This is a genomic window from Streptomyces sp. Y309, from assembly GCF_056712025.1.
Genome location: NZ_JBWYAE010000004.1, coordinates 342,640 through 400,310 on the forward strand (window position 1 = coordinate 342,640; position 57,671 = coordinate 400,310).

The window sequence follows — 57,671 nt, forward strand, 5'->3', positions numbered from 1 at the left end:
AAGATCTCGCGCAGTCGCTGGGCCTCAGCCTCGATGCCGCGCTGGCGTCCGGCCCGCGTGAGGGCCGAGCTGAGCTGGGCGAGCGTGAGCCGGGCGGCCTGTTGCGGCGGCGGGGCGAGCTTGAGCAGTTCACGGGCTTCGGGGCGACACAGGCCGTTCTGCCAGCCGGCGAACGCGTCCAGGGCCGAGGGGTAGAACTCCCGGAGCAGGGACCGGAGTTGGTTGGCCATCGTCTGCCGGTTCCAGGTCGCGTCCTGCTGGGCGCGGGCCAGGACGGCGATCGCGCGGGCCAGATCGCTGTCCTGCGGCAGCGGTCGGTGCATGGGCATGTCGGTGCGCAGGATGTTCGCCAGGACCAGGGCGTCGCCCGGGTCGGACTTCTTGCGGCTGACGCCGTGGCGGTCGCGGTAGCGGGCGGCGGCCATCGGGTTGATCGCGAACACCTGGCGCCGGCCTTGCCGCAGCACGGCAACGAGCAGGCCGCGGGAGGTCTCGATCGCCACCGGGATCGGGGTGCCCTCGCTGTCGCCGTGCTCGGCGAGCAGGTCGAGCAGGATGCGGTAGTCGGCCGCATCGTCGCCGATGCGGCGCTTGGCCAGCAACTGGCCGGACTCGTCGATCAGGGCGACATCGTGATGCCGCTCGGCCCAGTCGATTCCGCAGTAGATCAAGTTGTTCCTCCCCTTGGCGCGAGTGTCTGCGCTGGTCACGAGCGCATGCGGGCCACGCGGCTCCCTAATTCCAGGCTTCTGTTGAGCCGACATCGCACAAGCCGTTCGCGGCACCAGCGCACCGAACGGGCCTCGGTCTTGCCCAGGGCTCAACGGCCCGGGACTGGCGAGAGGTCACCGTGCAGCGGGCTCGCACCACTAACAACGCTCGCATCGGAATCGCTCAATAGCGATCATCAGATCGAGTGGTGGCCGTCGGTCGCACCGGGCGGTGCCGCTCTCTCGTAAGGCGTCAATCACACCTGGAACCAGTAAGGCGTCGCGCTCTCGAATCGAAACAGTTCGGCAGACCGAAACCAGTCCGCCGGAACCGCTCCAAAAGAAATTAGGAACCGGTGTTTGAAGCCTCCTGAGGTGCCATCAGCTCGAACCTGGCGGATCTGGGCTGGCAGCGGTGCGTGCTCACCCTTCTTCCAGGGCGGGCAACTCCCGGGGTGTGCGTGTTGGATGCCCCAGGAGGCCACGGTGAAGTGCTGCGGGGTAGCCGTGGTAAGGCCGCGGGGGCATAGCCCCGGTCGCTGGCGCCGAAGGCGCGGGAGGCCAGCGCCCTCATCCTCACACCCGACGCCCTGGCCGAGCCGGACCAGGCCCTGCTCAAGGAACTCCGCGCCCGCTGCCCCGACTTCGCCCCCCAACCGCACGCTGGTCGAGGGTTCGTTGAGATGCTCGTCAACCACCGGGGCGACAAAAGCCTTGAAAGCTGGCTCAACTCCGCCAATACCAGCGGCGTCCCGGAGCTGCACGGCTTCGCCAACAGCCTGGCCCGCGACATCGACGCGGTCCGGGCCGGGCCGGACGCCGACTCCTCCGCCACCACGTCCTGCTCGCGTGACCACATCACACACCGTCAGCACGTTCACGAAAATCTTGCGAGATCCAGAAGCCGCCGATGGCCGTTGACATTTCGCCGTTGCTACGGGTTATGAGCCGTGATGCGCGGTATGCATGGTTCCGCCCGCGCCATATACCCCATGATCATGCGGCGGTGCTGGTCGGGTGTTCGAGTGCGACCGTTAGTGGCGGGTGTTGCCCCCGCCTTCGGTTGCGGAGACGGGGGCACCCATGGGGTCTCTGTATCAGGTGTTGTACCGGCCGACTTGAACGTCCGTGATGAATTCGAGCCAGGTGGGACCGGTGAACTGGAGTTGTGGCCCGTTTGTGTCCTTGCTGTCGCGGACCTTTACGACGTTGGGCGCGGGTTCAGCTATCTCGATGCAGGCGCCCTTGTCGCCGCTGTGCTTACTCTTGCGCCAGTGCAAATTGCTTGCTGCCATTGCGCACTGCCCGCCCTTCGATGTCTTGGATTGTGTTGATGATGAGGCGACGGCTGGAGGCCGGGGATAGTGCGGCGGCTTGGAGGTGCCCGAACGTCTTCTCGAAGCCTTCGCGGTCGTCAGGCGCCTCCAGGAAAAGGTCACCGCCGAGCGTCTCGACGTAGACGACTGGCGAATCTCCTTTTCCGCAGGTCAAGATCGCGAACGACCCCATCATGGAGGAATGGGCGCCGACGCTGAACGGGATCACTTGCAGCGTGGTGTTCGGTCCCTCGCTGGCCGTGAGCAGGTGCGTCAGCTGCTCGTGCCGTACGTCGCGGCCGCCGACCTCGTAATGCAGCGCGGCCTCCCCGATGACTGCCCACAGCGGCGCGCCGCGTTCGGCGAATGTGGCCTGCCTGTGCATCCGTGCTGTGACGTGCGCCTCGATCTGCTCGTCTGTTGAGTCCGGCTGACTGTCGCGTGCGTGCGCGCGGGCGAAGCGCTCGGTCTGGAGGAGACCACTGGGAAGCGTCGGCTCCCATGACTTGATGGACAGAGCTTCCGATTCAAGATCGATGTAATCGCCGTATGCATCCGGGATAAGGCCGCGCAGGGGCCGCATCCAGGCGGGACCATGGGGCCGGGTGGCCAGCGTCAGGAGCTCCTGCGCCTCGTCACGGGAGGCGTGGAACTTCTCGATGACGGCGAGCACGTTGATCTTGTGCGGGGTGCTCTTGCCGCTCTCCATCGCAATCCACGTGGAGCGGTGGATGCCGATCAGGTCGGCTGCCTGGCCTTGGGTAAGCCCGGCGCGCTCCCTGAGTTGGCGGATGGTCCTCCCGAGCCGCCGGAGCCGCACGGTTCGACGCGCAGGTTTCGACATGAGTCAAGCGTAACCTGTCTCCGCGCGCGTCAATTTGATCACGATGATTCGCCTCCGATTCCGTGAAAGAGCCCCGGTTCCAACTACCGGGGCCGACTGGTTACTTGAGACCGCGGGTGTGCGCAGAGACTCGCTGGCGCGGAAGGCAGCCGCGCGAGGTCTCACCCTCGTGAATCACGATGAACTCGAATCCGCTGCCAACCGGCATTACTAGGAGAACCTGACCGGCGTTAGCGACAAACCGAATTGCTCTGTACCGCTCGTCCTTGTTGCGCACTATGCCTGCACCGGCCAGAAGTTCCGGGCGGGAAGTGAGTTGGCGATACTTCGGGTCGGCTTGGCCTGCGGGGTACTGATGGGCTCGCCACTCTTGTTTTCGCGGCCGACCACGATCTGGATTTCCACGTGTACACCTTCTCGTTGACGATCTTTTGGCGGCGTTCCCGAGGAGCGACCTCCGGGAACGCTCGGGCATTGACCGTAATATCTATGCGTCATGGTAGTAGCAACCTACGTGGGTGAACTGACTGGCCATCAGTTCATGGTGCACAACAAGATCCCACACTACAGATACACGCACAGGAACTGGCACACCGTCAGCCACGCAATGGCGCACCCCCATGGCCCTCCATCCATCTGCACAGGTCTTAGCAAGCAATCAAACCGGTAGAGGCGCCGACACCCTCTCAGATACCTTCCCTTGCCTGACCCTGGCGAGAGAGGGACAGGCGGCTGTCTGCAGTGCCCAGAGGCGGAGCGGAAGAATTCACGGCGCGCGTCGGCGGGGCCGCCGCGCTGCCGAACACAGACCCTCTGTGCGGCGAGCAAGGAGACACAGGCGCGGGCTACCCCGGTCGCTCCGGGGCAGCGCGCACACCTGACACCTCAACCGGCCACTGGAATCGGGGACTTGCGGTGCCGTCAATCGCGACAGCGCCGCAGTAGGTCCCCTGGGTGTCGCGCTGGCTGGCCCTGCTTGTAGTCAAGGGCGAGCCGGTAGCCGAGCTCGCGGGCGGGCAGCGCGAAGGATTCGGGGCGGGTGTCGGCGACCGGGATCGACGACCGGGCCGAGGGCGATCTGAGCGATGGATCCGGCTGCCGGCCGGGGCAGGGCGGCCAGCGCGAGATGACCTCTCAGCCCGCCGGAGGTGGGCTCGCTTGCTCCGCCGCTGAAATGCCAGCCCGTAGTGAGATCGACGCAGGCGAGTCGGCGCCGCTGGCTGACGGGCTTGTGCCAAGAGACCAGAGCCGTCGCGTCGATGTCGACGTCACCGCGCCAGTGGTTGGGGCCCCGCAGCAACGGGCGATCTTGATCGCCTCGCAGATCAGCGCGGTGCAGACCTGCCGCAGCAGCATCTTCTTGCGGACACGGTCGGGTCCTCCTAAGCCGCTGCGAACACGGCGGCCTGATCGAGCGGGAGTCGGCGCCTGCGGTCGCAGCGGGCTGGGCCGAGCGCGGAGGTGAAGCAGTCGAAGGTCCGGTAGATGCGGTCCGACAATGCAGCAGGGTCGACGTAGGCGAAGCCGAACGGCTGCTGGGTTGCGGTCGAAAGGCCGAAGGCGAGGATGCGCCGGGCTTCGGCCAGGGCACGCGTCGCATCAGCGGATGCTGCCGGTATCTGTCCTCAACGTCCCAGATGAGCAGATCGTTCTCCGCTGCCAGCCGCCGCACCACGCGGTAGCCCGCCTGTCAGCTCCCGGACCACCGACGCTTCAGCCGCTCCACCACGCCGGCGCGCAGCGGCAGTCCCTGGCCCTCGGGCGGCATCGGCTCGAGTAGCTCACGCAGCAGGAAGTCGGAGCACAGTCAGTTCGCCCGCAAACAGATCTCCAAGCTCGACTGGCAGGTCTCCTTGTGCGCGTGCGTGATGACCGTAGTCCGCAGGGTCATGGCCCAGCCCTTGGAGTACCTCGGCACCCCACGCAGTCCATCCGCGTTCAGGCCGTGCCCGCCGTCGTAAACAGGTAGCAGCGTTGTGCACCAAGCCATGCCCGTCCACTTCACTCCGTGACACGCTGCCTGCGAGCGAAAATCACAGACTTGGCACGCTGCTTCCACTAGTCCTGGACGCTGATCACTTTCTTCACCAGGCTGAAGGAGCCGCCAATGTCCGCCCGTGCCCTGCGGATCGCCCTACTCACTGCCGCTGCTTTCGTTCTCTTGCCGTGTGCTACGGCAGCGGCCGATCCCGTTCCACTCGATTCCCAAGGCGCGGTGACCATCACTGTCTACGAAGGTGACGAGGTCTCCCCTGACCGCGTGAACGCTAAGGCCAAGGTCAGCTGCTCCTGGCAAGGCAGCAGCATCCCCGTCCAGGGGCGAGGCCGCACCCACCCCGCCCAGAAAGTGTGCGACAAGCTGGTCGAAGCTCACGGGGACTTCACCAAGCTGAAGCCTGCCGAGGGTCGCGTCTGTACTGAGGAGATGAGCCCGGTCACCGTCGTCGCCGAAGGCAGGTGGGATGGTGGGCCCACCAGCTTCACCCGCACCTACTCCAACCAATGCGTCGCCAACGCTAAAAGTGACGATGTGTTCAACCTGGATCCGCTCCACCACCTGACCAAGAGGCCCTGAATCGCTGCGAGGGCCGTTAATGAACTGTGGCAACGGCCCTCGCAGCATTCAGCGAAGGAACGAGACGGATCCCGCCGAGGCGGTGGCTCCGAATCCGAACTGGGCGGAGGCGACGCGATGGTAGGTGTCCGAACTGGGCAGAGAGCCATTGTTTGACCGGCCTGGTCAGACGCCGTGTCATCAGCGTGATCGTGGCCATCCCTCGTGACGCCCGCCGAAGCCGGGCGAGCGCCCGCAGAAACACCCCGTGTCGGGAGATTATCAACGCGCTCGCCTCCCTGGGGCGGTGGCTGTGCCTGGCGACTCCTCCACACGACTTCCGCCCTACCGTTTACCACCACTGGCCACAGTGGCGGATCGGGGGGCCACTGGGAAGAGATCCTGGCCACGCTTCGCCGCACTGGCCAGGAGCGTGAACCGACGCTGCGTGCCGAGGTGTTGGACAGCCAGAGCCTCAAGGCCCCCCGAGCGCGGCTGGCGCCGTCCGACATGACTCACACCATGCTCGACCGGTGGCGCAAGACCGTCGTGGCCTGCGACGCCAGCCATGACCGCATCTATGCAGCACAAGCAGCCAGATCATTCACGCTGTGATCACGGGAGAGTCAGATGACCCGAGAAAGCGTCATGCCCGCATCAGTGGAAGCCATGCGGAAAGAACTGCCACAGCAGACACCTCGCCGCGACCGACCCAACTTCGTGACTGTCCGCCTAACGTCGGCGCAATCCCCGCCACGAACGCAATCTCCGCAACTACCTGGCCCTTCCTCGGCCTCGCCGCCGCTCTGCGCTGCTACAACCGGCTCCCCACCCATCACGAAGAGACACGACCTAGTCGCCAGGGGCCGGCGCGTTGTGGCTAGTACTCCTCCTCGTTCCGTCGACTGACGGAAAATATCCGCTCCGCTCCACGAAGTGGCATAGCTTCATGTGGAGTTGTCGTCGTTACTAATGGCAGACGGTCCGCTAGGCGCGCGTGACAATGGGCGGTCCGGCAGCGTTTGGCGGATGCAGGGACATCGCGTGGTCCGGAATGTGTAGATCATCCACAAGGACGGTCTCGACCGTAGGTCCCCAGGACCGGGCTCACCCACATCAGGCGACGTCGACACCGTGCCCAGCCCGGAACTGCACCGCCGTCTGCTCCTCCTCACCCCACACGCCACGCACGAGTCGACTGTCTCGCTGCCTGAACTCTTCTGCCTTCCCTGGCAGATTCGCAAAAGGCCATCGCACGGGCCTCTCCCCGCACTCTGCTGACAGGCCCTCATCAGTCGAGCCTGCCCCACGACCGGACCGCCGCCACAACCCGAACCTCGCATCCCTATCCGTACATTTTCAACATTCCGGACGGGCCAGCTCCCTTCGCGATACGGCATAAATTTGAGAAAGGCAGCGCATGAATCTCTTCGAGTTCTATAAGCTGTACACGCATTCCGTGGAATCAGAGATCTGTCGCGCGGGTTATTCAGGAGGGTCCTATTCCGTGGCCCTCAATGACCCGCACCATCAGTCCTGCATCGCTCTATGGGATTGGGCTCCCGGTTCCGCCCGCCTGAATGCGAAAGCGTGGCCCTTTGGGCTTCTGCTGCTCTGGGAAGACGTCTCTGGGTGGCGATACGCCCGGATGGAGGAACACGGAGGCGCCAGACCTGCGGTCGATCTGGCTGTACCGGTTCTGGCTGCCCCAACGAGCATCGCCACCCTGCTTCCAGCCCTCCTGGACGGGCAGGTGGGGCAGCTGCCAACATCTGAGCTTCGATGGAAGCTCGCCGACATCACGAAGGGTCTAGCTAGGCCACCGCACGGCGGCGGCAGGTGTGACGAGGACCGCCGGGTCGCAGAAGAGACAGCAGGTCATTTCCGGGAGTGGACAGCAGTTCACTTCCGGGAGTGGCAGGAGAAGCTGGACAGCGGTGCTGGTGCATCCTCGGCCTGATAGAACAGCTGCCGCGCATACCGGCGTCCCACGGCGATGCTCGCCCACCAGCGACAGCTCGACCAGCGACCTGACCGGGCCATCCGCACACAACACCGCATCCGCCAGCTCGAACAGGGCATCCGCACGCGACGTCAGACACGAGTAGAACTCGCCCCGAATTCCTAATGCTGTCTGTCAAGCCGCGAGAGCCGCAGGAGGCACGACCTCGTAGATCCATCCGTCGCGCAGGAGTGCCCAGAGGACGTTGACGCGGCGGCGGGCCAGGGCGAGCACTGCCTGTGTGTGCCACTTGCCTTCAGCGCGCTTGCGATCGTAAACCGGCGTGGCTCCTCGCAGTGGCGGATTCTGAACAACACCGAGGTGTAAAAGACGCGTTGGAGCCTGCGGTTGTTCTCTGGGAGCGGCGCAGGTTGCCGCTGACCTTGCCGGAATCGCGGGGAACCGGGGCGACGCCGCCGAAGCCAGCGAGGCGGTTGGGGGTACTGAAGACGGTCATGTCGCCGCCGGTGGCGGCCAGGAACTCGGCGCCGAGGATGATGCCGAGCCTGGGCATGCTGGTGATCACGTCGAAGACGTGGTGTTCGTGAAACCTGGGCCTCGATGAGGCTATCGAGTTCCGCGACCTGCTGGTTGAGGCCCATCACCTCCTTCGTCAGCGTGGTGCACCAGCTGGGCGGTCAGCTGCTCGTCGGCCAGGCTGGTGTGCTGGCGCTCGGCGGCCTGAAGGGCAGTCTCGGCGAGCTTGTCGGCGCGGAGACACGGTGGTTGCGCAGCCAAGTTTCCAGCCGCTTGGCTCTGATCCGTCGGAGGGCAGTGAGGGTCTGGCAGCCAGTCAGCAGGGTGAGCGGGCTGGTGTTGGTGAGATCCAGTGCACACTCCAGGCCCCGGAAAATACCGGTGTGTTGAGCGCGGAGCCGGTTGACGGTGCGAGGGCGGTCGGCGACAAGGTCCATGCGGCCGCCTGTGAGGATCTTGAGGTCGGTCACGGTCTCGCCGCCGGTGCGTAAGCGGTGCAGGTCCCGGCGGGCGCGGACCTGGTCGGCGATGACGGCGGCGTCTTTGGTGCCGGTTTTGCCCTCGCCGCGGTAGCTCTCGGGGGGCGCGGTGGATGGCCCGGCCGGAGACGTAGTGCACCGGCTGGTCGTGGTTGAGCAGGATGGCGATGGCCAGGGCGGCTCCGCTGTCGGCAAGGTCGATGCCGCAGGTCACCTCGTCGCCCTGCGCCAGGTCGTCGGCGAGGAGTTGGAGGAGTTCGGATTCGTCGTTGGCGACGCGCCGGAACAGCGGCCGGCGGCCGCTCTGTCGATCGCGACGCAGTGGTGGTGGGTTTTGCTTGCGTCGATGCCGCCACAGATCGCGGCCATGTGGTGCCTCCGTGCGGTGTGGTGCTGGTGCCTCCCGACGGACGACCTCGCTGTCGATTCCCTACGGAGCGATCATTCGCAATTCCAATTGGCAGCCGAGTCGTCGTGGGGCGCCAGGCGGCCAGTCAATGCCAGCCACGAAACGGCAGAGGGTTGAAAGCCACACCCGACGCCCCCGGGTGGGTCAACCATGCGCAGGGTTCGCCCGGTCCTGGTGAAGAATGTAGGAAGCGTGACAGCTCCGCGCACGGCTCATTCAACCCTCGATCTTAAAGATCAAGTTAGAAGACTGTGCGAGAACCAGCGGCCTGTCGTTAGGCCGTGATCGCCTGAAGTTCATGCGGGTTCTGGGCGTCCACTTCATTTCCTGACACGCCGCCTGCGAGTGATGATCGGAAACTCGGCAGGGTTGTTCCACTATTGCTGGGTGCTGACATGCTTTCCTCGCCAGGCTGAAGGAGTCGTCGATGTCCGTCCAACCCCTTCGAACCGCCGTGCTCGCCGCGGTTCTCGCCCTCGCGCCAAGTACCGCTGCTTTAGCCGCTTCCGCTCCGCCCCACCCCTTGGGGGAGCTGACCATCACCGTTCACCAGGGTGAAGACTCGATGGGTGAGGTGGAGGAGGGCGACAACGTCACTCTCAACTGTTTCCCGTCGGACGACAGCACTCACCCCGACGCCTACCGTGCTTGCGACAAGCTCATGACGGCCGGCGGTGACTTCTCCAAGCTGCTGCCGAGTGAGAACGGGGCTTGCCCGATGATCTACCGCCCGGTCACCGTCGTTGCCCACGGGATCTGGAGGGATAAGCCCACCGGGTTCGCCCGCACGTACGGCAATGACTGCGTCGCCGGGGCGGAAAGTGGCGGTGTGTTCGATCTGACGCCGTCGGTGATGCCGGTGCGCTGAGCCGTTGCTTGAGGCTGAGGGCCTTCGTCGAACCTGTTACAAGACCCTTCACCTCTATGCCGGCAGTGCACCCGTCACCCGCGCCAACGGCACGAGCCACATGGGACCAGCGGCAGAGTCACGAACCAGCGCCTGGCCGCCGTCGGCGACGTGTGGGCCTTCGCCTCCTTTAGAGGACGTCTGGTTTGCTGGGACGTGCCCGGTGAGCAACTACCGCCTGGCTGCACCGAGGGATCGGAAAGACTCGTGGGAAGTCCCAGGCTGCGAGGAACGGATGTTCAGAGGCTTACTTCAGCTTTGCGAGATGTGCCGAGGCCGGCTGCCTCGGGGGACGTGGAATGCCCGGACGCTGCAGTGGCGTACATGGCAGTCCGTCTGCGACGAATGCCGTCAGATATTTGCGGAGTCGCATGACCAACAGGAACGCGAGCGGGAAGAGATCACCTCATGGCTGTCTCGGGCTCCGGCTTATGGCCCAGGAGCCCTGGCACGAGACTCAGCGCGCCACGAACAGGCGAGGATCTCGCAGTTCCACAAGCCGTACCTCCAGGAGATGTCGCTGGAGCAAGCGTCTCGCGTGCTGCAGGAGATCGTCTGGACGGGCTGTGCCTGCGTAACCACGCGCGAGCACATCCTGGAGGGGAACGAGCGGGAGGGGGACTGGCCTGCAATCGAGCCTGGCGGCCACTTCGGCATGGTGCAATTTGTCAAACCCCGCCGGGAGACTGTTCCCAGGCCTGGGAGAGGGCGCGGAGAAACGTGGACCTATTCGTTCCCTCCGGAACAGCATCAGGACTCGCTGAGGCTGGAGACTAGCCATTCGTGGATGGGCGGCCCGACGCTCAAGCACTTTGATATCGGCAGCATCTACGCAGGTGCCGGAAGCATCCACGTTGTATGGGTCCCGATTGCAGAGTACTTCACTGTCGACTGACGACCTGTGCTTATGGTGCTCCGCGCCTGCGGTGTCAACTGCCGTTCGCAGTGCCTGTGCTGCGGCGGCCGCACCCCAAGTCTGGGGCCCAGACGCCGCTTCTGATGGGTCAGGCAGTCAGTGTCACGTCGGTGGCAGCGATCGCCCGGCGAACCGGGATCGGAGCTCCCTACTTCCGCTTTGGACGGGGCAGCGGGGTATGTCGGGCGGGTCGCCGGACGGTAGCTGCATGAGACGTGAGGCGCTCCGCTGGCCGTATCGAGCTGCTGCTAGGCGGGATTCAACGAGCGGGCCGTCTTCGTTGCGGGCCGCAACGAAGGCGATGACAACGACGCTTGGGCGGTTCGCTGGTACGCCATCGTCTAGGCGCCGGGGCGAGAGCCGCGCCGTGTCAGACGTCGCGTCACGATGGTGATGAATGCTCAGTTCGGGCGGGCTTCAGAGTGTTGGGAAAGGTTTTCGTAGTTGCGGCGGGGGGCGTGATCCAGCCGATGGACCGTTCGACTTTCCAGGTGCGGGTCAGGTCGTTGTTGCTGTCGATGGTGCCCTGCCAGTGCACTGGCAGGGCGGCACCCCCTTACCTCCCTCACTTCTTCAGCTCGTACACCACCGTCACCCATGCCTGGTCCTTGATCTGCCCCGGCGCCAGCGGCACGCCTTCCTCGGCAAACGCCGCCCCCGGGACCGTGATGGGGCGCGGGTGGCCGTTCGTGCCTTCCTTGAGGGAGACGAGGGGGCCGAGCTCGTGACCGCTATCGACGGCATACTGCTCCGCCTTGTCCTGGGCGTCAGTGAGCGCGGCGCGGCGGGCTTTGGAACGGAGGTCGTCCCGGTCGGCGATGTCGAAGGCGATGTGGTGGATGCGACCGGCGTCGCCGGTCGCATCCACCACGGCCTGGAGGACGGCACTCGCCTTGTCGAGCTCGCGGATCTTGATCGAGAAGGTCTGTCCGGCGCGGTATGTCACCTTGGTGGCGCCGTTCTGCTCCTCACGGATGGGGGTCAGGGTGAGGTTCTCGGTGCGTACGTCCTGGTCGGCGACTCCCTGCTCGCGGACCGCGGCGAGCAGCGCGTCGGCTGCCTCGGTCAGCGCCGCGCTCGCCTCCTCGGCGGTGGGCTCGGTTACCTCCACGCCCGCAGTCACGACGGCCATGTCGGGCTCGGCACTCGCACTGCCCTCACCGGTCACCGTCACGGTGGAGGGCGCGGGGGCGGGCGCGGATGCCGCGGTGGGTGCGGCGGCGTGGGCGGGGGCGGTTGTTGTTGCGGGTAGTGCCAGGGCGGCGAGTGTTACTGCGATGGCAGCGACAGGGCGTAAGCGCGAGGACGTGGGGTGTACGGGCATCAGCTGATCCTTCCGGTCGGCTGCCCCTCCTGAGTCAAGGGGCATTGAGCGGATATCCCAACATCGCTGCCTGCGTGTGTGTGCGAGCCACTCCAGCCGTGTCACCTCACCGGGCCAGATGTTCCGGTTCCTGCCGCGGGCGACGGTCAATCAGGGTGACCGGCATCGGCTTCGGCTTCGGCGAGTTCGTGTCGGCGCATCTGTTGTATCTGCTTGCGGTTCATGACCTGTCGGGTCGGATGCGGTGTAGCGCGACGTGACCGGTGTCGGCGTGGACGACTTGCCGACGGTGGTCTTGTGGACCTGGAGGTTGACCTCGGGCTTGATCAGGTTGTTAGGGGTGCACTTCAGGATGTCGCAGAGCGCAACGAATGCGTGCATGTTCCCCCTCTGAGGGAACCGGGTGACTAGTCGGTAGACGTGTTGACGCGACAGCCGGACGCCGCGTTGGGCGAGTAACGGCACCTGGCTGATGCTCCAGAACCACCTGACGCTCCGCCATCAGCTCTCGGCGCTGCCACTGGTAGCTCATTGTCTTGATCACGCCATCACCTCATGGTCGTTGCCGAGTCCGTTCCTCCACTCGACGGTGTGCGGGACCGAGTCGCTTGCGTGGAAGACCTCCTGCGGGCCCGGCAAAGCGTTCCGCGCAGACCTTCGGCCAGTCGTAGCAGGCGTCGAGGAGGTACACGAGGACGAGAGCGATCGTGACCTCGCAGGTCCGGCCGAAGGGCTTCCGGACCTTCCGGCCGTCAGCCACCTTCTCCAGGCGAGCAGGCCAGGCGCCGGACTGCGCGGGCCACTGATCCCCACCTGAACTGCATCGCCAGCGGATCGGACCGCTGTCTTCGGGAGCGGGACGGCCCAGGAGCCCGGCGCGCAACCCGCATCTCGGTCACACTCGGTTTCGCTCTTTCGCCTGGGCTGCGCGGGGTCATGTGATGCGGCAGGCCAGCTCGGACAGCCGCTGACCAGGTTCTATTTACGCGGCAGAGGCATTTTCTGCCTACGAGATCGGGTGACAGGCCGCTGGAATCGAGGCGATTACTTGCCGTCGTTGAAGTCGAAAACGACAACGCCAGAATCGTCGAGGAGTGGTCCGACGAAGTCCTTAAACGACTGGTGTGCCTTGTCGTAGAACTTGGCATCAGTAACGACGGGTGTACCGACGTAGTAGTTCCGATCACCTTCGGAAGCGAACGTCACGGTGAATCCTTGCTTCATGTTCAGTCCCACCCCCTCGCCGCTGGTTTGCGTACCGGATTCAAGAGACACAATGTACATTCTCCCGTTACGGGTTGCCTGCGTCCTGAGGTCACGGAACTTCTTCATGACCTCGTCTTGTTTCTCCTGAGACGTTCCCTGCTTGAATCTGAAGAGGACGATATGCTTCACTGTCCCCGGCTTGTAGTCCGATGCGGTGAACTTACCTGGACCAACGTCCGCTAATTCCTTCTTTAAGGCGTCCGCAGCGCTCTTATCCACCTGTTCCACCGACGCCGACGTGGTGGGTGTCGAAGACTTGGCTGCCGGAGAGCCTTTATCTTCGTTGGAGCATCCGGTAAGTGCAGCCGCGGAAGCAGCAACTGCGACGAGAGCACCGGCGGTAGTAGCACGCCTTTTTGTTGCCATGAAGAAACTCCCCTCATCTGGGTACGCCGTGCCCGACCCCATTGGAGCATTCATTGGAGCCTGCGTAGAGGTCGATGATTTCATTGCGATCCTGTCCGGCATGTTTTTCTGAATGATATGGACCATCTATCTGCACTGCAACAGGCATTCGGTGGGCTGCGCATCAAGATGGATGGTGAATCCGCTGAAGTTCCTCTTCTTTGGATAGGGCCCAGAAGATTTCTATGGCGGTGTTGTCGAAGGGCACCCCGGTGCGGCCGCGATTCTTTTGAATGGATCCAGCCGCGGCCTCGGCCGGGGGGGGGGCTTGCGCGGGGGCGGTCTCTTGTGCGGCTTCGGCCACGGCGAGGACAGGAGCCTTACGCACTGCGCGCCGGGGTTGCCGTTTCTTGCGTGCCAGTGCTCGTACCGGAAGCCCCTCCAACTGATAGCCCCGCGGGACCGCAGCGGACAACTCGGCCTTCGGCTTCGAAGCCATGCGAGCCCCGCACCACGCGAGCATCCCGATGCTCTACCTCGTCCCGGCGGGTGGGGCCAAAACCCTCTGGAACCAGTCCCACTATGGGCAGGCGGGGCTCACCCTGACCCGTGGGTGGGGTCAGGAATCACGCATAGAAGCATTCTTGACGTGCTGACCATGATGCCAATTGCGGTCGGGCCAGAACCAGTCTGTGCCGCTGGACTGGAGCGTGCCGCATCCACCGGTGACAAAGCGGTTCACGGGTCGGCCCTGCCACCAGCCAGTCACTCCTACCGTGACCGGCTGATACACCAGACACTGGAGATCAGGAACGTCGGGGAGGGACGGGAAGACGCCGTCGTGGGCATCGAGGTAGTCGCAGGCCTCTTCGGCACGAGGGTGAGTGCCGCCGGTGGGATAACACGTCAAGGTGGCCGCAGGAGCCCCCGCTCGCAGTTGTTCCCACTCGCCAGCCCCGGAGTAGAAGACGAGCCGGGTCCGTGGGTGGGCCCCCTCGGCGGTCGCAGGTGACGTGCCCGCGGCAGCCTGGGACCCTATGGCGGCTAACCCCATCGCAACCAGTCCCACGAAAGCCGCCCGCACGTATCCACGCTTCGCGGTCATCGTTCCTTGCCTTTCTTCGTGGGCTCGTCCTGGTCATTCGTAGGATCGGGAGGGCCGGGGGTGTCGGGTGTGGCTCTCATTGTTTAGCCGTTCGTCGCTCAGGAGGATTGGTCGCCCGATACCCCGCGACGGCTCGGCCGCTGATTGGGGTGTGCGAGGCCGATCGCTGTGTAAGGACACGTTCGGCGAGGTCGGCTGCGGGAATCATGTACGACACGTCGACGGAGGCATGCGTGCCCGAGATCTGGGCCGGTACGGATGCGGGGCAGGCCAGTCACCCATTGCGTGGTGATCGACTCCCAGGGGTGGCGGTTGCTGTCGTGCCGGGTGGCCGACGACGAGACCGAGGTGCTCACGCTCATCGGTGACGTCGTGGAACTCGACGAGGAGGTCCCTGGGCCAGTGATCTGAATGCCGGCGGGGCGGCCCTGCTGATCAACCACAACCGGAAACTGCTCTGCATTCCCGGCCGCACGGTCCACCATGCCTCCGGCTTCTACCGCGGCGACGGTAAGACCGGCGCCAAGGACGCCTTCATTATCGCCGGCCGGGCCCGCATGCGCCGCGATCTGCACCCCGTGCACAGCGGCGATGAAAGCGCCGTCGATCTGCCTATCCTGACGGCCCGTCGCTGCGACCTGGTCGCGGACGGCACCCGGGCGATCAACCGGCTCCGTGCTCACATGCTGGAATACTTCCCGGCTCTGGAGCGGGCCTTCGACTACAGCGTCTGCGAAGCCGCGCTGGTCCTTCTGGCCGGCTACCAGACACTCGCCGCTCCGCGCAGGACCGGCAGGAGCCGCCTGGTCACCTGGCTCAAGAACCGCAAGGTCCGCAGGGCCGAAGGCGTTGCGAGCACGGCCATCCAGGCCGCCGAGGGCCAGCACACGGTCGTATCCGGGGAGAAGCTGGCCGCCGCCGTGGTGGCGAAGCTCGCCAGAGAGGTGATGGCCCTCGACGAGGGGGTCGGCGAGAACGACAAGCTCATCGAGGGCCGGTTTCGCGAGCACTGCCACGCGGAAGTGATCACCAGCCTGCCCGGCATCGGGGCCCTGCTCGGCGCCGACATGAACGTCTTCGGCACGGCCGACCGCCTCGCCGGCGTCGCGGGCCTGGCACCGGTGCCCAAGAACTCCGGACGCATCAGCGGCAACCTGCACCGGCCACGCCGCTACTGCCGCCGCCTGTTGCGGGGCTTCTACCTTTCCGCTCAGGTCGCGGCCCGTTGCTGCCCCGTCTCCAAGACCTTCTACGACCGCCAGAGAGCCAAAGGAAAGGGCCACAAGCAGGCCATCCTCGCTCTCGCCAGGCAGCGCCTGAACGTCTTGTGGGCCCTCATTCGCGTCAAGCGGGCGTTCACCGCCAGCCTGGGGACTCCCGAAGCCGTAGCGGCATAACGCACTCACGAGGCGTCACCGTTCCCGCTTGACAACTTCATTGGGAATCCTTCCTGTTCCGTGCCGCCCCCTCACACACCGAGAGCACCGGCGTACGCCAACAGATGGTCGCCGAGATCACCGCATGCCGCCGAAGAGACGCGCCGACGGGCACCACTACCAGACCTAGATCCAGCCCTTTGCGCTTTTGGGGTGACTCCGGGTGAGGTCATGCCAGAAGGACGCAGTGTCTGAGGTGCGGGAACCGAGCCCGGTCGTACATCTGGCGCGCAATCAACTTGATCCTCGTGTTCGCGGGCTGAGCGCAACCGGGATCGGGGCCGTGCGCGAGAAGGCAGGACAGCGTGATGACCAGCAACAACGGCACCAAGACCGTGAAGGCCAGCCGCGGAGTCACCTCCGGAATCGCCTGTCTCACCAGGGCGTTGAGGGCTCCAGCTCTGCGGGACGCGGTCGCCGGCTGGCCGAGCAGGCCCGCTCGGTGGGCTGGACCTACGAGGAATACCTCGTCGCCATATGGCGAGCAGTCACGGGTCAGCGAGCACCTGGCGGTCGACGTCTGCGTCAACGGCATAGGGGAGCAGGCTCGAGCTCGGAGGGTTGAGCGCTTTGCCCGTGACGGCACTGCAGTTATGGCGCGCGCACCGCACGAGGACGAAGCCCTGGCCGACGTCCTACGGTGCTCAAGGCCGGTGAACTTCACCGGGAGGCCACGGCCACGGAAGTAGATTCTTCCCCAGGCCTCGGCTATGTCACGCAGCTGCTGCTCGGTGGCACCCTGCTCCTGAGCCTCGCGCCTCCTGGCCCGACGCGGCCCGGCAAGCACTCGGTGAAGACCAGGGGCCGGTGTGCAGCGCCTGCCGCCAGGTGCGCAGCCGATCGCCCTGTCCTCTCTCCAGCCTCTTCGGCCAAGAGGCGGTGGAAGCGCGCGATCAGTCCGCCGGTGCCGGAGGACAGCCGGTTGACCACCCCGAGCGGACTAGCGCCGGTGCATGGCTGCCCAGTTTTCTAGCACAGCACCGACAGGCTGGGCCTGCAGCTCGACCGGCCGGGAGTGGCCGGTGCGCCGTGCCCCGCCGACGCGGCGGTGTACAGCCGAGCTGTCGGTGTTCCGCCGCCTGCATGCGCCGCTGCTCCAGCTCAACTGGACTCAACGGCTTATGAGTTCCAGTCCCCATACACCTGGTATGCCGAACGTGATCAGACCATCAAACGCGACGTCAAAGATCAGCAGGGCCCTCCCTATCTCGAATGGTGAGACGCGGTTGGGGGCTGGCTGCTGATGGACATGGCTTCTAGTCGACTTTGAAAACCGTCGACCGGGAAATGTCTCTCCGTTATGGTTTAGTTATTGACTGCGCAAATCTGTACTGTTCAGCGCATCGGGAATTTGTTCAGGTTCGTATTTGTAAAGGGTGTCCGGTATCCGCAATTCGCGGCGTATGGCTCTGTCTTCGGTGAAAAATAATGTCGGGTGGAGAAACGGGAGGAAAGTAGTGACCACCGGGGAAGTCGTCGGTACGCTCACGGAACTCTTTCGTCGGTCAGTGGAGCGTCACCCAGACCGGCCGGCCGTCAGCGATGACGTACGGACTCTGACTTATGCGCAGTTGGACCGGGAGTCCAATGCCGTCAGTGCGCTGCTCCGGAGTTACGGGGTGGGTGCGGAGGACCGGGTCGGACTGTACTTGAGCCGGTCCGTCGACCTCTTTGTCTCGGTGCTCGGAATTCTGAAGTCGGGTGCCGCCTACGTGGCCGTGGACTCGCGCTATCCGGACGCCCGCCGTGACCTCATGCTCACCAAGAGTGGTGCCAAGGTCGTACTCGCCGAATCCGGTTGGGAAGATCGGCTCGAGGACATTTCCGCGGACGTGGTTTCCGTTTCCGATCGTGCGGAGTTCGGCGACGCCGCGAGCGAGGAGATCCCGGAACCGGGCAGCGCGGCCAGCGTGTTGTTTACGTCCGGCTCCACCGGTGAGCCCAAGGCGATCGTCCTGGAACACCGCAACATCGTCTCCTTCGCCTGCAACCCGAGTCTGCCCGCGCTGACGCCCGAGGACCGCACGGGCCAGATCTCCAGCATCTCTTTCGACGCCTTCCACTTTGAGATCTGGAGCACTTTCGCCAATGGTGCGCAGGCGGTCGTACTGCCGCCGGTGCCCGATCTGCTGGCCGCGGACTTCCAGCGACAGATGAAGAAGTACGGCATCACGGCGATGCTCGTGCCCACCATGGTGGTCAACCACGTAGTCCGCGAGGACCGGGACGCATTCGCATCGCTGCGCGTCCTCCAGGCGGGCGGCGACGTGATCCTTCCGTCGGCCTGCCGTGCACTCCTCGACGGGCAGTTCAGCGGCAGCCTGTACAACCTCTACGGTCCCGCCGAGATCACCACGGCGTGCACCGCGCACCAGGTGACGGCCAAGGACGCGGAGTCCGACGTCATCCCGATCGGCCTTCCTCTGCACGGGGTGACCGTGCGGGTGCTGTCCCCGGAGCTGCAACCCGTGGACCCCGGTGAGATCGGCGAACTGTTCGTCAGCGGACCCGGTGTGGCCCGTGGCTACCAAGACTGCCCCGACCTGACCGACGAGCGCTTCCTGACGCTGGCGGACGAGGACGGAAGCGTCCGCGTGTACCGCACCGGCGACCTGGTGCGGCAGCGGGAGGACGGTGTCCTGGTGTTCGTCGGCCGTGCCGACAGCCAGGTGAAGATACGTGGCTACCGGGTCGAGCCGGGCGAGGTCGAGCGGGGTCTACGCCGCTACGTAGAGGTCCAGGAGGCCGTCGTGCTGCCGGACGGCGAGGGTAACGACCGGCGGCTGGTCGCCTTCGTGGTGCTCGATGACGCCCTGGGCACCAAGGAGTTGCGCGAGCGGGCCGAGCGGGACCTGCCGGACTTCATGGTGCCCAGCCAGTTCATCACGCAGTCCCGGATCCCAGCGACCGCGCACGGCAAGCGCGACCTGGAGGCCCTGCGGGCGATGCTCGCCAAGCACCTGGAGCGAGAGGAGGCGTACGCCGGTCCGCAGACCGAGACCGAGCGGTACCTCGTCGGGCTTTGGGAGAGCCTCCTCAACACCGAACGCGTCGGCAGGGACGAGGACTTCTTCGGGCTGGGCGGCCACTCGCTGCTCGCCTTCCGTATGCACCACCGCATCAACCGCGAGCGCGGTGTCTCTCTCGCCTTCCCGGTACTGCTCGACAACACCGTCCTTAAGGACCTCGCCGCGGCCATCGACACGGTGAGCGAAGGAGCCACGTCATAAGCCCGCAGACCGTCGACGACAGCCCCTACGCGCTGGGTGAGCGCATCGAGCACATAGTGACTCGCCATGCTCAGCTGCGGCCGCACGCGGTCGCCGTGCAGCAGGGTGAACGGACACTCACCTATGGCGAGTTGGCCGACCAAGCCGAGGTGGTCGCAGCCGCGCTGCGCCACCTCGGAGTCGAGCCGGGCCACCATGTCGGGGTACGCATGCTGCGCTCCCCTGAACTGGTGACCGCACTGCTCGGAGTGGTCCGTGCGGGTGCCGCGTATGTGGCCATCGACCCCCAGTGGCCGCAGGGCCGGGTGGACGACACCGTACGGGGCACGGCGACGGCTCTGTTCATCACCGACCGTCCCGGCGAGGCGGCTGGGGAGCGGGTGCGCACCGTCACCCTCGGCTCCCTGCTGAGCCTGGGGCGCACCCTCCCGGTCCCCGAGCCGCTTTTCGACGGCACCCGCACGGCCAGCGTCTTTTACACCTCGGGCTCCACCGGAAAGCCCAAGGGCGTGCTTTCCCCGCACCGGGGCACCATCCGCACCCTGGTCAACTGCCCCACCATCCCACTCGATCAGGATTCGGTGTTCCTCCAAGCGGCCCCGCTGCCCTGGGACGCGCTCTCGCTGGAGCTGTGGGCGCCGCTGCTCAACGGAGGCCGCTGCGTCCTGCTCGACCAGGCCACCGCGGTACTGGACGCGGAGGCCCTCGACGAGGCCGTGAGCCAGGGGGTGAACAGCCTCTGGCTCACCAGCTCACTCTTCAACGTGATGGTCGAAGAGCGCATCGCGCTCTTCGGCAAGCTGCGCCTGCTGCTGGTCGGCGGGGAGCGGGTGTCGGTGACCAGCGCCCGCCGTGTGCTGACCGAGTTCCCTGCTCTGCACATGGTCAACGGGTATGGCCCGGCCGAGGGCACCATTTTCGCCACCAACCATGTGATCCGCCCGGCCGATGTGGCCGAGGACAGCAAGGAGATCCCGATCGGTACGCCGGTGCCCCGCACCACGGTGGTTCTGCTCGGCGCCGACGGACAGCCCGTCGCGCCCGGCGAGACCGGCGAGATCGCGGTGGGCGGCGACGGAGTGGCCCTCGGGTACGCGGGCAACCCCGAGGAGACCGGCCGCCGCTTCTTCACCGAGGGCGGCAACCGCTTCTACCGCACGGGCGACCTCGCCGTGCTCGACACCCAGGGGCTGCTGCGCTACCGGGGGCGGATCGACCACCAGTTCAAGATCCGGGGTATCCGGATCGAGGCCGGTGAGGTCGAGGCCGTCCTGGAGAACCACCCGGAGGTCACCGGCTGCTGCGCCCTCCCGCTGGAGACCGCGCCCGGCCGAGTCCAGCTCGCCGCGCTGTATACGACGGTTCATGAAAAACCGCTCGAGGAACGGGAGCTACGGGACCATGCGGCGCGCACCCTGCTCGACGCCATGGTGCCGACGCTGCTCGCGCATGTCGCCCAGCTCCCGCTGAACGTGAACGGGAAGGCCGACCGCAAGGCCGTCCAGGCGCTGTTGCGCGAGGCGGCAGCACCGGCCGCGGGGCCCGGCCGCGAGGTGTCCGCGGGCGGCTCACCGGTCCTCGACGAGATACGCGAACTCCTCGGCCTCGGCCACCTCGCCGAGCAGGACGACCTCATCCGGGCGGGGGCGAACTCGCTCGACGTCATCCGTTGCGCGGCCCGCCTCGGCACGCGCCTCGGCGTACAGCTCACGGCCTCCGACGTCTACCGGCTCCGTACCCCGCAGGCGATCATCACCCACTGCGCACAGGCGGCCGCCCCCGTGGAGAAGCTGCCGGCGCCCGGCCCGCACGGTGCGTCCGATGCACCTCTGTCCCACGCCCAACAGCGGTTCTGGCTGGCGGAGATGACCTCCCCTGGCGCCGCGGACAGCATGATCGTGCTCGCCTACGCGCTGACCGGGCCACTACGGCCGGAACTGCTGGAAGCGGCACTGAACGACGTCGTCGCGGTCCACCCCATCCTGCGCACCACCTTCCCCTGGCTCGACGAGGCCCCGGTCCAGCGGGTGTTCGCGCCCCAGGCCCAGGACGCGGTGCTCGCGCTGCAGCACGTCGAGGCGCCCCAGCACGCCGGAAATGCCCAGGGCTTGGCGGAGGCGGTGACGGCCGACTGGTGGGCGACACCGTTCTCGCTGGAGGACGAGGTCCCGCTGCGGGCGAGACTGTGCCGGCTCGCCGACGACCGTCACCTGTTCTGCATCCAGGTGCACCACATCGCCTTCGACGGCTGGTCGGAATCGGTGCTCATGGACGAGCTGGCGCGGGCGTACACCGCACGGCTGTCCGGGGTGCTGCACCAGGCCGAACCGGCGCTCTCATACGGCGAGTTCAGCACCTGGGAGGCGACCCGCCTCGCCGACTGGGGCAGCCGGGACCTGCCCTTCTGGAAGGAGGAGTTGGCTGCCGCGCCGGCTCCCTTCCTGCCCGCGCCCACCGGCGCGAGTGCCGGCCCGGTGGCCCGCCTTGAACGGGTCCTCAAGGTCGACGCGGAGATGGTGCGACGACTGGCGCGGGCGGCCGCACATCACGGCGGCCCAGCCGTGGCGGCGCTGCTGGCCGGCGCGGCCCGGGCGCTGGCCCGCACCTTCGACGCCGACGACCTCACCCTGGGCTCGGTGACCGCGGGCCGGTTCGACCCCGCCCTGGAGCCGGTGATCGGCTATTTCGTCAACCCGTTCACCGTGGCGATGACTCGGGCCAGGGACGGCGACGCGGCGGACCTCCTGAACCAGGCGGCCACCCGTGTGGTGACGTACCTGCGGCACGTGCGCACGCCGTTCGACGAGCTCGTACGCGCCTTCGCACCGCCCCGCGACCGGCACCCCTGGTTCCAGGCCTGGGTCGTTCTGCAGGGCCGGCCCCCGCACGGCAGTCTCGGCGGCCAGGTCACCGTCGAACCGGTGCGGGTGCGCCCGCCGAACACCGGCATCGAGCTGACACTGGAGGCCATTCCGGCCCCCGACGGGTCCTGGGACCTCGTCGTCTCATGGCGTGCCGACGGCATCGCCGCGTCCCGGGCCGAGGCCCTCCTAGCCGAGCTGCACACCGCGCTCGGCGAAACAGCAGATTGCGCTTGAGGGAACACACATGCAGACACGGATACAGACGCAGGCGCAGACCGCCGCCCCGGTCTTCGCGCAGCTGCGCACGGTCCGCGAGTACTACGAGCTCGTTGGCTCTGGACAGGTGCTGGCACTGGTCGAACCCTTCGCGGACTTCTGCCGGGTCGACGCGGAGGGCCGGTTCTGCAGGTGTGACACCGCTTCGTTCCGCTCGTCTGAGCCGCGGGGCAGGACAGCAACCGAGAGGCCCGTGGCCCCATGAGTACCATGGTCGCGCAGCGCTGGCTGCGCCGTTTCCATCCGGCGCCCGAAGCCGCCGTCCAGCTCGTCTGTCTGCCGCACGCGGGTGGCTCCGCGAGCTTCTACTTCCCCTTCTCGCAGGCGCTCACAGGCGACGCCGAGGTGTTGGCCGTCCAGTACCCCGGCCGCCAGGAGCGCTTCCACGAGCCCAGTCTCACCGATCTGCATGCCATGGCCGACCGCGTCGCCGACGTCCTGGCAGCCGGGGCGGACGACCGGCCGATGGCCCTCTTCGGGCACAGCATGGGCGCCATGCTGGCCTACGAGGTCGCGAGCCGGCTGGAGGACTCGGGCGCCGTGCCGCGGGTGCTCTTCGCCTCGGGCCGACGAGCCCCGTCCCGGCACCGCGCCCTGGAGAACGTGCACGCCCTCACCGACGAGGACCTGGTGGCCGAGCTGCGCACGATGGGCGGCACCGACGCCGAACTGCTCGGCGACCCGGACATGTTGAGCATGGTGCTGCCGGCGATCCGCAGCGACTACGAGGCCGTGGATACCTACCGCTTCCGGCCCCGGCCGCCCCTGCGCTGCCCGGTGGTGGCCCTGGTGGGTGACAGCGACCCGCGCGTCGACCTCGACGAGGCCGCCGCCTGGGCGCAGCACACCGAGAGTCTCTTTGACCTCCGGGTCTTTCCCGGGGGGCACTTCTACCTCTCGGCACAGCACGCCGCGGTCGTCGAACTGGTCCGCCAGCGGCTGGCGGAGCCGCCCCGGCTGACCTTGCCTACTCGATCGTTGGGTGACTAGCACATGCAGCTGTACTTCCGCGGGGTGCGCGTCCTATGAACAAGATGCGCACCGCTGCCCTCCGTCTCCTGTGGAAGGAGTTCCGCCCCGTCAGGTCCCTCGCGGCCGCCGCGCTGGGCGTCCTGACTGTGAGCGTGGTCGCCACCTTGGCCGGCCCGCGCGTCGTGCAGTACTTCGTCGACCAGGTGACCGCGGGCAGCGGCACCGCGGTGCTGGTCACCGTGGCCGTCTGGTACTTGGTCGTGGCGCTCGTCGGCGGCGGGGCCCGGTTCTGGGCCAGCTATCTGTCGGTGCAGTGCGGCTGGCGGGTCGCCGACAGCCTGAGGATGCGGCTGCTGCGGTACGCGGCGGTCGAGCGTCCGGTGCTCGATGTGGAGAGCCGCCCCACGGGGGAGGTCCTGGAGCAGGTCGAGGGCAACGCCGACATCGTCGGCCGGGCGATCGCCGAGTCCGGCTTCCGGATGATCAGCAACATCGCGGTCGGTATCGGCACCATCGTCATGATGTCCACCGTGCTGCCCGCCGCCGGTCTCGGCATCGCGGTGCTCGTGGTCGGCGTCTGCTTCATCCTGTCGCGGCTCGCCCGCCGTTCGGTACGGCGCTGGGAGAAGGCCCGCCGCCAGCAGGCCGCGCTCTTCGGCTTCGTCGGCGACTCGCTGGCCGCGCGCGACGACCTGCTCGTCCTCGGCGCGTCCGGCTGGGCGGCCAGGCGCACCCGCGACGAACTGGACTCGCTGCTACGCACCGAGGGTCGCGCCTACATCAGCGGGCGGGTCTTCTGGCCGGTCACCCAGCTGTGCACCGCGCTCGCCTTCGGCCTCGGATTCGGCTTCGGGCTGCACCAGTTGCAGCAGGGCAGCATGTCGGTCGGCACGCTGACCATGATCTATCTGTACGTCGGTCTACTCCAAGGACCGCTGGAGGACATGTCCTCGCAGAGCGGCCAGATGCAGCAGATGACGGCTGTCCTGACGATGTCCGCCCGCTGGCTGGACGACGAACAGATCATCGAGACAACCGAGGCGGCTCCCGTGACACTGCCGGAAGGGCCGCTGGAGGTCTCCTTCCAAGGGGTGGGCTTCCGCTACGGCGACACCCCCGTGCTGCGGGACGTCTCCTTCACCGTCGCTCCCGGCCGCAGCCTCGGCGTCGTCGGGCCCACCGGCGCCGGCAAGAGCACCGTCATCAACCTGCTGTGCGGCCTCGCCGAACCGGGCGAGGGCCGGGTGCTGATCGGAGGGGTGGACGTGCACCGCATCCCGCCCGAGGAGTTCGCCCGCCGGGTGACCGTCCTGAGCCAGCGGGCCCATGTGTTCACCGCCTCGGTACACGAGAACGTGACTCTCTTCGACGACTCCGTCGCCGAAGACCGCGTCTGGGACGTACTGGAGCGGCTCGGCGCCGCCGGCTGGGTGCGCGAGCTCCCGGACGGCCTCGCGACCCGCGTCGGCGCGGGCGCCCGGATCCTCTCCGAGGGCGAGATGCAGGTCCTCGCGGGAGCCCGCGCGCTGATCCGCCCGTACAGCCTCCTCGTCGTCGACGAGGGCGCCTCCCGCTTCGACCCGGAGACCGAACGCAGCTGGGCGGCACTCCTCGACACCGTGATGCGCGACCGCACGGTCGTCATGGTCGAGCACCACTTGGGCACGCTCGCCGGTGTCGACGAGCTGATGTCCATGGAGAGCGGACGCGTCGTGGACATCGTCCCTGCGCAGCCAGGAGGGAACCGATGAACACGACGTACCAGACGAACGTGAAAGCCAAGACGAACGCGACGTACACCGGAGAAGGGCCACGGATCGGCAGCGTGCCGTTCGTGCCGTTCCTCGTCCGCTCGGTGGGCCGGCTGCGCTGGACGTACGGCGCGGTGATGGCCAGCTGGAGCCTGATCTACGGCATCCCACTGGTGGTCGGCGCCCTGTTCGCCGACCTCATCGATCACGCGGGCAACCCCCCCATCACCACCGGCACGTGGTGGCTGCTGTGGGCTGCCGTGGCGTTGATGGTGCTGCGCGCGGCCGTCCTATGGGTCGGTCTCCAGCTGACCTTCGCGCTGATCTTCCGGACCAGCGCCTGGATGAAAGTGCAGGTGCTCGGGCGACTGCTCGGCCGGCCCAGCGCCCACTCGGCGATCCGCGGCAACGGGGAGATCCTCAGCCGACTGCGAGACGACACCGACGAGATCGGTGGCCTCCTTGAGTGGACCACCGACCTTGTCTACCGGTCGGTGCTCCTCGTGATCGCCGTCACCGTGCTGGTCCGCAGCGATCTGATCATGACGATCCCGCTGCTGCTCCAGCTCGGCGGCCTGTGGGCCTCGGTCTTCCTCAAACACCGGGTGGCCGCGCTGCAGGCCGAGACCCGGACTCAGCAGGGCCGAATCGGCGCCGAGATCACCGACACCCTCACCGGCATCCGTGACCTACGGCTCTCCGGGGCGGTCGAGGGCCGACTCGCCGCCCTGGAACGGAAGTTCGCCGAGCGCCGCGGGATCCAGCTGCGCCACCAGGTGTACCTGGACCTGCTGTCGGACCTGTTCCGCAACCTGGTGGTGATCGGCACCGCCGTGGTGCTGCTCACCGTCAGCGTGCGGGTCGCCGACGGCGATTTCACCGTCGGCAAGCTGGTTCTCTTCCTGACGTACGCGAGCTGGCTCGGCCAGCAGATGTACTTCTTCGGGAAGATCCTGGCCCGTCACCAAAGCGGCAAGGTCGCCTACGGCAGGCTCGCGAAGCTGTCGGGCGACGAGGAGGGCCCGGCCGGGTCCGTGCCGGACGAGCCGCTGCGCGAGCTCACGGTGGAGCGGCTGACCTGCACCGCGCCGGACGGGGCCACGGCCATCAGCCCGGTCGACTTCCGGGTGCGGCCGGGCGAACTCGTCGCGGTCACCGGGGAGATCGGCTCCGGCAAGAGCACCGTCGTACGCGCCCTGCTCGGTCTGCAGCCCGACGTGCGGGGCAGCGTCAGGTGGAACGGGACGGACGTCACCGGGAACGCGGCCGCGCTGGTCGCCCCGCGCGTCGGATATGCCCGTCAGCAGTCCAGGTTCGTGGGCGGCACGCTGCGCGAGAACCTGCTCCTCGGCGCCGAGGACATCCCGCCCGAGCGGCTGACCGAGGCCCTGACGGCCGTGAACCTGCAGCCCGGCTCAGCCGAACTGCCGCACGGCCTCGACACCTTGCTCGACTCGGGTGAGGCCAGTCGGCTCTCCGGCGGACAGCGTCAGCGCCTGGCACTGGCCCGGATGCTCTGCCACCCCGCCGAGGTGTACGTCGTCGATGACTGCGACTCCTCCCTCGACGGGCCGACCGCCAGGGAGATCTGGCAGACCCTGCCCCGGCAGTGGCCAGGCGCCTGGGTCGTTGTCTCGCGCAACCCGGATCTGCTCGCCGCCGCCGACACGGTGGTGGCCGTCACGCGCAGCCGTACACACGACCCCGTCCCGGTCTGGTGAGGCGCCCTCGGCCCACTCCGAGTGAGCGCGCCGCCGTCCCCCGACGCACCCGATGCAAGAAGGAACACCGTGGCATTCATCGCGGCCCCGCAAGACCTGACCGAGTCCGACATCTTCGTCGACCTTAAGCCCCTGGTTGGCCGGGACCTCCATCTGAAGTGCGAAGGACTCAACTTCGGAGGTTCGATCAAGCTGCGGGCAGCCGCGTCGATGATCTCCGCCGCCGAGTGCGCCGGCACCCTCGGCCCGGACTCCGTCCTGATCGAGTCGTCGTCCGGCAACCTCGGTGTGGCGCTCAGCATCATCGCCGCCAACAAGGGCCTGCGCTTCACCTGCGTCACCGACCGGCGCTGCAACGAGATCACCGCCGCCACCATGCGGGCGCTCGGCACCGACCTCGTCGTCATCGACGCGCCCGACCCGGAGGGCGGCTACCTGAAGGCCCGCCTGGACTGGGTGCGCGACCGGTGCGCCGCCGACGCCCGGTACGTGTGGCTGAACCAGTACACCAACGAGGCGAACTGGGGTGCGCACTACGGGGGCACCGCGCCGGTGATCCTCAAGCACCTACCTGACCTGGAGGTCCTGTTCGTAGGAGTGGGCACGGCGGGCACGGCAATGGGGTGTGCCCGCTACTTCAGGGACGCCGGCAGCACTGCCAGGATCGTCGGCATCGACTCGGTCGGCTCCGTCAGCTTCGGGAACCCACCGGGCCCCCGGCTGATCCCCGGGCTCGGCGCCAGCGTCCGGCCCCCGCTCCTGGACCTCTCCTACTTCGACGACCTGGTCGAGGTCGCCGAGGTGGACACGGTACGGACCTGCCGGGCGCTCGCCTCCCGGGGCATGCTCTTCGGCGGCTCCACCGGCACCGTGGTGAGCGGCGCGCTGCAGTGGCTGGAGCGCAACGACCCGGACGGCGCCCTGCGTTCGGCCTGCATCTCCGCCGACATGGGCGACCGCTACCTCAGCACCCTCTACGACGACGCCTGGGTCCTCGATCACTTCGGGCCGCGCGCCCTCGAACCGCTGCCCGCATTCTCCCGCTGACCCGCACCTCCGTCGGCATCCGCGCCGACGGCACCGCCCCGCTTGAAAGGCAGAACCCCGTGTTTGATTTCGATCTGGTCCCCGGGCCGACGGTGCACGAGATCCTTGAGGAGAACCGCGAAGAGGTCATCGAGGTCGTCCGGCGCACCTACCTCGCGCACGAGGCCGGCAAGTCAGTCAACCCGGACAGCTACTTCCTGCGCTTCCCGGAGAAGCCCGATTCCCGGATCATCGCGCTCCCCGCGTTCCTGGACGCGGACGTGCAGCTCGCGGGCATCAAGTGGGTCTCCAGCTTCCCGGCCAACACCTGGGCCGGCATCCCCCGGGCCTCGGCCGTGCTCGTGCTCAACGACTACGCGACCGGCTACCCCGTCGCCTGCCTGGAAGCGGCCACCATCAGCTCGGCCCGCACTGCAGCGTCCGCGGCGGTGGCGGCCACCGCTTTGCGCCCGGGCGGCTATGCAGGCACCAAGGTCGCGATCGTCGGCGCAGGCGTCATCGCCCGTAACGTCTGCAACTACCTCACCGCCGCCGGCTGCGCCCCGGATACTTTCCTCGTGCACGACCTGCACCAGGAGTCCGGCGCCTCCCTTGTGGACCACCTCCGCGACGGACTGGGCCAACAGGCCGAGTTCTGCGCTGATCTGGGGACCGCGCTGGAGGCCGACACGGTCGTCTTCAGCACGACCGCCGGAGTGCCGTACGTACACACTCCGTTCAAGCCGGGCCAGCTGGTGCTCAACCTCTCGCTGCGCGACATCGCCCCCGAGGTGATTCTCGAGGCGGCCAACGTGTTCGACGACGTCGAGCACTGCATGAAGGCCAACACCTCGCCGCATCTGGCCGAACAGCTCACCGGCGGCCGCGGCTTCGTGACCGGGACGCTGGCCGGGGTCCTCAACGGCGAAGTGACCGTGCCTGGCGAACGTCCGTTGATCTTCTCGCCGTTCGGGCTCGGCTTGCTCGACCTGGCGGTCGGCTCCTACGTGCACGCCCGGGCCCGCTCCGCGGGCACCGCGATCGCCGTTCCCGATTTCTTCGCCGAGACCCGTCGCTGGTGACGGTCCGCGGGCCCGCGCGCACCACGGGTCCCACTCGCGCAGGGCGTCGCGCCGGTAGCGCGGAGCTCCGAATGTCAGTGCCCGGCCGTCGCTGCGGTTGGGATTCCTCGAGGTTGGCTCACTTATGATCACGCACTGGTGGCTCTTTGAAATGCCGCCCGTACCAGGGTTGGTGCGGGCAGCCGTCTACACGGGCCTGCTGGTCCTGTGCCTCGTCGACCATCCCTCACCGCTCCACTCCGCGAAGATCACCGGCGGTACTGAGCAGGTGTTCTACACGCCGGTCGGCGTCATGCGGCTGCTGGGGCTGCGCAGGGTCCAGCCCTGGGTGCTCACCCTCGTCGCCCGGCTGACCGTCGTCTGCTGGGCCGCGGCGGCGGTGGGCCTTCTGCAGCCGGTCAGCGGAATCCTCGCCTTCCTCGGCTTCGCATTCCTGCACATGGTCAACGCGGGGGCGCTCGGCGCGAACCACTCGACGCACTCGGCGGTGTACGCCCTGTTCGCGCTCTGCTTCTCGGTCAGCTACGACTTCTCCGCCGACCGCTTCCTCGCCCAGCACACCGGCTGGCCCCAACTGGTGCCGGACCACTCGGTGTTCACCTCCGGCTTCGCCCCCATGCTGCTGCTCTGCTTCCTCGCCTACACCATGCTGGCCGGCGGCGTCGCCAAGCTCAGGTACGGCGGACTCGGCTGGCTGAACGGCACTGCGCTGCGCTTCTACCTGGAGCAGTCGGCGGTCGCCGCCCGCTGGCCCTGGCTCTCGCGCCAGGTGGTGGCGCGCCCCGCACTGTGCCGGGCGTTCGCCGTAACCGCCGTCGCCATCGAGTTGTCCGCGCCGCTGGCCATCGCGGTCCCCGCCCTGAGGACGGCGCTGATCCTGTCCTGGACGTGCCTGCACATCGGGATCCTGCTGATGATGATGCCCGCGTACTGGGTCCAGATGTGGTGCTACCTGCTGCTGCTCGACTGGCCCTGGATCGCCTCGGCGGTCACCGGCCACCCGCGCACCGCGACCCCGGTCACCGGCGAGGGGAGCGGCGCCGTGGCGTTCGCCGCGCTCGGCACGGCCTGCGTGCTCCTCCTGGTGTACGTCCTGGTGCGCGAGTCGGAGCAGTGGCCGCTCACCAGCGTGCCGATGTACTCCAACGGGGCCCCCGCCGACGCCGTACGGCTGCCCGCCCGCGAGGAGCTGCCCGCCAGGGCGCTGCGCGCCGCCCGCGGCCGACACGCCGCCTGGCAGCGGGCCTGGGTGATCGAGGAGGTCACGGAGGACATCTGGATCAGACCCGTCGGCGGCGGCGAGGGCCGGCCGCTGTTCCTCCTGATGCACGAGCTGAAAGTAGCCGGCGTTGTCCGCTGGTCGCAGTACACAAAGGTGGTCCGGGAGATCGCCATCGAAGACGTCGTCGCCAAGCCCGCCGACCGCCTCGAGAACGGAATGGCCGACACGGAGTACCCCGCCACCCGCTTCCTGCGCTCGGTGGTCCCCGTCATCAGGAGAGTGCTGCCCGGCTGGGAGCGGTACGAGCGCCTCGAACTGGTCTGCCGCACCGACTCGGGCGGCGTCGTCATCGCCCGCGCCGACCTGGCCGAGCAGCCGGCCGCGACCGGGGAGCCCGTGCGATGAGCACCTTGAACGTCAACGAGGGAAATGAGGAAGCAGTGGCTGTGAAGAGCGGGCTGAACCCGGACGCGATCAAACCGGCTCCTGTGGCCGAGTGGTACCCCCTCTCGTCGGGACAGCTGGCCATGTGGCTGGTCGCCCAGTCGGGCGGCGCCGACGCCGCGTACACGGTGCCCGCCGTCTACGAGCTGACCGGCGCACTGGACGTGTCGGCGCTGCGCCGTGCCTTCGAGTCGCTGCTCGCCCGCCACGAGTCGCTGCGCACCGCCTACGACGTCGTGGACGGCACACCTGTCCAGCGCGTCCAGGCGGACGCCGCCCTCGACTGGCGGTGCGCGAACGCGGCCGACGCCGCCGAAGCCGACCGCACGGCCGAGGAGTTCGCCTCGCTCGGCTTTGACCTCGCGGCCGGACAGCTGCTGCGCGTGCTGCTGGTCGAGCGGTCGAGCACCGAGCACCTCCTGGTGGTCTCGGCCCACCACATCGCGGTCGACGGCTGGTCGCTCAGCGTCCTGATCGACGAGGTCGCCGTCGCCTACCGAGCCTACGCGGCCGGTACCCGGCCCGCTCTGCCCGCGCTCTCGCTGCAGTACAAGGACTACGCCGTCTGGCAGCAGCGGCTCCTGGAATCGGGCGAGTTCGACGAGGCGCGGCGCTACTGGCAGGAGCGGTTCGCGGACGCGCCCGAGCCGCTCGATCTGCCCGCCGATCACCCCCGCCCGGCGAAGCGCACCTTCCGCGGCGGCGTCGCACGCACCACGATCCCGGCCGAGATGCTCGACGCGCTCAAGGACCTCTGCCGCCAGGAGCAGGCCACCCTGTTCGCCGGACTGAGCGCCCTGCTGCGGGTACAGCTGCACCGCTACACCGGGCAGCGGGACTTCGCGCTCGGCACCTCCTCGCTCGCCCGGCCCGTCCCCGAGCTGTATGACCAGATCGGCTACTACCTCAACAGCATCGCGCTGCGGGACACCGTCGAGCCGGGGATGAGCTTCCGCGCGCTGCTGCGCACGGTGCAGGCCACCCTGCGCGAGGGCCTGCGGCACAGCGCATACCCCTTCGACCGGGTGGTCCGGGACTGCGGCGCCGCGAGCGACGTCCAGCGCAACGCGCTGTTCAACGTGCTCATCATGGTCGGCCAGGGCTGGGGCGGCCCCAGCGAGGAGCTGGACGGCCTGCGGGTCCGCCACCTCGACACCGGCAACGGCCACAGCAAGATGGATCTCACGCTGTTCTTCGAGGAGACGCCCACCGGCCTCAAGGCCGCCGTCGAGTACTCCAACGAACTCTTCGACGCCGACCGCGTCGAGCGGCTCCTCGAGCACTTCCATAGGCTCCTCGAGTCCGCGCTCCGCGAGCCGGACAGGGCCGCCGACACGCTCCGCCTGCTGCCCGAGGCCGAGCGCCGCCTGCTCCTCACCGGGTTCAACCGGACCGAGACCCTGTACGCGCTCGACACCCCCGTACCGCAACTGTTCGAGCAGCAGGTGCGGCGGACCCCCGACGCGGTCGCGACCGTCGACGAGCAGGAGACGCTGACCTTCGCCGAGCTGAACGCGCGGGCCAACGCGCTGGCCCGGACGCTGCGCGAGGAGCACGGCGTGCGGCCGGGCAGCCTCGTCGCGGTCCTGATGGACCGCTCGGTGGACCTGACGGCCGCGATCCTCGCCGTCCTCAAGGCCGGCGGCGCCTACCTCCCGGTCAGCACGAAGGATCCGGCCGAGCGGGTTGCCGCCATTCTTGATGACAGCGGCTGCCGAGTCGTCCTGCTGCGCGGGAGCGCCGCGGCGGCGCCCGGCGGCCGCGCGGTCCTCGACGTGAGCGACCCGGCCGCCCGCGCGGCGCGCACCGACGACCTGCCGCCGCTGGCGGGGCCCGCCGACCCGGCGTACTGCATCTACACCTCCGGCTCCACCGGCATGCCCAAGGGCGTCCTCATCGAGCACCGGGGCCTGGTCAACCGGCTCCGCTGGATGACCGACGACCTGGGCCTGGCCGCGGACGACGTCATTCTGCAGAAGACCCCCTACGTCTTCGACGTCTCTGTGTGGGAACTGCTGCTGCCCGGCGTCCTCGGCGCCAAGCAGGTCATGCTGCGGCCCGGCGGCGAGTCCGACCCGGCGGCGATCCGCGCGGCCATCGAGCAGCACGGCGTCACCACCCTGCACTTCGTGCCGTCGATGCTCAGCCAGTACTTGGCGGCCGGAGACGGCGCCTTCGCCGGAGTGCGCCACTGCGTGTGCAGCGGTGAGGAACTCGACCGCGACCTGGCCGGCCGGTTCTTCGCGGCCGTCGCGGACGGCCCCACCCGCCTCACCAACTACTACGGCCCCACCGAGGCGACGGTCGACGTCACCGCGCTGCGGGTCGAGGACGGGCCGGGACCGGTCACCATCGGCCGCCCGGCACCCAACAACCGGCTGTACGTCTTGGACGAGGGCGACGAGCCGTGCCCCGTCGGCGTGACCGGCGAGCTGTGCATCGCCGGCCTCCAGGTGGCGCGCGGCTACCTCAACCGGCCCGAGCTGACCGCCGAGCGCTTCACAGGCGACCCGTTCCACCCCGGCGAGCGGATGTACCGCACCGGCGACCTGGCACGCTGGCTCCCGAACGGCGAGATTCTCTACCTCGGCCGCCGGGACGGCCAGGTCAAGATCCGCGGCCTGCGGATCGAACTCGGCGAGATCGAGCAGGCATTGCGTGAACAGCCCGGCGTGGACCGGGCGGTCGTCCTCGCCCAGCGGGACGCGGCGGCCGGCGACTATCTGTGCGCCTATGTCACGGGCGACGCGGACCTCGTCCCGGAGGGCCTGCGGGACGCATTGGCCCGCCGGCTGTCCCCGTACATGATCCCGTCGCACTACATACGGACCGACGCGATCCCCGTCACGCGCAACGGCAAGGCCGACCGCAAGGCGCTGCTCGCCCTCGCCGGGGCGCGCTCCACCAGCGGCGACCACCAGGCCGCCCGCACTCCGTTGGAGGCACAACTCCTCGACATCTGGCGGTCATTGCTCCCGGCCGGGCGGATCGGCGTCACCGACGACTTCTTCGCGATCGGCGGCCACTCGCTCAGCGCGCTCCAGCTGGCCTCCCGGATCAGCCACGACCACGGCATCCCCATGACCATCGGGTCGGTGTTCGCCCACCGCACCGTGGCCGAACAGGCCCGCCTGATCGCAGAGTTGTCGGCCACAGGCAGGTGCACCCGCACCGAGCTGACCCCGTTGCCTCGCGCCGAACGCCACCAGCTTTCCTTCGCCCAGGAGCGCATGTGGTTCCTGCACCGCCTCGACCCGGACAGCGCGGCGTACAACATCCGCGTCCTCGCGAAGCTCGACGGACCGCTGGACGCCGAGGTCATGCACGAGGCCGTACGCGGCCTGGTGGCCCGGCACGAGATGCTCCGCACCACCTACCTCGACGCCGGGGACCAGGTCTTCCAGGTGCCTCGCACCGACGTCGGCGCCGCCTTCGAGGTCCGCGACCTGACCGCGCTCGGCGCCGAGACGGCCCGCGAGGAGGCCAAGCGCGGTGTGCGCAGCGAGGACTCCCGGCCCTTCCGGCTGGAAGAGGAGGGTCCGCTGCGTGTCGTTCTCTTCCGGATCGGCGAGGACGAGCACCAGCTGCTCGTCACCCTCCACCACATCGCGGGCGACGGCTGGTCGCTGCGCCTGATGATGCGCGAACTGTCCGTCCTGTACGCCCGACACCTCGGGGACCCCGACGCCCAACTCCCTTCCCTGCCCGTGCAGTACATCGACTACGCGGAGGCGGCACGGAGCCCCGGCCACCAGGAGGCCATCGAGCGCGACCTGGAGTACTGGACCGGCCGGCTCGCAGACTGCCCGCCACTGGAGCTGCCGACGGACACGCCGGAGCCGGACGCCGAGGACATGGCCGGCGCCCGGGCCTCGGTGACCGTTCCGACGGCGACCGTGGAGCGGCTGCGGGAGCTCGCCGACCGTACCTCGACCACCCCGTTCGAGATCACCATGGCGGCGCTGAACCTGCTCCTGGCACGCCTGAGCGACCAGCAGGACCTCGCTGTCGGTTTCCCGGTCGTAGGCCGCGAACAGATCGAACTCGAAGGCGTCGTGGGCCTGTTCCTCAACACTCTCGCGCTGCGCACCGGTCTGTCTGCCACTGTCACCTTCAACGAGCTGCTCCAGCAGGTCAGTTCCGGAATCCGGGAGGCGTACGAGCATCAGGCGGCCCCGTTCGAGCTGGTCGTGGAGCGGCTGAACCCGGTCCGCAGGCTTGACCGCACCCCGGTCTTCGACGTGCTCCTCAACTACCTGGGAACGCTGCGCGAGGACGTCTCGATCGAAGACGTCTCGGTCGAGTTCGACGACCACCTCTTCGAGCCCGAGGCGAAGTTCCCGCTCAGCTTCTACGTGAGCGACGTGTCCGAGGGCCTGCACATCGAACTGGTCTACCGCCCTGCCCTCTTCTCCGCCGAGCGGGCCCGCGCGATGGTCGGCCAGCTGGCCTCCCTCCTCGGGCAGGTGGCCGAGGCCCCCGACCAGCCGGCCTCCCGCTACTCGCTGGCGCTGCCCGGCGACGCCCACGCCGTCGACCTGACCCGGGCCCTCGACCGGCCCGCCCAGCCGCCGGTCACCGAACTCATCGAGGCCCGCGCGGCCGCCGCACCCGATCGGACCGCCATCAGCCAGGGCACCGACATCCTCGCCTACCGCGACCTGGTGGCGTGCGCCGAGGCCGTCGCCCGCGAACTGGCCGCACAAGGCTGCGGCCCCGGCGACGTGATCGGCGTAACCGGCCCGCGCGGCATCGGCTTCGTGGCCAGCCTGCTCGGGGTCCTGCGCAGCGGCGCCACCGTGTTCCCGGTGGACCCGGCGCTGCCCGAAGGCCGCCGCACGCACCTGCTGTCGATCGGCCGCCCCAAGCTGTTCGTCCACGCCGAGGAGGCGGGCGACACCACCGGGGGAGCGATCACCTCTGGGCTGCCCACGGTACGTGTCGACGCCCGCAGCGGGCAGCTGCGCGACCCCGCATCGGAGTCCGCACAGCGGATCGTGCTCGCCCCGGTGCCGGCCGACGGCGCCGCGTACCTCTTCTTCACCTCGGGCACCACCGGCACTCCGCGCGGGGTCCTCGGACGGCACGCCGGGCTCAGCCACTTCCTGCGCTGGCAGAGCGGCACCTTTGCCGTCACCGAGGATGACCGCTGCGCCCAGCTCACCAGCGCCTCGTTCGACGTGATGCTCCGCGACACCTTCCTCGCGCTGGTCTCCGGCGGCACCCTGGTGGTCCCCGAACCGCAGGACGCGCTGGGCGGCAAGGCGATCTTCGGCTGGCTGGAGCGCGAGCGGGTCACCGTGCTGCACGCGGCACCCACCGTCATGCAGTCCTGGCTGCTCGACGCACCCTCGGGGGCCCGACTCCCGCATCTGCGGTGGACGTTCCTCGCGGGTGAGCAACTGAAGGCCTCGCTTGTGGCGGACTTCCGGTCGGTCTTCCCCGGCAGCGGCGAGATCGTGAACCTGTACGGGCCAACCGAGACCACCATGGCGAAGTTCGCCCACCGGGTCCCGTACGGAACGCTGCCGCCGGTCCTGCCGGTCGGCTCCCCGCTGCCGCAGTGCCAGGCGCTCCTGATGCGCGGCGACGTCCCCTGCGGCGTCGGCGAGCCCGGCGAGATCGCCATTCGCACCCCGTTCCGCACCTTCGGCTACCTCGACGACCCCCAGGCCAACGCGGCCGCGTTCTTCCGCAACCCACACCGCGACGACGAGCAGGACCTGCTCTACCGGACCGGTGACATCGGCAGGATGCGCCCCGACGGCCTGCTCGAGATCGTCGGCCGGCAGGACCACCAGCTCAAGATCAGCGGGGTACGGATCCACCCCGCCGAGATCGAGAACGCTCTCGGCGGCCATCCGCAGGTCGCGGCCTGCCTCGTGATGGCCCACAAGGACCCCGAAGACCCGCACCGGGAAGCCCATTTGGTGGCGTACGTCGTCGTCGCCGACGACGCGGATGCCGCACTCGGCGAACAGCTGCGCGGCCATCTTGCGAACCTGCTGCCGCGAGCGATGGTGCCGGCCGAGTTCATCACCCTGGACCGCATCCCGACCACCCCCAACGGCAAGCCCGACCGGGCCGCACTGCCCCGGCCGAGGTTCGCCCAGGACACCCCGGCCGCACCCGCCCAGGCGCCGCGCACCACCACCGAGCTCACCATCCGCGACGCCTGGAGCACCGTCCTCGACCGGCCGGTGGCTGGTGTCAACCAGGACTTCTTCGCACTCGGCGGCACGTCGCTGAAACTGCTGAGGCTCTACGCCCTCCTGGAGGAGAGCTTCCAGGGCGCCTTCCGCGTCGCCCAGCTGTTCACCCACCCCACGATCGCCACCCAGGCACGGCTGGCCGAACCGGCGCCGCTGCCCACCGAAGACAAGGTTTCCGAGCATGACTTCTAAGCAAACAACGGCAGTCGTGGGCCGCGAGGGGGCCGCGACGCGCGACATCGCCATCATCGGGATGGCCGTCCGGATGCCCGAGGCCGACGACGTACAGCAGTTCCTGGCGAACCTGCGGAGCGGCCGCGACAGCGTCCGCGAGCTGTCGGCCGAACGCCGCCGCCGCACCTCTCTCCCCTCCGACGTGGAGTACCAGCTCAACGGCTACATCGCGGACATCGACTCGTTCGACCACGCCTTCTTCGGCATCTCCCGCGGCGAGGCACAGAACATGGCGCCGGAGCACCGCCTGCTGCTCCAGCTCGCCCACCAGGCGGCGGAGAACGCGGGTTACGACCCCGCGGCCCTCAAAGGCCGCCGGGCCTCCGTCTACGTAGGCGACACCCGACTGATGTACCAGCAACTCGCCCGGACCATCGAGCCGACGATGGTGATGGGGACGCACGCCTCGGCCATGGCCGGCCGTATCTCCCGCTTCTTCGGCCTGCGTGGCCCGGCCGCCATGGTGGACTCCTCCTGCTCGTCCGCGCTGCTCGCGGTGCACCACGCTGTGAACGACTTGGTGCTCGGCGACGCCGAGTTGGCCCTGGTGGGCGGCGTCAACCTGAACCTGTTCGGCGAGCCGAAGTACGAGGAGGACGAGCTCGACCTCGGCATCAGGTCAGCGGACGGCAAAACCCGTACCTTCTCGGCCGACGCGGACGGCACCGGAGCCGGCGAGGCCGCCGCCATCGTGCTGCTCAAGCCGCTCGACCAGGCGCTGCGCGACGGGGACCCGGTGCACGCCGTCATCAAGGGCATCGCCGCCAACAACGTCGCCGGACGCTCCAGCACGCTCACCGCACCGGACAGCACTGCGCAGGCCGAGGTGATCGAGCGGGCCTGGGAGAAGGCCGGCATCGCCCCTGCCACCGTCTCCTACATCGAGGCCCACGGCACCGCGACGCGGCTCGGCGACCCCATCGAGATCGAGGCAATCGACCTGGCGTTCAGCCGGGTGACCGACCGGAAGCAATTCTGCGCGCTGTCTTCGCTGAAGAGCAACATCGGGCATACCTGGAGTGCCTCCGGCCTGGCCGGCCTGGTCAAGGTGGTGCTCGCGCTGCGGCACGGGCAACTCTTCCCCAACCTCCACTCGAGCACTCTCAGCCCGCTGATCGACTTCACGGGCTCGGCGGTCTCCGTCACTCAGGAGCTCATCCCTTGGGAGCCGGAGTCCGGGGTGCGCCGGGCCGGAGTCAGTGCCTTTGGCGTGATGGGCACCAATGTCCACGCGGTCTTGGAGGAGGCGCCCGCTCGCGTGGCGGCTACATCCGCATCGCCCGCGCCCGGCGCCCACTGGATCCCGGTCTCGGCCAAGAGCGCCACCGCGCTTGAGGCGAACCTCCTCGCGCTGCGGGAGTGGATCGCCGAGCGTCCCGGGCTGCGGATCGAGGACGTCCAGGCGACCCTGGTGGGCGGCCGTGGCCACTACCCGCACCGCGCCTGCATCACCGCCGGCGACCTCACGGAGCTGTCCGAGGCGCTCGCTGCGACCGCGGTCGCCGGACCGGAGGACACCGGCAGCGCGGTCACCGTGCTGCTGGTGTCGGGCCGGTGCACGGCCGATGCCGCCCTGACGGCGGCCTTCCGCCGGGCCCACCCCCACTTCGAATTGCTTTACACCCGGGCCGAGCAGGCTGCGGGGGAGGCTGCCGGTGACCCGCGGGCCGCCCAGTTCGCCTTCCAATACGCGCTGTACGGGCTGCTGCGCTACCTAGGCCTGGAGTTCCGCCATGTCGTGGGCGAGGGCGCTGGCAAGCACGTGATCGACGCCGGTTCGGACAGGATGGGGATCGAGGAGGCGCTGCGCCTGGCCCTAGCGGAGGCCGAGGGCGAGGTCACCGACCTCGACGCCCGGACGGACCGGCTGCTGGCCAAGCTGACCGGGGAGGGCCGGGTGCTCTTCGTCGAGGCGGGCCCGCTCTCCACGGTGTCCGGCGCGCTGGCCGCACGCGGTGGGGCGGGGCACGGCGTCGTGTCGATCCCCAGTACCCCGGACGCCTTCGCCGCTTTCCTGCGCGACCTCTACCTCGGCGGCGCGCACTGGACCTGGGAGCGAACCGCAGGTGAGGGGCGGCGGATTGAGTTGCCTTCCTACCAGTTCGACCGCATCCGGTGCTGGCTGGACGAGGCGAACGTGGTGACGGCGCAGGACCCGGTGCCTGCGGCGGCCCCCGGCGAGCAGGACGCCGCGGCCCCGGACCGGCTGCAGCCCGTCGACGTACTCGCCTCCGTCATCGAGGTCTGGCAGAGCGTGCTCGGCATGGACTCCCTCGACCCGGACGCCTCGTTCTTCGAACTCGGTGGCGACTCGATCAGCGGTACCCAGGTGCTCAACCGGCTCCAGACGCTGCACGGAGTGGAGCTCGACTCCTTCGCGATCTTCGACTACGAGACCCCGCGGACCCTCGCCGCATACGTCGAGGGCACCGTGCGCGCGGAGCACCCGGACGAGGTTGCGGCCGTCGAGGAGGTACCGGCCGCGGCGGCGACACCCACCGTCGAGCCGCCCGAAGCGTCCGAGCCCTTCCCGGCCTCTGCCGCCCAGCTGCACATCTGGCTGGCGTCCCAGTTCGAGGGCGGCTCGGTCGCGTTCAACCTCACCCGCTCCTTTGAGCTGACCGGCACGGTGGACGCCGAGGCACTACAGCATGCCCTCGACGCCCTGGCGGCCCGCCACGACGGCCTGCGGACCACGTTCGCCTTCGCCGAGGGACAACTGACCCAACAGATCGCACCGGGCGACGGTTTCACCGCACCACTGGAACTGCGATCCCTGGCAGGGCGGCTGCCCGCCGAACCAGGTGCGGCCGAGCCGGTGGGGGAGTTCGCCGCCCGGACCTTCGACCTCGAACGGGGCCCGCTGTTGCGAGCGCAGTTGCTCTCCTTCGACGAAGACCGGCACCTACTGACGCTGAGCACTCACCACATCGTCACCGACGGCTGGTCCCTGCAACTGCTCGTCCGTGATCTGGGCGCGTTCTACGCCTCGTTCACCCAGGGCACCGCTGTCGGCCTCCCCGAGATCGGTGCCGACTACCGCGAGCACCACGTGGCGGAGTCGGAGCGGGCAGCCGACCGCCGTGAGCAGGCAGCCGCATACTGGCTCGACACCTTCAAGGACGACATACCGGTCCTCGACATGCCAGTGTCTTCCGGCGCGGACGGAGCCGCCTTCAGCGGCGCCTACCGCAACTACACGCTCCCCGAGGCGCTATGGCAGCGGCTGAAGAAGTTCTGCCAGGCCGAGGGCGGCACCGTCTTCACGTCGGTGCTGAGTGCCTTCGCCGCAGTGCTTTCGCGCTACAGCGAGCACGGCGACCTCGTGCTCGGCACCTCGGTTGCGGGCCGCGGCCGCCAGTCCTTGGAACAACTGGTCGGGATGCTGGTACGGACCCTCCCGGTGCGCCTGAAGGTCGACTCCGGGTGCGGCTTCGGTGAACTGTACGAGCAGGTGCGGGGGGTGTTCGGCGACGCCGTGCGCAACCTCGACTACCCGTACGAAGAACTGGTCCGGGAGCTCCAGCAGCGCGGCCGGGCACACACGCCGGACCTGTTCAACGTGCTGATCGAGTTCGAGCAGTTCGGGGGCTCCGACGAGCCGCCGCTGAGCGCGATGGCAGGCCCCGGGCTCCAGGTGGCCCCGGTCGAGGTGACACTGGAAACCAGCGTGTTTCCGCTCAACATCATGCTGGCGGAGCAGGCCACCACGCTGGAGGCGGCCATCCGCTTCGACACCCGGCTCTTCGACGAGGTCACCATCGACCAACTCTGGGAGACGTTCTCCGCTCTGCTCGAAGCGGCGCTGGATAGTCCGTCGGCCGCCTTGGAAGGGCTCCCGCTGCTCTCCGCACGCGAGCAGTCGCGGGTGCGCATGCACGGCCACCACGAGCTCGACTTCGACCGCTCGCTCCAGATCCACAAGGCCATCGAGCGCTTCGCCCAGACTGCACCGGACCGGGTCTGTCTCTCCTGCGGCCCCGAGCAGCGCACCTACGCCCAGCTCAACGCGCGGGCCAACCAGCTCGCCCGGTACTTCGCCGACCGGCTCGGAGTGCGGCCCGGCGAGGTGGTGGCGCTGGTCATGGACCGATCGATCCTGATGGTGGAGTCGATCCTCGCACTCTGGAAGTGCGGGGCTGCTTACCTCCCGGTCGACCCGGGCTACCCGCCGACCTTCGTCCGCATGATGTTCGAGTCGTCCCGGGTCCGGGTGGTGGCCTTCGACCCGGCGCGGGCCACGCCCGAGCTGCGGGCCCAGGTCGCGGACGATTGCCACGCCGTGGACGTGACGGAGACAACCGGCGTGGGGGAGAGTACCGCCGACCTCGACCTGCCGGTCGAGGAGTCGGGACTCTCCTACGTCATCTACACCTCCGGCTCCACCGGTGTGCCCAAGGGGGTGATGGTCGAGCACCTAGGGATGCTCAATCACCTGCACGCCAAGATCGAGGACCTTTCGCTCTCCGAGCGGAGCGTGGTGGTCCAGAACGCCTCCAACAGCTTCGACATCTCGCTGTGGCAGATGTTCGCCGCCCCGTTCGTCGGCGGCCGCACCGTCATCGTCGAGGAGGCGCTCCAGCTCGATCCGGTGCGGTTCGCCGAGCGGGTCGAGGACGAGCAGGTCACCGTCCTGGAGGTGGTGCCCTCCTATCTGGAGGCGATGCTCGACTCCTGGCAGCACGCCGACCAACCCGTTGCCCTGGAGCGGCTGGAGTACCTGATGGTCACGGGCGAGGCCGTGCTGCCACGCTCGGTCAACCGCTGGCTCGCCACATACCCCGGCATTCCGATGGTCAACGCCTACGGCCCCACCGAGGCATCCGATGACGTGACCCACCACATCATGGGCGAACCGGTCACCAGCGACACCGTGCCGCTGGGCAGTCCCATCGCCAACACGCTCATCTACGTCCTGGACGAGCATCTGCGGGTGTGCCCGCAGGGCGTTCGCGGTGAGATCTACGTGTCCGGCATCGGCGTGAGCCGCGGCTACCTCAACGCGCCCGAGCAGACCGCACGGACCTTCATGAACGACCCGTTCGAGCCCGGCCGCCGGATGTACAAGACCGGCGACAACGGCCGCTGGACCGCCGAGGGCACCCTCGAATATCTGGGCCGCACCGACAGCCAGGTGAAGGTGCGGGGCTTCCGCGTCGACCTCGGCGAGATCGAGCGCCGGGTCAGCGAGTGCCCCGGAGTGAAGTCGGCCGCAGCGGTCACCAAGAACGCCGGCAAGGACATGCAGCTGTACGCGTATGTCGTCCTGGAGCCCGGCGGATCGATGGCCCGCTGCCGCGACCACCTCCACCAGGAGCTGCCGCAGCACATGGTGCCCGCCGACTTCATCGAGGTCGATCGGCTGCCGCTGACCTCGAACGGTAAGGTCGACCGCAAGGCCCTGACGGCCTGCGAGGTCCCGACTCCGGGCACCGTCGCGGCCGTGCCACCCCGGACCGACGGCGAGCGGGCGGTCGCAGAGATCTGGGAGGAGGTGCTCGGCGTAGAGGGGATCGGCGTGACCGACCGCTTCTTCGACATGGGCGGCAACTCACTGCGCGCCATTCAGGTGCTTGCCCGCATTCGCGGCCAGATTGGCGTCGAGGTGGGCCTGGAAACGCTGTTCGCCCAGCCGACCATCGCCGACCTGGCGATCGCAGTGGCCACCGCGCAGGCGCCGGTACTCGATCCGATCACCAGCCTGGGCGGCCCCGGTAGCTATGACGCGGCCCGGTCGCAGGAGCTATTGCTCGACATCGAGCGGACCTCGCCGCAACCGGGAGCCTTCCACCGCAACGACCTGCACGTACTGTACGGCCCCGTCAACCCGGCACTCCTGAAGCGCGCCTTCGCGCTCCTGGTGCAGCGGCACGAGAGCCTGCGCACGACGTACGCCACGGTCGAAGGCCGCGCGGTCCAGACCGTGCACGCGCCGGGCGAACTGCCGTTGCCGTTCCGCGTCCACGACCTGTCGGACCGTACGGAGCGTGAGAGGGACGCGTTCGTTGAGGCCCGGATCCGTGAGCCCTTCGCAACCGATCGCGAGCCACTGGTCAGGGCGGACCTGATCCGCACCGGCGAGGACGGCTACGCCCTGCTGACATCGATGCACCAACTGGTGTCCGACGGCAGCTCCGCCCTAGTGCTCAAGGAGGACTGGCACGAACTGTACGAGGCCCTGGCAGCCGGGCACGCGCCCGCACTCGCCGAGCTCGGTGTCCAGTACAAGGACGTGGCGGCCTGGCGCAACACGCGGCTGAACGCTGAACTCGGCACACAGCACCGGGAGTTCTGGCTGCGCGAGCTGGAAGGCGCCTCCTCGATAGTGCCACTGCCCGCCGGCCGGCCCCGGCCCGTGGTCACCGCGCTCGCCGGGGCCCGGCTGCGACTGCCGCTGCCTGGAGAGCTGACCGAGCGGTTCGCCGCGCTGGCGGGTCGGCAGGGGGTGACCGAGTTCGTGGTCGCACGGTGCGCGGTCGGGCTGCTGCTGCTCGCGGAGACCGGTCTGACTGACGTCACGATGGGCACGTACACCCGAGGCCGCAACCGGCTGGAACTAGAGGGACAGGTCGGCTTCCACATCAACACAGTCCCGCTGCGGTTCCGGCTCCGGCCCGACGACGACGTGTGCTCGGTCCTGACCCGGGCGCAGGACGACGTCCTGCGGGCGTTCCAGCATGAGGAGTACCCCTATGGACAGATCATGCAAGACCTCGGCTGGGAGCGCGGGGTCGACCGCAGCCCGCTGTTCGACGTCATGGTCGCGATGGACCAACTGGACGCCGTCCCCGCCGCGCGGACCGGCGGGTGCATAGAGTTCGTGGCGAAGGAGCTGCCGCGCCGGTCCAAGGAGGCAGACCTGCAGTTTGTCTTCCTGCGGTCCGCGGATAGCCTCGAACTCGCGGTGACGTACAACAGCGAGGTCTTCTCGCCCGAGCGGGCCGAGGTGCTCCTTGCCCGCCTGCGCACGATCGTCGAGGCCATGGTGGCCGACCGTCCCGTCGTCGAAATCCTGCAGCAGAAGGAATGGGCAAAGTGAGCGAAGCCGTGAACGCCGGGATCCTGGCGGAATTGGATGCCGCCCGTCGGTCCGCCGGCGTGGCTGCCGGACATGGGGGTGTCGTGCGCGAGTTCGCGGCCGACGGCTCGGAGTGCCGGATCGTGTTCTCGCGTCCGGCCGACGACGAGGCCGCGGAGGTCATCCGTGTGGAGATGGCCCTTGCCCGGGAGGGCGGCTACAGCCTGGAGTGGAAGGTCTACGGCCACGACGTGCCGCCCGGACTGTGCGAGTTTCTCGTGGAGGCGGGCTTCGAGCCCGACGACGAGGAGCAGGTCCTGGTCCTTCCGGTCGACGAGGCCGCCCTGGAGGTTTTCGACAGCCCCGGCTACGACGTCCGCCGCGTCCACGACGCGGCGGGTCTGGATGACTACGCGGAAATCGCCCGAGAGATCGGCCGTAAGAATCCCGAGGGGGAGCGGCAGCAGCTCGCCCTCGCCCTGCGGGACGCACCCGATGCGATGAGCGTCCACATCGCGTACGTCGATGGGGAGCCGGTGTCGTGCGGCCGGATCTACTTCCAGGAGGGCACCCCCTTCGCCGAGTTGGCGGGCGGGCGCACCAAGACGACCCACCGCGGGCAGGGACTCTTCACCGCGGTGGTGGGCTCCCGGCTCAGGCAGGCGAGGGAGCGGGGCCGGATGGTGATGATCACTGACGCACTCCCCACCTCGGAGCCCATCCTCAAGAACCGTGGCTTCCAGGTAGTCACCTCGACCCGGCCGTACGTGTACGAGCCCGAGGCCTGAGGGGAAGGGCCCGTGGGCCCGACACGAACGCGCAGCAGGGGAAAGGAGGCACGGTGGCAGCAGATGCTGTCGTGGTGGGCAGTGGTCCCAACGGCCTTGCCGCCGCAGTCACCATGGCCCGGGCGGGGCTCGCCGTGGAGGTGTACGAGGCGGCGGACGACCTGGGCGGCGGACTGCGGTCCAGGCCACTGTTCCGTCCGGATGTCGTACACGACATCTGCTCTGCCGTGCACCCGATGGCGGCCGCCTCATCGTTCTTCCGGAGGTTCGACCTTGCCGCTCGCGGTGTCGAACTGCTCCACCCGGAGATCAGCTACGCGCACCCGCTCGATGGCGGCCGGGCTGCCCTCGCCCCTCGCAGCCTCGCGGCTACCTGCGAGGGGCTTGGCCCGGACGGGCGCGCGTGGGAGGCACTCATGCGTCCGCTGCTTGACCACAGCCACGGATTGGTGGACTTCCTGCTCTCGGGCCAACGGAGCCTGCCGGACGATCCGGCCGTGCCGTTCTTACTCGTTCGGCGGATCCTCGCGCACGGCACCTCGCTGGCCGCTCGGCAGTTCGCCGGGGCCGAGGCGGGGGCACTGCTCGCGGGAGTCGCGGCCCACGTGGTGGGCGCGATGCCCACGCCCGCCTCGGCTGCGGTCGCCCTGATGCTCGGCCACCTCGCGCACGGCACCGGGTGGCCGGTGCCGCGCGGGGGGAGCATCCGCATCGCTGAGGCCATGGCCGCCGATCTGGCCGCGCACGGCGGGGCGGTCTTCACGGGGCAGCGGGTCACCGACCTCAGGGAGCTCCGGGACGCGCGGATCGTGCTGCTCGACATCGGACCGAAAGAGTTCCTGGCCATTGCTGGCAGGTTGCTGCCGGCCGGCTACCGAAAAGGACTGCGGTCCTTCCGATACGGGCCGGGCGCCGCGAAGGCCGACTTCCTGGTCTCCGAGCCGATCCCCTGGGCCGAACCGCTGGTCGGCCGGGCCGGGACTGTGCATCTCGGCGGCACCCAACGGGAGGTCTTCCGGCAGGAGACGCTGGTGGCAAGAGGCTCCCGGGGCGCCGCACCGTTCGTCCTGGTGGTCGACCCGTGCGCGGCGGACCCGACCCGCGCTGCGGCCGACGGGCAGCGCCCGGTCTGGGCCTACGCCCACGTCCCCAACGGCGACGACACCGATCCGGTGGAGCTGGTGACCGCCCGTATCGAGCGGTACGCGCCCGGGTTCGCCGACACCGTGGTGGCCCGCCGCGGGATCAGCGCGGCCCGGCTGGAGCAGTACAACCCGAATTACGTCGGTGGTGACATCGCTGCCGGAGCCATGACGCTGAAGCAGTCCCTGTTCCGGCCGACGCCCCGCTGGGACCCGTACCGGACACCGCTTCGGCGGGTCTATCTCTGCTCAGCCGCCACCCCGCCGGGGCCGGGCGTGCATGGCATGTCCGGCCATCTGGCCGCCATCTCTGCGCTGCGACGGGAGTTGGGGGTCCGTGGGGCGCCCTCGCTCGCGCCGGGTTGAGGCGCCTGCCCGGACAGTGGTGCAGCCACTACCGGCCGTCCCGCCCCGCCGCCGGGGTGGCGAGGGCGACGGCGGCGGCGTGTCCAGGCCCAGCCGGGACACCGGTGACTGTCCAACCGGACGGAGTGGCGGCGCGTCCCGTCACACCGAGGTAATCCGCGGCGGGGGAGCGGCGCAGGCCGATGCCCAGGCCCTTCAGATAGGCCTCTTTCCGGGTCCAGAGCTGTACGAACTCCCAGGCCCGATGCTCCCGGGGAACGGCCGCGAGATCGGCCTGCTCGGCGGGGTGCATCACGGCGGTGAGCTCGGCCGCGGTGGACGGCTCGGGGACAGGCTCGACGTCGACGCCGATGGGCACCGGGGCGACACCGATGAGGACCAGGTCGCCGCCGTGCGACAGGGAGAAATGCGGCCCGCCGGGGGCGTCGAGGCGGGGGCGGCCGTGCGGTCCCGCGCAGTGGGGGCAAGGCTCGCAGCCGAAGGACAGAGCAGCGGGGGCTACGGCCAGCCGTCGGCCGAGGATGCGGCGCAACGCTGTGTGGGCGACCAGGTAGCGGACCCGGTCGCGCTCGTAGGCGAAGCCTGCGGCACGTTCGCGCTCGGCAGTACTGAGGATGTCCGTATCGACGGAGTCGGTGACGGTAGCGACGTCGAGCAGCCAGAGGTCGGCTGGGGCTGAGGTCGGCACGGCGGTTCAGGCCCGGCCGGAGCCGATCAGGGACTCCGGCAGTCGGCCCCGGCGGCTCAGTTCCAGGGCGGCCTGGAAGCGGGTCTGCACACCGAGTCGCTCCAGCAGAGCAGAGATCATCCTGCTCAGGGTGCGGGTAGAAACCCCCACACGGCGGGCGATGGCGTCGTCCTTGAGGCCCTCGGCCAACAGCCGGATGAGTACGTCCTCCACTGGGGAGGAACGGGTGGCGGGCGCCGCAGGGGCGGTGTCCCGGACGAAGGGCGTCGCCAGGGTCCAGCAGTGTTCGTGGATCGCGCGCAGAGTGGGCACCAGCTCAGTGCCGTGCACCGCCCAGGCGCCGCGCGTGCTGTCCTCGGGGTCGATGGGCACCAGGGCGAGGTCCTGGTCGACGACGAGCATCGACTGCGGGAGGTGGGTGGTGACCCGGACCTCGGCCCCCGCGTGGGCCAGCTCCTCCAGGTGGCCCGCGATCGCCGGGGCGTTCGCGTGCCGGTGCAGAAACAGCGCGCGGACCGCGATGCCTGCGCCGAGCATCCCGAGGTGGCGCAGCAGTAGCTCGTCCAGCACACCGGCGGAAGGTATAGCCCCGGTATGCATCCACCAAGCCTCCCGCTGGGCCAGGCTGGCCGCGCCGTCCAGGAAGACGGCCACGTGCTCCTCGGTGCGCAGTGCCTCGACCTGGAGCGTCCTGCGCCGGGTCGTCCGCAGCTCGAGGAAATCCCGCATGACGGCGGTGATCGCCTCCCGGGTATGTGCCAACTGTTCCTGCTGACAGGCGAGTTGACGGTCTTCCTGGGCGAAGAGCCGGGTGAGTGCGACCTCCGGTGCGACCGCTGCGTACCCGCTGACCGTGGCCGGTGCGAGGCGGAGCAGACCGACTGCGGCCAGCCGTGACAGTGCTTCCTCCACGGCTGTCTCGGTGGCGCCGAAACGCTGTGCCGCCTCGGTCACCGTCCACTCGGTGGGCGATGACGCGATCTCGTAGACACGCTGCTCTAACGCGTTGGGCACGCCCTTCCCTCTCATTGCTGCCGCTCCGGTCCCCAAGTACAGAGCCGAAAGGGCGATGTGCCGGTCCTGTGCTGGAGGACCGCCCGCCGGGGCAGCCGCCCCGGGTGAGGTCGGCCGGGGGCTTGCGGAGCGGCCGAGAGCGCGGCGATGAGAGCGGGTATGGCAGCCAGCGCGATGCGGACAGCGAACCTGACGACGGACGAACGGTTGCGCAAGGGGTTCAAGGTGGATTTCCAGAGTGGCTTTCGGCTGCTGATCGATCAGCCAACAACGTCACACTCGGCGATGTAGCACGGGTACGGGAAGGGATATTCAATGGCCGAAAGCTGCCTTGACATATTCCGTCCATCAGTAATGCAGGTCAGTGGTCGGGTCCGCTGCCTGCAATCTCACCTACCGGACGGCAGCCAGTCGTCCTGCACGGCGTGCACACCGGCCTGAAACCGACTGCGGGCGTCGAGTCGGTCCATCAGGGTGGCGGTCACCCGCCGGGCAGTGCGCGGGGAGACCCCAAGCCGCTTGGCGATCGCCTCGTCCGTCAGGCCCTGGGCCAGCATGCGCAGCGTCTCTGCCTCCCGTGGCGCCAGGCCGTGCCGGTCTAACGAGGGCATGCCCCCGAGAGGCATCGCGCCCACCCATACACCCTCGAAGAGCGCGCACAGCGCCGACACCACGCCCGGCCCGGTCAGGACGACCGCACCAGCGCTGGTATCGCTGGTATCCAGCGGTAGCACCGCGAGCCGCTGATCGATGATGATCATGCGGATCGGCAAGGACGGGGCGGTACGCACCCGGCTGCCACGGCTGTGCAGCCAGGCCACGTAGTCCAGGGTGGGCTTGTGGTTGCGGATGCTGTCGAGGTAGACGGTGCGCATCTCCACACCGCGATCGAGCAGCGCCTCATCATCGGGACCCCGCCTGGCGTGCGCATCGCTCGCGATGCGCACGCCACCTGGAGCGAAGGTCATCACCTCCGACTCCGCGGCCTCGCTGAGTTGGGCCAGTCGCTCCTGGACCGCCCGTTCTCCCAGCAGACGTTCCGATTCGGCCGCCGGCAGCGCACCGCTGAACAAGGAGCACTCGGCGATCAGCTGGGCTGCCGCGGCCCGCGACGTCTCAAGCCGCTGCTGCTGGGCGACGAGGTCCGCCTGCTGCCGGGCGAGCAGCAGCTCCATCGCGACCTCCGGGCTAACCGTCTGGAACCCCGCACCCCGGCTGTTTCCACCCCGCACCAGCGTCAGCTCGCTGAGCCGGTCCAGGGCGGTGCGCAGCTCCGGCTCCGGAACTCCCAGGCGTGACGACAACTCGGCTACCCCTTCGGCGGGGTGGGCGAGCATCGCCCGACATAATCGCTCGGATAAAGAGTCCAGGCCCAGCGTTTCTAACACTGGAACCCCCTTGCACAATGATCCGGCAAACGCCCAGCGCACAGTCGGGCGTAGCACGTCTTATCGTACCGACAGGGCAGGGCGGAACCCGCGAGCCAGACACGGCGACACTGCCGTGGCCGCTTCATGTAGTGACATAAACCGTCCAAGCCGAGCCTCTATGCACGCGTTAACCAAGCCTCAACCCTGGAGGCATGTACCTGGTACAGGCCCGGCTCCGGCAAACCGCCACCGCAGTCCAGCCGTCCGTCGCGTCTTTGGCGGCGCACTTCCAACGGGCCGGGAGGGGGCTAGGTCTTGAACACATCACCGTGCACCCCGAAGCTGGGGAGGGTCCGGCGCTCGGACTCTTCCTGACCGCGCCTTCGTCCGACGAGGCTGAGCGGAGCGCCCGCGCGCTCTGGAGGGACGTCCTGGCCACTGCACCCGAAATGCACCGTTTCGCCCTGGCGTCCTGCGGGGTTGTCGTACTCGAGGGGTGCTACGAGCTGGCGGCTGAACCCTACTAAGGGGATCTTCCGCAGATTTCCACCGTCGGTGACCGTCGAAATGGCCTGCCGGGAGACCTCGGCATAGACGTCGGCCGAGTACACGGAGCCACAGGCCCGCCAGCACATCCGGCCGTGTTTGACGTGTGGGGCAGCGTTCAACGGTCACCTGGACGTCGGAGCTGAGGAGCCTGACCCGGGCAGGCGTCTTCTTGGCTCCGCCTTCGGGAGCCGACGCCCGTGTTGCTGATGCCGGGCAGGCCCTGCGGTCCGAAGGATCGCCCGCCCTGATCCGTCGGCCCTGTAGTGATTCCTGCATCCGGCGGATGGGCAACCGTTAGCCGGCCAGTCGCGCGCTGTCTGCCCGTCTGCGCCGCGTTCTCCTAAGGCTGCGGGGACGGGAGACTCAAGCCCGTCCCGTCTGCTCGTCGAGGATCTTAGGCCTTGTGCCGCGAGGCCCGGCGGCCCCACCGAACGGCCTGCCTCGCAGGCTGCCTTGTGCTGCGCGTGGATCAGCGGGTGGGGCAGTGTCGTGGTGCGGAGCACGCGGAGCAGCCGACTCTCGTTCCGCTCGCGTGCACGGGCGGCTCTGGCTTCCATGGGCGCTCGCGGAGGAGTGGGCCGCCAGCCGTTCGCGGAGCCGTGACCGTGACGGTTCCGCGAACGGCGAGTCGACGTAGCGGGCTCGCTAAGGAGTCCCTGACCGTGGGAAACGAGGTCCCTGACGAGGCTTTCGGCGGCGAATGCCGGTACCCGCCGGCTGCGGGTGCCGTTTGGGTGGACCGGGCCGATTTCATGGCGTCACCTTATGCCCCCACATCATGGTGTCTATTGTGGTGGCATGTCTGTTACCACGATGACCCTGCGGGTCCCGGATGACCTCGCGCCCGCAATCCGCGCTGCTGCTGCCGGGGCAGGCCTGAGCGTGAACGCCTACGTGGTGCGCGCGGCCCGGCGGGCCGCGACGCTGGACGCGGCGCACCAGCTTGCCCGGCTCGGCCTGGGCGAGGACCTGGCAGGCGAGGGAGACAGCCTGTGAGGCGCGGCGAGATCTGGACTCTGCCCGACGGCCGGGACGTCCTGGTCGTCTCTCTGACAGGACTCGAAGAGGCGTACGGCGCAGTGGTGGCGCTCGTGCTGCACGCCCCGGGCCGGTACCCCGACACCGCGATGTCCGTGGTCATCGGTGACCCCCTGCCGTGCACCGCAGTGGCCGTGAATCTGGTGCAGCTGCGCACCGCGCGTTTCGACGGCGCCAAGCTGCGCGGCGAGGCCGACCCCGAGGCGATGGCGCGCGTGGACCAGGCATTGCGTGCGGTTCTGGACCTGTAGGCACCCGCCCACCTCACCACGGCCATCGTTCGTGTGGCTGAGGGCCGCCCTCTGCTGGGTCCCTGACCGCTGGTCCGGGGCCCAGCTCCGTGGCCCTCGTCGATGGGAGGATTCGCGTCGCCATCGACGGGGTCGGCCAGCCACCAGGCCCTGCCTTCGCCCGTGCCCGGTCTCAGCTATGGCACGCGTGCCTCGCTGGCAATCACATGAAAAGACTCTGAGCAGCGGTTCTGCCGGCGGGTCCCTCAGGGCACCGGCGAGGGCTCTGCGCGAAGTAGCCGTGAGCCGCCTGCCATTGCGTCCGGGCCCTGTGTCGAGGCGTCGTGTGGCTCCAAGTCGGCCCCGTCCTCCAGGTAGTGCAGGAGGACGCCCTCGCGGAGGGCCCACGGACAGATCATCAGTGTCTTTACGCCGCTCAGTTTCATCGTGGAGTGCCCGACGATCGCTCCGGCCAGGCTCTGCCGGGCCCGAGGGGCGGAGATGCCCGGCAGCTCGGCCCGCTCGGCGGCGGACAGCACGGCCAGACGGTCGATCGCTCGGCGCAGGTCGCATCGGCGCAGGGCCCGCTCGACGACCGGGCCGTGTCGTCCCGGAGCGGCGCCGCACAGCCGGCCCAGTTGCTGGAACGTCCGTGAGGTCCCGACGGCGGTGTGCGGGTTCTCCCAGCGGATGCGGGTGGAGACGTCACGCAACTGGTGGCGCGCCTTGCGGCGCAGGGCAGCCACTGCGGACGGCGGTGGAGGGTCCGTCGAGTCGAAGAACTCGTTGGTCAGCCGGTTGGCGCCGAGCGGCAGGGAGACCGCGTACTCCGGCGTCCTGCCGCGGCCGAAGGCCACTTCGAGGGAGCCGCCGCCGATGTCGAAGAGGGCCAGAGGGCCTGAGCGCCAGCCCATCCAGCGCCGGGCAGCCAGGAAAGTCAGCCGGGCCTCCGTCTCACCCGGCAGTACGCGCAGGCGCAGGCCGGTCCGGTTGTGTACCGCCCGCAGGACGTCCGCCCGGTCGGGCGCGTCGCGCATGACGGCGGTCGCGAAGGCCAGCGGCTCCGGCGCGTCCCACTGCCGCGCCACCTCGGTCGCCGCGCTCAACGCCTTCACCAGGCGCTCCGTGGCCGCTTCCCCGAGGCGGCCATCGCTGCCGACCTGTTGGGAGAGACGTAGCTTCCACTTCGCGGTGTGCACCGGCAGCGTCACCCCGTCCCGCACGTCGCACACAGCTAACCGGACCGTGTTGGAGCCCGTATCCAGCACGCTTACTCTCATGGGCTCCGGGGTACCCCTCGCGGGGCACGTGATGCGCCAGGAACAGATGTGAAGGCTGCGACGTGCGTAGATCGAAGGACGTTAGCTAGCACGGGGAAGGGCTTGCTCGGGCTCGGCTGTCGGGCTCCGCCGCGGGAGGAGGGAGCTCTCCCAGACGGAGCCCGACGCAGGCCGGGATTGGAGGGGGGCTGATGGCCTGCCCACTCCGTGGCAGCACTGACGCTTGCTCGGAGCGGCATGACCACTGTGCGGGTGGCACGCTCAGGCAGGAAGCCCGTTTCGAGACAGCGATGCTGAGCAGGCATGGCGTGCCAGGTCAGTCCTGAATCCTGGATTCGTCCGGCCTTGGAGATTAGCCAAAGTCTTTACGGGAGGCGCGGAGACCGTTCACCCCTCAGCGGCCGAGGGCCTGCTTGAGTTCCCTCTTGTTCATCGACGAGCGGCCTTCGATGTTCTTCTTCTTGGCCTCCTCGTACAGCTGATCGCGGGTGGGTCCTCCCTGGGCTCCGCTGTGCGAGCGTTCGCCGCCGCGCTGGGATGCGGACTTCTTGTCTCGCGTCGACGTTTTGCTGGCGGCCTTGGACTCGCCTGCTCGCGCGCGTTCCTTGTTGACCGTTCGGGAGGCGATTTCCTTCGCGCGCTTGGTGGATGCTCCGTGGTCCTGTGCGCTTTCCTTGATGTGCTCGTACTGGCGTTCACGTCTCTTGCTGGATCCAGCAGGCATGGGACAACCCTCTCTTCGGTTCTGATTCATGTGTGTGGCTGCGCGAGCTGCCGTGTCCTTGGCTACCCGGCCACTCTTATCGCCTCGGCACGGACCTGGCGGCAGGACATGGTGATGAGGCGGGAGACGTGCATCTGCGACAGGCCGAGCTGCTCGGCGATGCCGCTTTGCGTTATGTCCCGGAAGAAGCGCAGGTACAAAATGGTCCGCTCCCGCTCCGGCAGGTGGCTCAGCCCCGCCTTTGCCGACTCGCGATCGAGAACCAGGTCGAATCCGGGGTCGGCCGCGCCTAGCGTGTCGGCGAAGCTCAGGCTGTCCTCGCCCGAGGTCGCCATCTCGGCATCAAGGGACAGTGACTGATAGGCGTCCATGACTTCCATGGCGTCGTGGACTTCCCTCGCGGTCAGGCCGGTGAGTTCCGCCAGCTGCGCGACGGTCGGCTCCGGGCTGCCCGGTGCCTGGGTGAGCTCGCGGCGCGCCAGGCGGACCTGGTTGCGCAGTTCCTGGACGCGGCGCGGCACGCGGACGTCCCAGGTGTGGTCGCGGAAGTGGCGGCGCAGCTCGCCGGTGATGGTGGGTACGGCGTAGCTTTCGAAAGCGCCGCGCTGGGGGTCGTAGCGGTTGACGGCCTTGACCAGACCTATCGCGGCGACCTGGCGCAGGTCTTCCAGGCTCTCGCCCCGGTTACGGAACTTCTGCGCGATGCGGTGTGCCATCGGCAGCCAGGCGGCGACGAGTTCCTCGCACAACAGGTTCCGCTCCGGGCCCTGCGGCAGCCCGGCCAGGTGACGGAAGGACGCAGCGGTGTGCGGGCTGTCGTCGTGCGCGCGTGGCTCGCGGCTGCTGGCGGACGGATCCCGGGGCATGGGAATTCGCTCCTCGGCCATGTCTACGCGGTGTACGGAACACCGCGGCGCGGCCATCGTGCAGCCCCGACAGAGGGCTCGCGCGAGTCGGCGATGCTGCTCCGCGAACGCGCCTCCTGCCCGAAGCACGATGATCGCCTGCCTTTCCACTCTCTGTGCAAACGGGCGTCCCCGCCTCCTGAAACCGCCCGCCGGGTCAATGGGGCAGTGGGCCGGGCGACGGCCGGCACGGTCACAACGACAGTGCGAACGCCAGCAGCCCCACGGCGACCAGGACGACGACCGCCAGGATGATGACCAACGGCGCTTTGGCCCAGCCGGTCGTCGGGTTGTGCGTCTCCTCCGGCCCCGCACCCGGAGTACTCCCCTCTGCAGGAGGCGTCTCGCCCGGCGGCACACCGCCTCCCGGTTCAAGCCCCGGCGTACGGCGGGGGTCCGGGTCCGGGTTTCTGCTGCTCGTTCCACTCATGCACCCCAAGTGCCCGCCGAGCCGTGATCGACACGCTCTCGCGATGATCTTGATATGCGCGCGTGCCACATCGAGGCCGGGAAGCCGAGTGCACGTACAAAAAGCTCGTCCCCTCAGCCGCCGGCGAACGACCTGGCGATGAAGGACGGCAAGCGCCGGGGCGGCAAGGGAGCGGTCTTTCAGACGACATGTCCCGAAACCGGCCGCGTCGGCACGACGTGGGTGCCTGGTGGCGAGGAGGGCCCGGCCGCGCCCGCGATCAACCCGGAATTCGTCGCCCGGCGCGCGGTGGACTCCATGAATGACGCCAGTGAGGGTGTGAGTTGAGGTGTGGTCAGGGCAGGTGAGTTGGTAGTTCCTGCGCTGGTGGAGGCCCGAGATGGCCGGGAGCCGGCGTGTGTATCCGACCGATCTGTCCGATGGGGAGAGGCTGCCGAAGCACCTCCGCCGAGAGGTCATCGATGCCCTTGTGTACTGGGTGCGGGCCAGGCTGTGGGTGGCGGCTGCTCCCGCACGACTTCCCGCCATACCACCGCACAGCGGCAAGAACTCTGCCCTGAGCGATGCTTCTCAGACATCCTCTAGTCGCGTGCGCTGTCCCTCGCATTCAGTGGGGGAACGGCACTTGCCGCCACTCCGGAAGCCATGGGTGGTGTTTCCGCCATCCTATGCGCGTCCCACTTTTCGCAGGACTCCTGCCGTCGGCGCCTGAACCGTATGTCAGAAACTCGCCGGACGATCCCTTCAATGGCGCTAAACCCTCTCGTCCATAAGGTCTCCACACGGCAGACTCAGGCCGGACAGCCGGGAGGACGTCTGGCATCACCCGATGTGCGGCAACGTTTCTGACAATGCCCGCCCAACTCTGCTGTGGACCACCGTGCTTTCGCCATGAAAGCCGGGAAGGCGTGCACACGGTAAGAGGCCGTTTCCGGCGGGAAAAATTGCGCTGTCCTGTACCAGGTGACGAGGTAACGATTTCGCGGACCCGATGGAACGGCCCAACGCGCCTAGTCGGCAAACACTGTTGTAGGTATGCGGGTGGCGCCGATGCGCCACGTCACCACTGGACCACGAAAGCATTTCGTGCCGAGTAACGATTCCGCGAGGTATCCAGGAGGCAGGTTATGGACAAGGCACTTCATCGCACCATTGCACTCCTGACAGTGGCGTTTGGCGTCACGCTGTGCCTCACCGGCCCGGCGAGCGCGACCCGGGGTGCCCAACTGCCCGGCTCCGCTGCGGCTGGCACGCTGGTGAGCAAGAACGGCACGTCGGTCACTGTCACCGCCGCTGTGGGCCTGGGCAACACCATCTCCGTGTGGCAGGTCGGTGACACGATCCGGGTGAGGGACACCGGTGACACCATCGTGGCTTTCGGTGGGTGCACTGCGATCAGCGCCACAGAAGCCGTCTGCCCGGGAGCCGGAAGCCTCACTGAGGTTGTCGTCAATGCCGGAGACCAGGCCGACAACGTCACGTCCTTCCTGGCGAGTCCGGGGGTAACCCTCATCGGTGCCGCGGGAGACGACAGCCTCCAGGGCGGCAGCGCCAACGACACTCTGGAAGGCGACGAAGGCTCCGACTTCCTCTCCGGTGGAGGCGGCAACGACACGCTCACCGGCGCCAGCAGCCCGGACCGGATCTTCGGCGGCGCCGGCAACGACTCGATCGAGGGCCAGGCCAGCTCCGACGTCATCAACGCAGGTGCCGGAAACGACGTGGTGAGCGGTGGCACCGGCAACGACCAGGTGGTCGCCGGCACCGGCAACGACTTCGTGGAGGGGGATGCGGGCCGGGACAGCATCAATGCCGTCGACGAGGTCAGCGGCAACGACTACGTCCGGGGGGGCACGGAGGTCGACAGCTGCACGGCCGACCTGGGCGACAGCGTCACAGAGTGCCCGTGACCGGCGAGCACGAACGGCGCGGAGAAAGGCCCGCAGTGCCAGCGACACGACGAAGGAGACGCACACCATGACAGCGCAACGCATCTACGTGACCCTTGCGGTCGGAGCGCTCCTCTGCCCTATGCTGCTCGGCACCTCCGCCTCAGCGGCCCAGCTCACCGCCGAGCCCCGACACCTCGCGGGCGCCACAGTGGTCGAGATGGCTGGCGGCACCCTGCTCGTCACGGCAGATCAGGGAGTGGCTAATGACATCACCATCCGCCGTCAGGGCAGCGTCGTCCTCGTGTCGGACAACGCGGACGAGGTGCGCGCCGTAGCCCCCTGCGAGATACGGTCGGAGAACACCGCGGTGTGCCCGCTCCCTATGGCCGTGCAGGTCAACGGTCAGGACGCCGACGACGACATCACGGTGTCCCCGAATCTGGATGTTCCCGCCACTCTCTACGGGGGCAGCGGCAAGGACCAGCTCAACGGCGGCCCCCGCGCGGATCATCTCGTCGGCGACGACCAGACCGGGGTCTTCGGCCTCGCGGCAGCGACTCCGGGCAACGACACCATCAACGGTGGGCCCGGGAACGACACCATCTCCGGGCTGGGAGGGAACGACACCATCAACGGCAACGCCGGCCATGACACCCTCAACGGGAACGAGGGCCATGACACCCTCAACGGGAACACCGGAAACGACACCCTGGCCGGAGGAAGCGGCAACGACACCCTGAGCGGCGACGAGGGCAACGACACCCTGAACGCCACCGACGGCGTCAACGCCAACGACAGCCTCGACGGCGGTCTCGCCATCGACTCCTGCAACCGCGACACCGGCGACTCGATGGTCAACTGCCCCTGACAGAACGCCTGGTGCGTGTTCGCGGCTGGGAGCGCGTGAAGCGGCTGGCTGGCGCGGCCCGTTACTCCTCGCCCCAGCCGACGAGTATCGCACTGACCGAGCACAAACTGTGGGAGATCGTGTCCGGTGGCACCGCCGCATGATCTCCCACAGCTCGCCCCGGATGAGCTCAAGCAGCTCAGGCTCACCGTCGCCGACACTGCGCGACAGCCGCGGCTCACCACGGGCGTCGAGTGCCACGCGGT

The 57,671-nt window shown here is 68.5% G+C and carries 36 protein-coding genes and 5 pseudogenes (1 of these 41 running past the window's edge); 24 read left to right on the top strand and 17 right to left on the bottom strand.

Annotation, left to right across the window (positions count from 1 at the left end; translation table 11 throughout):
- Positions 1–671 (bottom strand): annotated as a pseudogene (locus AC0KTA_RS41760) (IS110 family RNA-guided transposase) (it extends 556 nt beyond the left edge of the window).
- 722 nt (positions 672–1,393) lie between these two features.
- Between AC0KTA_RS41760 and AC0KTA_RS41765 the strand changes: the two are divergent.
- A complete protein-coding gene (locus tag AC0KTA_RS41765) occupies positions 1,394–1,657 on the top strand; it encodes a hypothetical protein (protein ID WP_481057154.1) in 264 nt (87 codons plus the stop codon).
- A gap of 150 nt (positions 1,658–1,807) precedes the next feature.
- Here the strand turns inward: AC0KTA_RS41765 and AC0KTA_RS41770 are convergent, their stop codons facing one another.
- The 3 genes from AC0KTA_RS41770 to AC0KTA_RS41780 all read right to left on the bottom strand — a co-directional run bounded on the left by AC0KTA_RS41770 (position 1,808) and on the right by AC0KTA_RS41780 (position 3,275).
- The gene (locus AC0KTA_RS41770; RefSeq protein WP_481057155.1) at positions 1,808–2,005 is read right to left on the bottom strand and encodes a DUF397 domain-containing protein; all 198 of its coding nucleotides are present in this window, start codon (positions 2,003–2,005) and stop codon (positions 1,808–1,810) included.
- The gene (locus tag AC0KTA_RS41775; protein ID WP_481057156.1) at positions 1,971–2,870 is read right to left on the bottom strand and encodes a helix-turn-helix domain-containing protein; all 900 of its coding nucleotides are present in this window, start codon (positions 2,868–2,870) and stop codon (positions 1,971–1,973) included. Before AC0KTA_RS41775 ends, AC0KTA_RS41770 begins: the two co-directional genes overlap by 35 nt.
- A 276-nt stretch (positions 2,871–3,146) precedes the next feature.
- Entirely contained in the window at positions 3,147–3,275 is a 129-nt protein-coding gene (locus tag AC0KTA_RS41780; protein ID WP_481057157.1) for a hypothetical protein, read from the bottom strand.
- A 1,702-nt stretch (positions 3,276–4,977) separates the two neighbouring features.
- On the opposite strand from AC0KTA_RS41780, the gene AC0KTA_RS41785 reads away from it, so the two are divergent.
- Both AC0KTA_RS41785 and AC0KTA_RS41790 read left to right on the top strand, forming a co-directional pair.
- Positions 4,978–5,445 carry an SSI family serine proteinase inhibitor gene (locus tag AC0KTA_RS41785; protein WP_481057158.1) on the top strand — a complete coding sequence of 156 codons (468 nt, stop codon included), beginning with the start codon at positions 4,978–4,980 and terminating at the stop codon, positions 5,443–5,445.
- A 1,399-nt stretch (positions 5,446–6,844) separates the two neighbouring features.
- The gene (locus AC0KTA_RS41790; protein WP_481057159.1) at positions 6,845–7,384 is read left to right on the top strand and encodes a hypothetical protein; all 540 of its coding nucleotides are present in this window, start codon (positions 6,845–6,847) and stop codon (positions 7,382–7,384) included.
- Here the strand turns inward: AC0KTA_RS41790 and AC0KTA_RS41795 are convergent.
- Both AC0KTA_RS41795 and AC0KTA_RS41800 read right to left on the bottom strand, forming a co-directional pair.
- Positions 7,376–7,546 (bottom strand): annotated as a pseudogene (locus AC0KTA_RS41795) (NF041680 family putative transposase); the annotation flags it as partial. The gene AC0KTA_RS41790 and the pseudogene AC0KTA_RS41795 overlap by 9 nt on opposite strands.
- 15 nt (positions 7,547–7,561) lie before the next feature.
- Positions 7,562–8,751 (bottom strand): annotated as a pseudogene (locus AC0KTA_RS41800) (IS110 family RNA-guided transposase).
- 467 nt (positions 8,752–9,218) lie between these two features.
- On the opposite strand from AC0KTA_RS41800, the gene AC0KTA_RS41805 reads away from it, so the two are divergent.
- Together AC0KTA_RS41805 and AC0KTA_RS41810 are read left to right on the top strand one after the other, a co-directional pair.
- A complete protein-coding gene (locus tag AC0KTA_RS41805; protein WP_481057160.1) occupies positions 9,219–9,659 on the top strand; it encodes an SSI family serine proteinase inhibitor in 441 nt (146 codons plus the stop codon).
- A 577-nt stretch (positions 9,660–10,236) separates the two neighbouring features.
- The gene (locus tag AC0KTA_RS41810) at positions 10,237–10,593 is read left to right on the top strand and encodes a hypothetical protein (RefSeq protein ID WP_481057161.1); all 357 of its coding nucleotides are present in this window, start codon (positions 10,237–10,239) and stop codon (positions 10,591–10,593) included.
- A 586-nt stretch (positions 10,594–11,179) separates the two neighbouring features.
- Here AC0KTA_RS41810 and AC0KTA_RS41815 read toward each other — a convergent pair.
- The 4 genes from AC0KTA_RS41815 to AC0KTA_RS41830 all read right to left on the bottom strand — a co-directional run bounded on the left by AC0KTA_RS41815 (position 11,180) and on the right by AC0KTA_RS41830 (position 14,654).
- Entirely contained in the window at positions 11,180–11,788 is a 609-nt protein-coding gene (locus AC0KTA_RS41815) for an SIMPL domain-containing protein (RefSeq protein WP_481057217.1), read from the bottom strand.
- A gap of 300 nt (positions 11,789–12,088) precedes the next feature.
- A complete protein-coding gene (locus tag AC0KTA_RS41820) occupies positions 12,089–12,403 on the bottom strand; it encodes a helix-turn-helix domain-containing protein (protein WP_481057162.1) in 315 nt (104 codons plus the stop codon).
- Positions 12,404–12,982: 579 nt separating this feature from the next.
- Positions 12,983–13,672: a Dabb family protein gene (locus tag AC0KTA_RS41825; RefSeq protein WP_481057163.1), complete on the bottom strand. Its 690-nt coding sequence runs from the start codon at positions 13,670–13,672 to the stop codon at positions 12,983–12,985.
- 496 nt (positions 13,673–14,168) lie between these two features.
- Positions 14,169–14,654: an SSI family serine proteinase inhibitor gene (locus AC0KTA_RS41830; protein ID WP_481057164.1), complete on the bottom strand. Its 486-nt coding sequence runs from the start codon at positions 14,652–14,654 to the stop codon at positions 14,169–14,171.
- A 206-nt stretch (positions 14,655–14,860) separates the two neighbouring features.
- On the opposite strand from AC0KTA_RS41830, the pseudogene AC0KTA_RS41835 reads away from it, so the two are divergent.
- The 13 genes and pseudogenes from AC0KTA_RS41835 (at position 14,861) to AC0KTA_RS41895 (ending at position 46,438) form a co-directional block, all read left to right on the top strand.
- Positions 14,861–16,051, top strand: a pseudogene (locus tag AC0KTA_RS41835) (IS110 family RNA-guided transposase).
- Between the two features lie 1,547 nt (positions 16,052–17,598).
- On the top strand, positions 17,599–19,320 hold the full coding sequence (locus AC0KTA_RS41840) for a non-ribosomal peptide synthetase (protein ID WP_481057165.1): 1,722 nt from the start codon (positions 17,599–17,601) through the stop codon (positions 19,318–19,320).
- A gap of 56 nt (positions 19,321–19,376) precedes the next feature.
- Positions 19,377–22,418: an amino acid adenylation domain-containing protein gene (locus AC0KTA_RS41845; RefSeq protein ID WP_481057166.1), complete on the top strand. Its 3,042-nt coding sequence runs from the start codon at positions 19,377–19,379 to the stop codon at positions 22,416–22,418.
- Positions 22,419–22,661: 243 nt separating this feature from the next.
- Entirely contained in the window at positions 22,662–23,450 is a 789-nt protein-coding gene (locus AC0KTA_RS41850; protein WP_481057167.1) for a thioesterase II family protein, read from the top strand.
- Between the two features lie 35 nt (positions 23,451–23,485).
- Entirely contained in the window at positions 23,486–25,183 is a 1,698-nt protein-coding gene (locus AC0KTA_RS41855) for an ABC transporter ATP-binding protein (protein ID WP_481057168.1), read from the top strand.
- Positions 25,180–26,904, top strand: coding sequence for an ATP-binding cassette domain-containing protein (locus AC0KTA_RS41860; RefSeq protein ID WP_481057169.1), 1,725 nt, complete (start codon positions 25,180–25,182; stop codon positions 26,902–26,904). Before AC0KTA_RS41855 ends, AC0KTA_RS41860 begins: the two co-directional genes overlap by 4 nt.
- A gap of 69 nt (positions 26,905–26,973) precedes the next feature.
- The gene (sbnA, locus tag AC0KTA_RS41865) at positions 26,974–27,951 is read left to right on the top strand and encodes a 2,3-diaminopropionate biosynthesis protein SbnA (protein ID WP_481057170.1); all 978 of its coding nucleotides are present in this window, start codon (positions 26,974–26,976) and stop codon (positions 27,949–27,951) included.
- A gap of 59 nt (positions 27,952–28,010) precedes the next feature.
- Entirely contained in the window at positions 28,011–29,012 is a 1,002-nt protein-coding gene (gene sbnB / locus AC0KTA_RS41870; RefSeq protein ID WP_481057171.1) for a 2,3-diaminopropionate biosynthesis protein SbnB, read from the top strand.
- 124 nt (positions 29,013–29,136) lie between these two features.
- On the top strand, positions 29,137–30,639 hold the full coding sequence (locus AC0KTA_RS41875; protein WP_481057172.1) for a hypothetical protein: 1,503 nt from the start codon (positions 29,137–29,139) through the stop codon (positions 30,637–30,639).
- Positions 30,636–37,082 carry an amino acid adenylation domain-containing protein gene (locus tag AC0KTA_RS41880; protein WP_481057173.1) on the top strand — a complete coding sequence of 2,149 codons (6,447 nt, stop codon included), beginning with the start codon at positions 30,636–30,638 and terminating at the stop codon, positions 37,080–37,082. The genes AC0KTA_RS41875 and AC0KTA_RS41880 overlap by 4 nt, the downstream gene beginning before the upstream one ends.
- The gene (locus AC0KTA_RS41885) at positions 37,072–44,163 is read left to right on the top strand and encodes an amino acid adenylation domain-containing protein (RefSeq protein WP_481057174.1); all 7,092 of its coding nucleotides are present in this window, start codon (positions 37,072–37,074) and stop codon (positions 44,161–44,163) included. The genes AC0KTA_RS41880 and AC0KTA_RS41885 overlap by 11 nt, the downstream gene beginning before the upstream one ends.
- Positions 44,160–44,930: a GNAT family N-acetyltransferase gene (locus AC0KTA_RS41890; RefSeq protein WP_481057175.1), complete on the top strand. Its 771-nt coding sequence runs from the start codon at positions 44,160–44,162 to the stop codon at positions 44,928–44,930. Before AC0KTA_RS41885 ends, AC0KTA_RS41890 begins: the two co-directional genes overlap by 4 nt.
- Before the next feature lie 53 nt (positions 44,931–44,983).
- A complete protein-coding gene (locus AC0KTA_RS41895; protein ID WP_481057176.1) occupies positions 44,984–46,438 on the top strand; it encodes a phytoene desaturase family protein in 1,455 nt (484 codons plus the stop codon).
- 28 nt (positions 46,439–46,466) lie between these two features.
- Here the strand turns inward: AC0KTA_RS41895 and AC0KTA_RS41900 are convergent, their stop codons facing one another.
- The 3 genes from AC0KTA_RS41900 to AC0KTA_RS41910 all read right to left on the bottom strand — a co-directional run bounded on the left by AC0KTA_RS41900 (position 46,467) and on the right by AC0KTA_RS41910 (position 49,477).
- Positions 46,467–47,126: a 4'-phosphopantetheinyl transferase family protein gene (locus AC0KTA_RS41900; protein WP_481057177.1), complete on the bottom strand. Its 660-nt coding sequence runs from the start codon at positions 47,124–47,126 to the stop codon at positions 46,467–46,469.
- A 6-nt stretch (positions 47,127–47,132) separates the two neighbouring features.
- Positions 47,133–48,140, bottom strand: coding sequence for a hypothetical protein (locus AC0KTA_RS41905; RefSeq protein ID WP_481057178.1), 1,008 nt, complete (start codon positions 48,138–48,140; stop codon positions 47,133–47,135).
- 389 nt (positions 48,141–48,529) lie between these two features.
- Complete coding sequence (locus tag AC0KTA_RS41910) at positions 48,530–49,477, bottom strand: LuxR C-terminal-related transcriptional regulator (protein ID WP_481057179.1); 948 nt, start codon at positions 49,475–49,477, stop codon at positions 48,530–48,532.
- 1,380 nt (positions 49,478–50,857) lie between these two features.
- On the opposite strand from AC0KTA_RS41910, the gene AC0KTA_RS41915 reads away from it, so the two are divergent.
- Both AC0KTA_RS41915 and AC0KTA_RS41920 read left to right on the top strand, forming a co-directional pair.
- Positions 50,858–51,055: a YlcI/YnfO family protein gene (locus tag AC0KTA_RS41915; protein WP_481057180.1), complete on the top strand. Its 198-nt coding sequence runs from the start codon at positions 50,858–50,860 to the stop codon at positions 51,053–51,055.
- The gene (locus AC0KTA_RS41920; RefSeq protein ID WP_481057181.1) at positions 51,052–51,348 is read left to right on the top strand and encodes a hypothetical protein; all 297 of its coding nucleotides are present in this window, start codon (positions 51,052–51,054) and stop codon (positions 51,346–51,348) included. Before AC0KTA_RS41915 ends, AC0KTA_RS41920 begins: the two co-directional genes overlap by 4 nt.
- Before the next feature lie 245 nt (positions 51,349–51,593).
- Here AC0KTA_RS41920 and AC0KTA_RS41925 read toward each other — a convergent pair whose 3' ends face one another.
- The 4 genes from AC0KTA_RS41925 to AC0KTA_RS41940 all read right to left on the bottom strand — a co-directional run bounded on the left by AC0KTA_RS41925 (position 51,594) and on the right by AC0KTA_RS41940 (position 54,666).
- Positions 51,594–52,607, bottom strand: coding sequence for a Ppx/GppA family phosphatase (locus tag AC0KTA_RS41925; RefSeq protein WP_481057182.1), 1,014 nt, complete (start codon positions 52,605–52,607; stop codon positions 51,594–51,596).
- A 394-nt stretch (positions 52,608–53,001) separates the two neighbouring features.
- Positions 53,002–53,331, bottom strand: a complete 330-nt coding sequence (locus AC0KTA_RS41930; protein ID WP_481057183.1) for a plasmid stabilization protein — start codon at positions 53,329–53,331, stop codon at positions 53,002–53,004.
- A 62-nt stretch (positions 53,332–53,393) separates the two neighbouring features.
- On the bottom strand, positions 53,394–54,197 hold the full coding sequence (locus tag AC0KTA_RS41935) for a SigB/SigF/SigG family RNA polymerase sigma factor (RefSeq protein ID WP_481057184.1): 804 nt from the start codon (positions 54,195–54,197) through the stop codon (positions 53,394–53,396).
- A gap of 232 nt (positions 54,198–54,429) precedes the next feature.
- The gene (locus tag AC0KTA_RS41940; protein WP_481052445.1) at positions 54,430–54,666 is read right to left on the bottom strand and encodes a DUF6480 family protein; all 237 of its coding nucleotides are present in this window, start codon (positions 54,664–54,666) and stop codon (positions 54,430–54,432) included.
- Between the two features lie 138 nt (positions 54,667–54,804).
- Here AC0KTA_RS41940 and AC0KTA_RS41945 point away from each other — a divergent pair, with 138 nt between their 5' ends.
- The 4 genes and pseudogenes from AC0KTA_RS41945 to AC0KTA_RS41960 all read left to right on the top strand — a co-directional run bounded on the left by AC0KTA_RS41945 (position 54,805) and on the right by AC0KTA_RS41960 (position 57,426).
- Positions 54,805–54,993, top strand: a complete 189-nt coding sequence (locus AC0KTA_RS41945; RefSeq protein ID WP_481057185.1) for a hypothetical protein — start codon at positions 54,805–54,807, stop codon at positions 54,991–54,993.
- Between the two features lie 52 nt (positions 54,994–55,045).
- Positions 55,046–55,196: pseudogene (locus tag AC0KTA_RS41950) on the top strand (transposase); the annotation flags it as partial.
- 597 nt (positions 55,197–55,793) lie between these two features.
- Positions 55,794–56,576, top strand: a complete 783-nt coding sequence (locus tag AC0KTA_RS41955) for a calcium-binding protein (protein WP_481057186.1) — start codon at positions 55,794–55,796, stop codon at positions 56,574–56,576.
- Positions 56,577–56,643: 67 nt separating this feature from the next.
- Positions 56,644–57,426 (top strand): calcium-binding protein, encoded by a 783-nt coding sequence (locus AC0KTA_RS41960; protein WP_481057187.1) that lies wholly within the window; start codon positions 56,644–56,646, stop codon positions 57,424–57,426.
- Positions 57,427–57,671 lie beyond the last annotated feature (245 nt).

Coding starts and splice junctions, on each gene's coding strand:
- AC0KTA_RS41765 (WP_481057154.1), top strand. CDS start 1,394: ATGCTCGTCAACCACCGGGGCGACAAAAGCCTTGAAAGCTGGCTCAAC.
- AC0KTA_RS41770 (WP_481057155.1), bottom strand. CDS start 2,005: ATGGCAGCAAGCAATTTGCACTGGCGCAAGAGTAAGCACAGCGGCGAC.
- AC0KTA_RS41775 (WP_481057156.1), bottom strand. CDS start 2,870: ATGTCGAAACCTGCGCGTCGAACCGTGCGGCTCCGGCGGCTCGGGAGG.
- AC0KTA_RS41785 (WP_481057158.1), top strand. CDS start 4,978: ATGTCCGCCCGTGCCCTGCGGATCGCCCTACTCACTGCCGCTGCTTTC.
- AC0KTA_RS41790 (WP_481057159.1), top strand. CDS start 6,845: ATGAATCTCTTCGAGTTCTATAAGCTGTACACGCATTCCGTGGAATCA.
- AC0KTA_RS41805 (WP_481057160.1), top strand. CDS start 9,219: ATGTCCGTCCAACCCCTTCGAACCGCCGTGCTCGCCGCGGTTCTCGCC.
- AC0KTA_RS41825 (WP_481057163.1), bottom strand. CDS start 13,672: ATGCCGGACAGGATCGCAATGAAATCATCGACCTCTACGCAGGCTCCA.
- AC0KTA_RS41830 (WP_481057164.1), bottom strand. CDS start 14,654: ATGACCGCGAAGCGTGGATACGTGCGGGCGGCTTTCGTGGGACTGGTT.
- AC0KTA_RS41850 (WP_481057167.1), top strand. CDS start 22,662: ATGAGTACCATGGTCGCGCAGCGCTGGCTGCGCCGTTTCCATCCGGCG.
- AC0KTA_RS41855 (WP_481057168.1), top strand. CDS start 23,486: ATGAACAAGATGCGCACCGCTGCCCTCCGTCTCCTGTGGAAGGAGTTC.
- AC0KTA_RS41860 (WP_481057169.1), top strand. CDS start 25,180: ATGAACACGACGTACCAGACGAACGTGAAAGCCAAGACGAACGCGACG.
- AC0KTA_RS41875 (WP_481057172.1), top strand. CDS start 29,137: ATGATCACGCACTGGTGGCTCTTTGAAATGCCGCCCGTACCAGGGTTG.
- AC0KTA_RS41880 (WP_481057173.1), top strand. CDS start 30,636: ATGAGCACCTTGAACGTCAACGAGGGAAATGAGGAAGCAGTGGCTGTG.
- AC0KTA_RS41885 (WP_481057174.1), top strand. CDS start 37,072: ATGACTTCTAAGCAAACAACGGCAGTCGTGGGCCGCGAGGGGGCCGCG.
- AC0KTA_RS41910 (WP_481057179.1), bottom strand. CDS start 49,477: ATGCTCGCCCACCCCGCCGAAGGGGTAGCCGAGTTGTCGTCACGCCTG.
- AC0KTA_RS41915 (WP_481057180.1), top strand. CDS start 50,858: ATGTCTGTTACCACGATGACCCTGCGGGTCCCGGATGACCTCGCGCCC.
- AC0KTA_RS41925 (WP_481057182.1), bottom strand. CDS start 52,607: ATGAGAGTAAGCGTGCTGGATACGGGCTCCAACACGGTCCGGTTAGCT.
- AC0KTA_RS41930 (WP_481057183.1), bottom strand. CDS start 53,331: ATGCCTGCTGGATCCAGCAAGAGACGTGAACGCCAGTACGAGCACATC.
- AC0KTA_RS41935 (WP_481057184.1), bottom strand. CDS start 54,197: ATGCCCCGGGATCCGTCCGCCAGCAGCCGCGAGCCACGCGCGCACGAC.
- AC0KTA_RS41940 (WP_481052445.1), bottom strand. CDS start 54,666: ATGAGTGGAACGAGCAGCAGAAACCCGGACCCGGACCCCCGCCGTACG.
- AC0KTA_RS41945 (WP_481057185.1), top strand. CDS start 54,805: ATGAAGGACGGCAAGCGCCGGGGCGGCAAGGGAGCGGTCTTTCAGACG.
- AC0KTA_RS41955 (WP_481057186.1), top strand. CDS start 55,794: ATGGACAAGGCACTTCATCGCACCATTGCACTCCTGACAGTGGCGTTT.
- AC0KTA_RS41960 (WP_481057187.1), top strand. CDS start 56,644: ATGACAGCGCAACGCATCTACGTGACCCTTGCGGTCGGAGCGCTCCTC.